Source organism: Aphanizomenon flos-aquae FACHB-1287 (assembly GCF_014698755.1).
Taxonomy (GTDB): Bacteria; Cyanobacteriota; Cyanobacteriia; order Cyanobacteriales; family Nostocaceae; genus Dolichospermum; species Dolichospermum flosaquae.
In genome coordinates, this window is the sequence record NZ_JACJTO010000040.1 from 1 (window position 1) to 41,159 (window position 41,159).

Sequence of the window (41,159 nt, forward strand, 5' to 3'; positions counted from 1 at the left end):
AAGATGTTAGATAAATTCCGCTATCTTCAAGCTTGTATGTGTCAACAAATCAGTTATGTTCATTGGATGGAAGATATTATGAAATGTTGACATTTTTACCCTTGATAATACTACTATACTTAAATATGTAAAGTTTTGTAACGACATTCAACATTTCTGCCCTAAACTATATAAATCACTAATAAATAATGGTTTACCCATTGACTGTTCAGGAGCGCAATATTCAGCAGATCCAATTACCGCACTTTTGACAATATTGAAAATTATCAGGGTTAGGAAAAAGACAGTCAGGATTAAGACATTGACGCATAGACTCACCATCAAAGCTTTATTGTAATTTTACCCTAATTAATCAAGATTTACGCAAAATCTCTCAAAACCTCATTTCTCTGCGTCTGGAAGGGTTCATTTAAAAAAAATATATAATATAACTTAACTAACACCCAGATCCCTGATTTCTCTAAGAAATTGGGGATCTATCTTCTCAAATTATGCTACAATTACGCACTGACTTCAACTATCCCCAAAAACCCCAACATCCAATTTCATGACCAAAAAACGTATTTTAGTTACAGGTGCAAGTGGCTGTATCGGTCACTATATCACTGAAGCCCTAATTCAAAACACCAACTACGAATTGTATCTACTAGTTAGAAATCCCGATAAATTGCAAATTGATACTACAGTCCGTCCTGATATCACTGTTATTCAGGGTGATATGCAAGAGATTGGTAAATTCTCTAATTTACTCAAAACCATTGATATCGCCGTATTAACAGCCACTTCCTGGGGTGGTGAGGGCATTTTTGATATTAATGTCTTCAAAACTCTAGAATTAATGAGTTTGTTAAATCCTGAAAAATGTGAGCAGGTAATTTATTTTTCTACTGCGAGTGTCTTAAATAACAATAATCAACCACTTAAAGAAGCCGGGGAAATTGGGACAGATTATATCCGGTCTAAATATGATTGTTTACATCAAATCGAAAAATTAGCAATTTTCCCGAAAATTACCACAGTTTTTCCTACCTTAGTATTAGGTGGTGATGACAAAAAACCTTATTCTCATCTTACCTCTGGTATTCCCGAAGTTACTAGCTATATTGATATCATTCGTTTTTTACAAGCAGATAGCAGTTTTCACTTTATTCATGGGCGAGATATTGCCACAGTTATCCAATATTTAATTGATTATCCCCCACAACAGCGAGATCCACGCCGATTTGTTTTAGGACAGTCTGCCTTAACTGCTAATCAAGCCATTGAAGAAGTTTGTGCTTATTTAAGTAAAAAGATTTATTTCCGCATTCCTCTATCTATAGGTTTAGCAAACGTGATTATTGCTATATTCCGCATTCAAATGGCAGCCTGGGATAGATTCTGTATGAATTATCGTCATTTTAGCTATGCTCATGCTATTAATCCTAGCAGTTTCAATTTACCTAATTACTGTGTAACAATGACCGACGTTTTGAAAATTAGCGGAGTGAAGGCGGGAATTTAGATCCCAGCCATTTTCAGGTATAGTCGGTTTTAACCGACTACTGGAACTTGATAATTCATAAGTTTAAATTATTGATTTTCAATTTTCAATAAGTTTTTTTAAAAAAAATTTTTGTTTTCAGGGTTCAGCGGTGGAAATATGTGGTATATTAGGGATACTAATATAATGGGAATATAAGCAAAAATATTATTGAGGCATACACTCCCATTGTAAAAATAGCACTTTCAGAAAAAAAAGTCAAGGGATTTTGACCACAAAAAAAAAGCCACAAAAAATTTTTTCAATTTTTTTTCTCTGAGTCAGAATTGTACATTAAAAAACGTCGTCAATCCTGATTCAGGCATTATTTTATTGAGGTTATTCGTTTAATGTTACCTCAATATTTTCTGTGGAATTAATCTGACGAAATATAAAATGCCATATCAGTCCAAGAGCCATTAACCCAATACCAATTAACCAGTAGCGCCATTCAATGCAAAAAGCCAGCAACAGCGAAGACCAACAAGATAGCCAAGATATCCATTTTGGATATAACCGTTCTTCGTTACTGATTTGTAATGCAGCTAGACTGACAATGGCACTTCGGTATAAAGCCCCAAATGTCCCAAAAGACCAAGTAACTTTTACGTCACCGATGAATACAAGAAGGGCGATGATAATACCTACAGCGATGACGGCTAAATCAGGTGTTGTCCCCGCACTATTCAACTTGGTAAAAAAATTAGGCATATCTCCACGACGTGCCATTGCTAACAGCAAGCGAGATACACCCAAAACCGTAGTTAATAAGATACTCAGCATAGAAGTGACAGCGCCAACAGCTAAGAAATTAGAAACAAAGGGAATACCAAAACTATCAGCTACTGCTTTTAAAGGTGCTGCATTCAATCTAGTTGCTTCAGCAAACGCATCTGAACCAATTGATCCCAAACTGATGACTGCTACGCAAATATAAAGGAGCATGGTGGCAATTATAGTGAAAATAATCGCTCTGGGGATACTCTTTTTAGGATCTACGATTTCTTCACCAACCATAGAAATGCGAGCAGCACCATTATAGGAAACAAACATTAAAGCCACTGATTGCAGAAAATTAATTGTCCAGTGATGAGAGTTTGTGCTTGAAAAAGTCAATTTCTCAAACCCATGAGTAAAGCAGAAAAAGAACCCCACAATAATTAAACAAAGTAGAGACAGGATGGTGATAGAAACAACTACAATAGTTGATATTTTAGAACTCCGCATCCCCCCCAAAACAATGAAAGTGATCAAAAATACAGCAGTTTCCGCTACAGGGACTAAAATCCCAGAATCGGTCATACCGAGATTATTTAAAAGATAGCCAGAAAATCCCAGGGCTGCGGTAGCTGCTACGGCAGTTTTGCTTAAAAGATAGATCCAGCCGCCAGTAAAGCCTAACCAGGGCGTTAAGTATTTATAACCATATTCATAGATACCACCACTAACAGGATGATTAACAGCAAGTTGGGCGAGGTTGAGACTGTTACAAGCTGCTAATAAGCCAGCAACTATTAAGGCAGCGATCGCCGCTGAACCAGATATCTCAGCAGCAAGACCAATACTGACAAAAATCCCCGCGCCAATGACTGATGCTAATCCCATGATTGCCGCACTTAGCCAATCTAACTCTCGTTTCAGTTGCTTTGGCGGATTTTCATTTAACATAGTGTTTCCTTTGAATTGATCTAATTCAACAAACGACTTGATACATAAACATTACCCGAGACGCACAATTCGCACATAGTGTTTCCTTTGAATTGATCTAATTCAACAAACGACTTGATACATAAACATTACCTGATAAAAGCAGACGCACAGTTCGCACAATGCCCGCACTTTCAACAATCATGGACGAATCTTGATTAGTTGTCACCAAAGAAACCTCAATTTTCCCAGCAGGATGCTCAATTATCACCATTTCATTGCCAGAACCTATTGAAGTAGTAATACCTTCGGCAACAGAACCTTTCAGGAGACTACAGCAACCCACACAAATTGCACCTGTGACAGCATGGGCGCTATGGCAAACATTGGGGACAAAATAACGGGAGGTAATGTTTCCTCCATAACGTGGCGGTGCAATAATCGCAAATTTAGGAATTACACTATTTGTAACATCACCTAGTCCCATTCGTTCACCAGCAATGCGGCGAATTCTGGCAATTCGGGCTAAGAAAGCTGTGTCTGCATCTAGTTCTGCCTTGGTTTCATAACCAGTTTTACCTAAATCATTAGCTCGTGCTATGACCATAGGCATGGCGACATCAAGACAAGTAACCTCAACTCCCTCGATTTCTTCACGACAATAGCCGGTTGGTAAAAGTTGACCTGTTTTAGAACCGACAATATCCATGAAGTTGAGTAAAACTGGTGTTGCTGTCCCTGGTACACCGTCAATGGACATATCACCATCGTATATAATTTGTCCTTGAGGGGTCAGGACTAGAGCTTCTATTAGTGCATTGGTATTGACGTTACGGATTTTGACAATAGTTTTCTGATCCATTGCGGTCACAAGACCTCTGGTAATGGCTGCATGACCGATAGCAGCAACCATGTTACCGCAGGATGGACTCCAATCAATCTCCGCCTGATTAATGCTCACTTGACCGAAGAGATAATCTACATCAGCCCAAGGATGTGGAGATGGTGAGAATATGGCAACTTTGCTGGTTAGTGTTGTTGCGCCTCCGATTCCGTCTATTTGGCGGTCATCTGGTGAACCCATTGCGGCTAGAATTATCTTGTCTCGGATAGTTGTATCTGTGGGTAAATCTGACTGCAAAAAAAACGGTCCACGAGATGTGCCGCTACGGAATAATAAACATGGGATTGCTAACTGTTTCATAGATAACATCACGGGAGATTACCAACCCAGCGTTTTAGTTCTGGAGTTTTAACAATGCAATGAAAAGTTGCTCTGATTGTATTATTATGACTGTAATCAATGATGACTCCAAAATTAGCGGCGTGAAAAAAGGCAAATCATTATTTTGTCAGCAGTACAAAACCATAAGCCTTTGGAAGGCAACTATATGATGATTTTTTCAACCCACTTTTTTATAGTTCTTTGATAGTACATGACCGAAAAGACGGGACACAAGCCCCGTCCTTCTAGGACGGCTTTATGTTAAAATTTGGTCATAGTCGCCATAGGGCATTGGGAGACTTTAAACGGACATGGAGGGACGATAAGACCACTTGTGGCGTGTTTCATTGAAGTGTCAAGAATTACCGCACCTTCAGGTCGGTGAGTATGTCAACTAAGGCTCTTAAAACCATCCTTGTCGCTTGTATCTCAGCACGCTTTGTAACTGAGCTTTACACTTACTGGGATATTTATGTAAAACCCCAATTTAGTTTTATCCTGTATCCTGGAATAGTGGACTTAAAAAAACTTCGGACTTCCCGATAGATCAGGTTATAAACAGCCTTTCTAGAGACTAGTAGCAATATTTAAGCCCCAATCTATGTAACCCCAGAGATGTAAACACTTGCAAAGCGTGCCATCAATAGTTACACTTTTTAAAATATTCTCATTTTTGTTTAGCGATTATCCAAACACTTCCACAGCTAGTTCTTGACAGAGACCTAAATCTGTGGTAGTGGGTCGGTATTGTCAAACTCAAAATCAGCAATAAAAAAACTTAGAGATTCCTCTAATTGGCGGTTTCCACCATGCAGAACCTCTGTAAGAAAATTGCTTTGTAAACATAACTATCCAGGAGGCTTATAGTCAATGGGACTACCTTGGTATCGAGTACATACAGTCGTTCTGAACGATCCAGGTCGGCTGATTTCCGTACACTTAATGCACACAGCTTTAGTAGCTGGCTGGGCGGGTTCAATGGCATTGTACGAACTAGCCGTTTATAACCCTAGTGATCCAATTCTTAACCCCATGTGGCGACAAGGGATGTTCGTACTTCCTTTTATGGCACGTTTAGGCGTAACCGAATCTTGGGGCGGCTGGAGTGTAACTGGTGGTACAGCAGTAGACCCCGGTTTCTGGTCATTTGAAGGCGTTGCTGCGGCTCACATCGTTCTCTCTGGTTTATTATTCTTGGCTGCGGTGTGGCACTGGGTTTTCTGGGATTTGGAACTCTTTAGAGATCCTCGCACTGGTGAACCTGCCCTAGACTTGCCAAAAATGTTTGGTATTCACCTGTTCTTATCCGGTTTACTTTGTTTTGGTTTTGGCGCTTTCCACCAAACTGGACTCTTTGGTCCAGGAATGTGGGTATCTGATGCTTACGGAATCACTGGTAGTATTCAGCCAGTAGCACCAGAATGGGGTCCGGCTGGATTTAACCCTTATAATCCAGGTGGTATTGTTGCTCACCACATTGCAGCGGGTGTAGTCGGTATTATCGCGGGTTTATTCCATCTCACAGTTAGACCGCCCGAAAGGCTCTACAAAGCCCTACGGATGGGTAATATTGAAACCGTACTTTCCAGTAGTATCGCGGCAGTATTCTTTGCTGCTTTCGTAGTCGCTGGAACTATGTGGTACGGTAACGCTGCTACCCCCATTGAATTGTTTGGACCTACCCGCTATCAGTGGGATCAAGGTTACTTCCGTCAAGAAATTCAGCGTCGTGTACAAACCAGTGTTGCCGATGGCGCTACTTTGACCGAAGCTTGGGCGCAAATTCCTGAAAAATTGGCATTCTACGATTACGTTGGCAATAGCCCTGCTAAAGGTGGTCTATTCCGTACAGGTCCAATGGTGAAAGGTGATGGTATTGCTGAATCTTGGCAAGGTCACGCTGTGTTCACAGATGCTGAAGGACGGGAATTAACAGTTCGTCGTTTACCTAACTTCTTTGAAACTTTCCCAGTAATTTTGACCGATAAAGATGGTGTTGTCCGCGCTGACATCCCCTTCCGTCGAGCAGAATCTAAATACAGCTTTGAACAAACTGGCGTGACTGTCAGCTTCTACGGTGGTAATCTGAATGGTCAAACCTTTACAGACCCCGCTGATGTTAAGAAGTATGCCCGGAAAGCTCAAGGTGGGGAAATCTTTGAATTTGACAGAGAAACCTTGAACTCTGACGGTGTATTCCGTACTTCTCCTAGAGGTTGGTTTACTTTCGGTCATGCTGTATTCGCTTTGTTATTCTTCTTTGGTCACTTGTGGCACGGTTCACGGACAATCTACCGTGATGTATTTGCCGGTGTGGAAATTGAAGAAGAACAAGTTGAATGGGGTCTTTTCCAGAAGTTGGGTGACAAGACAACTCGCCGGAGAACGGAAGCTTAAAACTTGGATCAGGTGTGAAGTAGAAAAATCTACTTCATGCTTTTTCCCCGGTTTGGTAAACTAAAATTACTGGCTCAATAGGCACAGATCTGAAAAATATGGAAAGTGTTGCTTACATCTTGATTTTAGCCCTAGCAATAGGTGTACTCTTTTTTTCAATCGCCTTCCGCGAACCCCCCCGGTTTGAGAAAAAAGATAAGTAGTTAGTTATTCCCAATTTGTGAGGGAATATATGCTAATAATATCCGTTGTTACTGATAATAGTAGCAACGGATATTCTGTTTTAGGTATTAAAACTCAGATATCACCTGTTCCCTTTTACCTATTACCCATTCCCTATTCACCGCCATATATGATATAATTTTATGTCTGGAAGTTGATATGTGTTAAGACTAGCTATTCTAAGCTAGGATAAGACAGCAATGTAAGTGGAAATTGTCATCCCCCTACTTACATATAAACTGAATTTATGACAAAACCTTTACGGAGACTAGACCCAGGAATACATTAGCATGGTCAATCAGAACTTAACCGCTACAGAAATTGGATTTACCCACGAAGATTTCGCTGCTCTACTAGATAAATACGACTATCATTTCAGCCCTGGTGATGTCGTACCGGGTACAGTTTTCAGTATAGAGCCGCGCGGCGCTCTGATTGACATAGGTGCGAAAACCGCAGCATATATACCCATACAAGAAATGTCTATTAACCGGGTTGATGCCCCGGAAGAAGTCTTACAATCAAACGAAACGCGGGAATTTTTCATCCTTACCGATGAAAATGAAGATGGTCAGCTCACCCTTTCAATTCGTCGGATTGAGTATATGCGGGCTTGGGAGCGAGTACGACAGCTACAAGCAGAAGATGCTACTGTCCGCTCTGGTGTTTTCGCAACCAACCGTGGTGGTGCATTAGTGCGAATTGAAGGACTGCGCGGCTTTATCCCCGGTTCTCATATTAGCACTCGCAAACCCAAGGAAGATTTGGTAGGCGAAGAACTGCCTTTGAAATTCTTAGAAGTAGATGAAGAGCGTAACCGCTTAGTTCTCTCCCATCGTCGAGCACTAGTTGAGCGCAAGATGAACCGCTTGGAAGTTGGCGAAGTGGTTATCGGTACTGTTCGCGGTATCAAACCTTACGGTGCTTTCATTGATATTGGTGGCGTGAGCGGATTACTTCATATTTCTGAGATTTCCCACGAGCATATTGATACTCCTCATAGTGTATTCAATGTCAATGATGAAGTGAAAGTAATGATCATTGATTTGGATGCTGAAAGGGGACGGATTTCGCTGTCTACTAAACAGTTAGAACCCGAACCTGGTGACATGATCAAAAACCGTGATTTGGTTTACGATAAGGCCGAAGAAATGGCAGCTAAGTATCGGGAACAATTGCTTGCCAAACAGCAGGGTATTACTACACCTGTAGAAGCAGCACCTGTGGAAGCTACGGATGTGGAAACTGTAGCTGGAGACGTTGCACCTGCGGAAGCTGTACTTGAGGAAGAAGTTCCCCCAGCAACAGAAATTGAAGAAGAGATCCCCCCAGCTATTGAATAATAGATTGATAATTTTCAGTAATTACAACTCGGATTGTTAAAGTATATGACAAAGAGGGGAAAACCCTCTTTTTTTTTACTTACAATCTAAAGTCAGCAATTAATATGAGTAAGGTGGGATATTTTGGTAACTATTAAATGTAAAGACGTTGCGTTTTCTAATATTGAAGCAGTTTTATTTGATAAAAACGGTACTTTAGAAGATTCTGAGTCATATTTAAGAACATTAGGACAAAAAATCAGCCGGATGATAGACGCGCAAATTCCCGGTATTGGTGAACCATTGTTAATGGCTTTTGGCATTAATGGTAATTTTTTAGATCCAGCAGGTTTAATATCAGTAGCAAGTCGTAGAGAAACGGAAATTGCCGCAGCAGCTTACATTGCGGAAACTGGTAGGGGATGGTTTGAGTCTTTAAAAATTGCTTGTCAAGCTTTAGAAGAAGCAGATCAATATGTTGGTAAAACTCCTTCACCTTTATTTATGGGTAGTTTGGAGGTATTACAGTCTTTGTCAGTAGCGGGGTTAAAATTGGGGATTCTCTCAGCAGCAACGACTCAAGAAGTCCAGACATTTGTAAGGATTCATCAGTTAAGCGATTATTTACAACTAGAAAAAGGTGTTGATGATGGCCCTAGTAAACCAGACCCAATACTGTTTTTAGAGGCTTGTCAAGCTTTGGGAGTCGCACCAGAGGCAACTTTAATGGTAGGTGATTCTGTCGGTGATATGCAAATGGCCCGTAATGCTAAAGCTGCTGGTTGTATTGGTATTACTTGGATTGGTAGAGCAGATAATGTTCAGGGTGCAGATGTGGTAATTAATCAACTTGATGAAATTCAGATTTTTGATGATTAAATGATTTTCTGTTTCTATGGAAATATTGTTTTTATTGATACAATCCCATTTCCAAGTTCATTTCTATTACCAAAAAAGGGAACAGGGAATAGACAAAAGTTGCACTAGTTTAAAGCTCAGTCAAAAAAAAAGATGTTTTTAAAAGATGCGTAGCACGAGAAAAAACAGTGTCATTATTTCAATCTCTTTTAAACATGAGTTTTTCCTGTTCCCTCTAAAATTGATCAAAACCTAAATAATTTCTATTAAAAACTAGTAATTATTTTTATAAAAACACTAATCAATATATTAGCGTATAAGTATTATATAACCTAGCAAAACATTTTGCAGCTAAATACATTAACGTCCCTCCCACCCCTGCTAAATTCCCACTGGAAAACCGCACGGGTAGTTTTTTTATGCTTGCTGTCAGGGAGACTCCTTCCCTGATCATACATAAGCAGTCCTTATCAATATCATCAATTATTTTCTTACTAAGTTATATTAAAAATCTCTCATAATCTATTGACACTTTCTAACAATCTTGTTATATTAGTTTACATAACTTAACAAACCCCAGAAATATTATGTATACTCCAAAAGAACAAAAAGGCCTTCTTAGCGACTACGTGAGAGATCCCAAACTTTACGAAGCAAAATCTCATAAAATAGCCCAATATAGCCGCCATCATTCTCAACGTCATTTAGGAATATTCGACGTAAGCTCTACAGTTGTAGTTACATCAAGGTTTTCCTAAGGTTTCTGGAATATTTATGTTTAATAATCGTTCAAAAATTCTCTTATATTTCCCCTCCCCACCCCTGCTAAATTCCCACTGGAAAACCGCACGGGTGGTTTTTTATGGCTGCTGTAACTGAGATTTTTACCCGATTTTAGGTAAACAGCCTTTATTAAAAAGATAAATTATTCTTTTGCTAAATTAAATTAAAAATCTCTCATAATCTATTGACACTTTGTAACAATCTTGTTATATTAGTTTACATAACTTAACAAACCTTGGAAAAATTATGTATACTCCGAAGGGACAAAAAAGCCTTTTTAGCGACTACGTGAGAGAACCCAAACTTTACGAAGTAAAATTTCCCACAAAAAAGCAACAAAGCATTAATGCTTTTCAAGGTTCTGTAGCAATGTTCGATATAAATCCTGCATTTTTAAGTGCATAGAGGGTTAGATAAAGTTTTCGGCCTCGATATTTGTATCTAAACGTTATTCAAAAATTCTCTTAGATATTCCCCACCTCCGCTAACTTCCCACTGGAAACCCAGCGTGAGTTTTTGAGGCTGTTGTCACTAAGATTTTTACCCAGATTCTAGATAGGTGATTTTTATACGTATCATAAGATTTTCCTTTGTCAATATCTATTGACGGTTTGTAACAATATTGTTATCATGGTCTTATCATAATTTACGGAATGTAACAAACCGAAAAAACATTATGTATACGACAAATAAACAAAAAGGCATTCTTAGCAACTACGTCAGAGAACCCAAACTTTACCAAGCAAAATCCTTTACAAAAGCGCAACACAGTCGGTATGATTTTCAAGGTTCTTCAGGAATATTTGATGTAACTTATACAGTGCTAGTTACCTGGAAAGATACCTAAATTTTTCAGTTGCAGTATTATTTGTATGTAATCAGCATTGATGAAACTAAATATGACTTTAGGTGTAGAGATGTTCCATAGAACCTCTCTACAAGGGTTTTGGAATCATCATTTTCATACATTAAATCAGCAACGCCTATCTAATCTAATCTTTATGCAAATTTTCTCCCAATTAAGCCCTGTTTGGTCGGGGTTTTTTATTCGTTAATTAAAAAATCTTGTGTAATCTGCTTTTTAAAATTCGAGTTTTATGTTCATAAATTGATTTTCAATCCTTAGTTTTTTGAGGAATGAGATAAATGATTCCCGAAAGAATTGTTAATATTACAGATATCCAAAAAGAAATTAAAACTGGAGTTTGCCAAATTGGTGATAAGGGTGCAATGAGGAGAGATATGGCAATTATTTGACTAACTGTTTTTAGTTTACCCCAAATATTTGCACCGCTGATAGTAGTTTGATTAACTCGCCAACCTGCGATCGCTAATTCTCGTGCTAGAATTATAAATACTGCCCAAGCTGGGATTTTTCCTAATTCTACTAATACTAATAATGGTGCAAGTACCAATAATTTATCTACTAAAGGATCAAGAAATTTACCTAATTCACTAATTTGATTAAGTTTTCTGGCTAAATATCCATCTAACCAATCAGTTAAAGCTGCAATTAAAAATATAGTTAAACAGATCCATTTTGCTTGATTTGTGGGATTGTATAAACCGTAGAGTAAAAAAGGTATTCCCAGCAGTCGAGAAAAAGTAATCCAATTAGGTAAAGTCATAAGAATTAACAATGTCAGAATTAGAGGCCTAAAGGAAGAATTAAAGACAGGGAAAAACAGAGAATTAGGAATTAAATAAAGGTGGTAAAAACTTTATTTCATAATATCAGGAATAGCTATATATTCCTGATTCCTAACTTTTTTGTTAAAATCTTTCTACATCTGAGAATTTTTGAATAGATACTTTTGCAGTTTCTCCACAAGTGCGGGGTGTGGGGAAAATTTTCCCAGGATTTGCTAAACTTTGAGGATTAAATACCTGTCTTACCCATTGCATTGTTTCCAAATCAACTTCACTAAACATATCTGGCATATAACATTTTTTATCAGCGCCAATACCATGTTCACCGGAAATACTACCGCCGACTTTTACACACAATCTCAGAATTTCTCCTCCCAATTCTTCGACTTTTTCCAATTCTCCATGTATGGAATTATCAAATAAAATTAATGGGTGTAAATTACCATCTCCAGCGTGAAAGACATTAGCAATAGGATAACCATATTGATTGCTTAACCGCTCAATTTCTTGGAGAACATAAGGTAATTGGGTGCGAGGAATTACACCATCTTGTACATAATAATCTGGGCTAATATGTCCTGCTGCGGCGAAAGCTGCTTTTCTACCTTTCCATAATTTTAATCTAGTTTCTGGGTCACTAGCACTAGTGACATTTCGCGCTCCATTTTTTTGACAAATTTCTTTAACTCGCTGTTTATTAGCAGAAACTTCCACTTCTAAACCATCAATTTCTACTAATAGGATAGCAGCAGCATCACGAGGATAACAATTAGTAGCAACCACATCTTCTACAGCGTTAATACTAATATTATCCATCATTTCCATACCACCAGGAATAATGCCCGCGCTGATAATATCAGAAACCGTTGCAGCAGCAGCATCTACACTGGTAAAATCTGCCAATAAAACACAAATTGATTCCGCACTTTTGAGAATTTTTAAAGTGATTTCTGTCGCAATTCCTAAAGTACCTTCTGAACCGACAAAGACACCGGTTAAATCATAGCCTGGAGTTTCGGGAATTTGTCCACCAATATCAACAATTGCACCATTAGGAAGGACTATTTTTAAACCTAAAACATGATTTGTTGTCACACCATATTTTAAACAATGTACCCCTCCTGAATTTTCGGCAATATTACCACCAATAGAACAAATAATTTGACTAGAAGGGTCTGGTGCAAAATAAAAACCAGCGCCGCTAACTGCTTGAGTCACCCAACTATTAATTACTCCTGGTTGCACTATAGCCCGCTGATTTTCTAAGTCTATTTTTAAGATTTGTCGCATTAAAGAAGTGACAATTAAAACGGAATTTTCTGCTGGTAAAGCGCCACCAGATAAACCTGTTCCTGAACCTCTAGCAATAAAGGGAACGGAGAATTGATTGCAAATTTTGACGATTTCTGATACTTGTTCCGTGGTTCTTGGTAATACTGCAACGGGGGGAGATTGTTTATAGCTGGTTAACCCGTCACATTCATAGGTAAGGAGTTCTTCTTTGCGTTGTACTACACCTTTTTCTCCCAGGACTGCGACAAATTTTTTGATTATGGGTTTCCAGTTTATGGTTTGAGTTTTTGTTGATTCTTGGGTAAGCATAGAGGTTTTTATCTGTGGTAGATGTTGATGATAGCAAAATATTGATTTAATTGTTTATTATATCATAAAATATATTTATAGTATTTTAGCGTAATGCGCCATAATTAAGAATTTGATCATACTATACTCAATAGATACTTTCCTGATATTATCTTTTCTATTTCCATCCTGGCTTTTTGTTGTAGTTGTTTGGCATTTTCTCTGATTTTTGTGATATGTTCACCCATTTTATTTTGGTTAATGGAATTAATAAATATGATCAGGATCAGAATGTTCAAGATTAAAAGATGAACAGAATAAAAATAGATATTTTAATGTTTTTGGAAAATTGTTTCACATAATTATGGTAACATTTTTTGTTTTAGGGGCTTCCTCGCCCCTATTTTTTACTCTCTTATTTTATTAAATTATTGTCACCTTTCATTTTTAATCATCTTGTCACTCGTTAAGGGTTTTGTCAGACTCAAGTGCTGGATTAAAAAAGCCGATAAAAATGGAAGGATTGATTTTAATATGTTTGACAACTAAGAAACTTAACCAAACATTAGAGATTATCATAGTCACACTGGTAGCGATCGCTGATCCGATCATCCCTAAAGTAGGAATAGCGATTGTATGTAAAACTAAATTAATGATTAAGCAATAACCAATCACAGGTAAGGATTTTTTGTGATGACCTGTCATGACCATTAAACAACCGACAGAACCACATAAAGCATCAAATAATCTACCTATAACCAATATCTTCAGCGATAAATTAGCATCAACAAAGTCTGGTCCAAAAATACTCAATATTGGTTGAGTAAAAAACATTAAACACAAAGAAATCAGTAAACTAGGCCAAAATATCCAGTAATTAGCGGTGGTAACGAGTTTTTGTAAACCGGGAATGTCTCCTTCAACATACAAAGTTGCAAACCTGGGTGCAGATATCTTATTTAATATCACCAACACGATAATTATCCAGTGACCAGTTCTGACTGCGGCACTATAAATACCTGCTTGTGCAGGACCGAGGAAAGAACCAACCAGGAGAATATCAGATTGCTCTAAGATGGTAAAAAATGCTTGTTGTAGCAACAAAGTAACAGAGATTCCTAACCATTCTTGAGTAGAATAAATCGGGGTAGCTGGTTCAATCTCATTATTTACTTTCTGATGCAACAACCAAAATTGCACAATAACTACAATAAATAACGTAGTTATAGCTACACAAATCATTGGTAAGCTAGTCAGAAAATAGCCTTGTTTTGATAAAAAATATCCCCCACAAAATACTAATATTGGCCAGATTATTTCTGATGGAATGAAAGCTAAGGTAATTGTTGCCATTGTTCTAGCTGTCTCCATCTGCAAATGTACCAGAGATTGCAATGGTAATAATAACATTCCCACTAACATGGGTATCCCATATACAAAGTTATAATTAACACTCAAATACCAGACTATTGCTACAACAATGAGGGCTAGAAATGTTCCTCCCAATAGGGATAGAAACCAACTTAACCGCAGAATACCACGTAAACGTCCCCAGTCTTGTTTAACTTTATACTCTGAAATTAAACGCACAGATGTACGAGGTAAACCTAAACAAGCAGGGATTGCTAAAAGTAAAGCCCAAGAATTAACATATTCATAAATACCATATTCAGTTTGTCCCATCCATTGTGCTAGACAAATTTGCACTAAATAAGTTATCAATATATTACAAACTTGAATGCTTAGAGCTATGGTAGCATCTTTAGAAAATGCTTCTAAGAGAATATTCTTTTCGGGTTGATAAAGTGAAGATTCAGTCATATCAATTTTGGATTTTAGATGTTGGATTGACTCTATATGTATATAAGCTTGAACAATTTATTTTCCCTATCCTCTACTCCCTACCTCCTTTCTCATTTTATATAATACCCATGTTATACTCAGTTGTTTAAACAACTCACTTACTGAAATCTGACCATGAGATTCACTATCTAGTTCCCGAATGGAGATTTGTTGTATGACTAAAGATCAACCTCCTAAGAAAATGTTTTAAAAGTAGAAGAATATCGCAAAAAAGCTCACAAAGTATAAGCTGAAATTTGAAGATATCAGCACCTTGTGAACAAATGACTAAAGTATATTTTAGTAACTTGATATAAAATGGGAATTGATTCCAAAAGAGTTTCCATTAGCTCAACCGTGTGGTCGCTACAAAATTTAAGAATATATAGTAGTTCCCATGCTCGTGAGGTACAAAGTTTTTTAGTTTTAGGGAACAGAGAATAGGGAATAAATTGGTTTGTACTTCATGAGACTGGAAAACAATATATACAGTTAGAAGTACCATATCAACATGAAGTTGAAAAATTAAAAATTAAATACGGTTTCAGATAGATATTTATACCAATCTGAAACCTATTATTAAGATTTCCAGGAATTGAATAATTACCAATTAACTTTAGACATTAGTTAATTGAAGTTCGGGAATATCAGATACTGGAATATATCCCATTTTTTCCAAGTAATGTATTACCTTAACAACACTTTCATCAATACTTTCCTGTTCCGTATTACAAATAATTTCTGGATTTATAGGTTCTTCATAGGGGTCATCAATCCCTGTAAATCCTTTAATTTTTCCAGATCTAGCTTTGGCATATAAGCCTTTAACATCTCTATCTTCACAGGTTTCTAAAGATGCTTTGACATAAACTTCTACAAAATTTTCTGTCATTTGTCTTACCTTTTCTCTCGTTTCTCGATAGGGACTAATAGCAGAAACAATGGCAATTACTTGATAACGACTTAACAGACTGGCCACAAATCCAATGCGATGAACATTAATATCCCTGTCTTCTTTACTGAAACCTAAACCTTGGGAAAGATGAGTTCTCACCACATCTCCATCTAAAACTTCTACCTGACAACATCGTTTTTTTAACTCCAATTCTACCCCCTGAGAAACAGTGGTTTTACCAGCACCACTTAACCCTGTAAACCATAAAGTTAATCCAGAATATTTCATGTTAATTTCCTATTGTTTATTGTTTGAATGAACCCGACATTTGAGAATCAAAACTTAGTACAAGACTGATATTTAAGTTTTATTAGCATTGGTGCTTAAAACTCCATATATTTCCCCTAATCTCTACTTCCTACCTCCTTTCTCGTTTTATATAATACCTGTGCCATGCCACTGATTGTGGGGTGTTGAAACAACTCACCTACTGAAATTTGACTATGAGATTCACTACCTAATTCCCGAACGCAGATTTGTTGTATTTGCTGACAAATCCGAATCATGGCTAAAGAGCGACCTCCTAAGTCAAAGAAATTGGTATGGATACCAATTTTTTCTACACCGAGCACCCCTTGCCAAATAGCTGCAATAGTTTCTTCAATTTGGTTAGTAGGAGCTATATAAGCTATTTCGGGTTGGTGAACAGGTATATTAGTTTTGACTGACCTTAATAAGGGTAAGTCTAATAATTTTCGTTCTGGATCAGCGATAATATCTGTTAGCAAAATTTGAAAATTCTGGAGTATTTCTAAGATTGTAGATTCTTGGAACAGGTCTGTTTTGTAGCGAATTATTGCAATTAGCTGCTGCTGTTTCTCTTTCATAGAAAGGGATAAATCAAAATTAGAGATTCCTTCATTCATCTCCACTAAGTTTATGTTTACTTCTCCTAGTTTTTCAGGTAAACTGAGAACATTTTGTAAGGTAAACATAACTCGACTGAATATATTACTAGATATATTTACAGATGTTTCTAACTGTTGAAAAGATAAATGTTGAAATTCTTGTGCTTCTAAAGTAACTCGACTGACCCGACTGAGTAATTCCAAAAAACTGGGATTTTGTCCAAGATTAGTACGCAAAAGCACTAGATTACTAAAGTAGCCTATTAGTTTTTTGGTTTCATTTTGCTGACGACCAGCAATCGGTGAAGAGAGGATAATATCTTCTTGTCCTGAATATTGATAAAGTAACATCTGAAATCCTGCTAATAAAGTTACAAATAGAGAAACTCCTGCTTTGTGACTTAAAGTTTTCAGATTTTCAGTTAATTCTTGTGATAATGCTAGTGATTGAAATGCTCCTCGATAGCTAGATATTTGAGAGGATGAAAAATCAGTAGGTAATTGCAGTGGAGAAATATCACCACTTAATTGTTGTTTCCAATAGTTAATTTGAGCTTCCAGGACTTCACCTTGCAACCATTGTCGTTGTGATTGAGCAAAGTCTACATACTGAATAGGTAATTCCGAAAGAGGTGAGGGTTTTCCAGTACAAAAAGCTGTGTATAAAGTTGCTAATTCTCGCATCAATACAGTGTCTGACCAAATATCAGTTACAATATGATGAGTTATTCGCAAAATTAAGTTTTCTTCTGCTGATAAACACAACAGTTTGACCCGCAATAATGGACCCTCAATCAGGTTGAAAGGTTCTTGTGCTAATACAATTGCCAGTCGTCGAATTTCACTTTCCTGTTCTGAAGATGAAAGTTCTTGCAGATTGATTATTTGTAACTCAAAGGTGGGATTATTGGTAATGACCTGCACAGGTTGTCCATTCACTAAATTAAATGTAGTGCGGAGGATTTCATGTCGTCTAATTATTTCTATCCAACTTTGTTCTAAAGCAGTTATATTGAGTAAACCTTGGAGACGAAAAACTGCACGTAGATTATGAACAGGATTCCCAGGGTCTAATCTATCAATTAACCACAGTCTTTCTTGTGCAAAGGACAGAGGTAAATTTTGATTGCGAGGAACGGGTTGAATTGCAAAAGCTTGATTTTTTGACTTAATACTAGTTGTAATTGCTTTCCAAAAAGCAGGAGTTTTGGTACTGTTTACAGATTTTTCTGGCAAAGTGGGAAAATAACCACTGTTATGAAAATACTTCAGGTAAATAGTAATTAATTTTTTATCTACCAGAGGGCAAATAATTGATGTCCCTGCTAATCCTGCTAAAGTATAATGTGTATCAAACTCTGGTTTCTTTTTCGTGAGAAATGTGTCTGAAGAATCCAACAGCAATAATAAGGAGGAATAAAGATTATCATGGGGATATTTAGTAGCGTAATCCCTAATTGTCACTAAAAAATCATCATAACTAACTTTCTGCAAAGGATAACCAAAAGAGTCAATAACATCAAACCAATCATGCCAATTAATTTGCTGAGAATTTGTTAAATGAAATGTCTGATTTGAATATTTATCTAACAGGGATAAATGAACAACAGATTGACTTACATAATCAACTGGAACCAAATTTAGATCTGTTTCAATTATGGGGAACTTCTTTAAATTAATACATCCTTTCAGCAAAATACATAAAGCATCTTGGAAGTTACTATTAATTCCAGTTTGGCTATGTCCCATGATTCTTGAAGGTCTATAAATACAAGCAGGTAATCCTCTTAATTGCGCTGTCATTACTAACTGTTCTGCTACCCATTTACTTTGTCTATAACCCCCTGTCAGAGTCAATAATTCAGGTATATCTGCTTCTTTTACTGGTTGAAGTGGATTAAATGCAGAATTGAAAAAAATGCCTACCGTGGAAATAAAATGGACTGGTTTAGTTTGTGAAAGACTAGCTAAGTAAAGTACTTCTTGAGTACCTAAAACATTAGTAGGTTTTAAAGTTGAGTAAGGACAAGCAGAATTAACCCAAGCCCCATTGTGATAAATAATATCAATTTGATTGGCTAATTCATGAAAATGTTCTTTTGTCAGACCAAATAGAGGTTGAGCTAAATCTCCAACTACAGGAATAATTCGGGAACTTAGCTTTTCTTGCCAAAGGGAATAAAGTTGTAAATGCTTTTTAATTCGGTTTTGTCCCGATACAACATCACTACTACGAATTAGACAATAAATATCTGCTGTTGTTTTCTGGAGAAGTTCCTCTAGTAAATAAGCACCAAGAAAACCTGTTGCTCCTGTCAAAAAGATAGATTTAGGAGCTTTTAAATTTTTAGATAAGGGATTATTAAATTGAATGGAGGGATTTAAAACAGCCTCTGCTTGTAAGTTCAAGCTTTCAATAGTAGAATTGATCATATTTTTTTATAACTGTATTGTACTTAAATGTCGTATCCAGCTTCTTGGCAAAGTGGTTTGCAGTATTCAACCAAGTATTCAATACTTTCAGCATCTAATGAATCCTTCCACTTATCAATTTTGCCAGTTCTAAAAGTTCTGGCCGCAGGACTATAAATTTCTGTTAATTGAGAATAAATATTCTCATCAAAAGGAATTTTCAAATAATCAGCAATCTTTTTGACAACATTAATTTGCTTTTCAAAAGTTCCTCCACCTTGCTCACCAACCAAATCTTCAAAATTTGTAAATAAACAGTTTGGTTCATTTTTCCAAGCTAACATTGAACGATAAACTGCTGCAAAATTATTGATTTTTAGCCCAGCTTTTGGGGCATATCCTCCTTCTAAAACAAATTTTAATCGCTCTATTGAAGACATAATTTGCAAATCATCCTCTAAAAAATGCGAAGATGGCATTTTTCCTGTATCCAAAATAAATGGAATTGAAGAAGCAACTACTGCGCGAGGATCTCGAATGATAAATAAATGATGATATTTGATTTCGGATAAGACAGAACTTAAAACTGGAGTCCAGGGAATATGTCCCAAAATATATTTTTTTTCTGGTATGTTATCTAACCAATTCCGCAAGGTAGCTACATTGACATAACAAGGTGTTAATGCACCAATACTAATTTTTTCGTTACTGTATTCTGTGCTGGTTAGTTTTTCTTCATCGCTTAATTTTTTTCTCACCTCTCGATAATTTAAAAACCAAGGTATAGGGCTAGAATCATGATTTTCATGATCAAAATGCTCTTGATAACCCAAGATTTCTATAGCTTTAGCTAATAAATGAGTACCACTTTTAGGTAATGAGTTAATTAAGACTCGATAGGTAGGAAATGACATAGGGAGAAAAGAAGGAGTAGGGAATAGGGGAGAGGGAAGATTAGATAAACTTCCCCAGAAATTAACATTATTAACTAATACATACCCATCGGAGGTATTTCCTCAGAATCAATATGCACATCCAATACTGTTGGACCAGGGTAACTATAAATTGCCTCGAAATTCAACTTTTCTAAATCTTGAGCATGACGGATAATATAACTATTTGCTCCCATAGCTTTAGCCATTAAACTAAAATCTACTGTTGGTAAAGTAAATTCTAGAGGTTCTTTTCCTGTCTGTCGATGGCGATGTTTCACCATTCCATAACATTTATCATTTAAAATCACAAATATTATTGGCAACTTTTCTACAACCGCAACAGCTAGTTCATTTCCATGCATTAAAAAGCAACCATCACCAGTAAGACAAACAACTGGTGTGTTTTTGACTCCTAAAGCTGTACCAACTGCACTACCAATTCCCCAACCCATTGCTGCTGTTTCGATAGCTAAACGATAATTTTCTGGACATGGTGGAAATAAATAATGAATGCTCCAAGATAACCAGTTACCAATATCAACTTGAAACCGAGTTTCTGGAGGAAGATTTCTCAATAATGCACTAATTAACTGTTGTGGTTTAACACAGACTTTTGTATCTGTGTTTTGATAACTTTCTGGTTCTAAAACTTCAATTTGGCTAGGATAGTCTTGGAGTTTTTGATCATGATTGCGGTGAGGAAATAATAGTTTTGAATTCAAATCTAATTTCCCGTTACTTTGCATAGTTTCCAGTCGGGATATTAATTCCTTAAATATGGTCTTAATATCCCCTTGAATTTGCAATTGTGCCATAGAAGAACGGGCAAAATAAATATCTGAATTGTGAATATGTACCAATTTATTATTTAGTATTGCCTTATCCCATACCGATGTTTCCCATTGCCCCAAAGTAGCACCAACTGCTAATATTAAATCAACTGATTCATCAGTTAAAGCTTGACGTGCTGTTTTATGCCCAGCAAATCCAAATACCCCTCTAGCTAAGGGATGATAAGGATCTATACAAGATTTACCACTTTGAGTAGTCAGAATTAATGCATTAATTAATTCAGCAAATCTAATGATCTCCGTTACTCCTCCCCCACAGTCTTTACCAACTAATAAAACAACTTTACGTCCTTGAATTAATACCTTATATAGAGTTTGCCAAAGATTTTCTAATGCTGGTAAATTTAGAAATGATGTGGGTTGGGTAATTAGTTCAGATAAGTTGGGATAGGTAGTAGGTTCTGGAGCCGGAAGACGGGAAATATCTACAGGAATACTCAAATGAACAGGTCCTTTAGGTGAACCGAAAGCCGTTTTTAGTGCGGTAAATAATTTTCTCTCTAGTTGATTAGCATGAGTAACTAAACTATTGTAGCGGGTACAATGCTTTAGCATAGCTACAGTATCTATAGTGTCAGGAGAAGATTCTTGAAACGCTCCCCAGCCAAAATGTGATAAAATCGTTTGTGCTGTAATCACTAATAAAGGAGTACATTCCGCATAGGCAGACGCTATTCCTGTAATTAAATTTGTTGTCCCTGGTCCTGTTGTCGCACAGCACACACCAATTTTACCAGTCTCACGAGCATAACCGTCAGCCATAAAAGCTGCTCCAGTTTCATGACTAGTCAAAATAGCCCGTGGACCTCCTCTTTTTTCGGAGCGTGCTAAGGCCTCATATAAAGGACTATTATGACCACCTGGTATACCAAACACATATTCTATGCCGAGCAATTCTAAGTATTCTACAATTAAATCGCTTAGTGTTCTGTGTTCTTGTTGATTATTGACTATGGATTTGTTTTCTAACGGGATTATTGTTGTCATAATTTATTTCTATGATTTTTTGGGAACATATTTGTGTAGACACAAAGTAAGGAGTAGCAATGCTATATAGCTAAAGGTGTTTTGTGGTTAAACAAGTTTTGTTTGGAGTCGGAATCATATCCATCAAATGTATAACCAAATAACTCAATATCCTCTTGAAAATATTCTTCAACTATTTTTTTAGTTGACTCGGTATAATATAATCTATAATCTCGATGTACTGAATTATTCAAATAGGGTAAAGAGGCTTTGATATTGAGAGTCTGACAAATATATTGGAAGTCCTGCTCTAAATTTTCATATCTACCAATAAAGTCAACAATCAATTTACCATCGACATCAGTGATAATCTCTTTTTGTAACTTAGTCGCTCCTTTAGGAAATGGATTTTTTGTCTTGATTACCCACTCTAGATATTCCTCAAACCCTGTCATTGATTTTACAAGTTGATGTCTAATATGGGTTTCTTCTTTGAGAATAAAATGATAATAGGATACTTGCCAATCCCAAGGATTTCTTACAAAAGCAAACTTATAGAAATTGTTATATATTTCCACAGGTAGTTCTTTTTTTGCATCTTTTGCTTTCGCGTGCCACAGAGAAGATTTCCACATTTCATATAGGGGGTTAATACTATCCCCTAATTTCTCCTGTGGTCGATTAATTTTAAATTTTTCTGGTTCTTTTGCATAGTCTTTAAGAGCATCTCTAATACTTGTGCCAGCCGCTTTCGTAACATGAAAGAAAATGAATTGATGTTCGTAAGATATGAGCATAAAATTATGGTTTCAATTATGCAGGATTTTCCTATTCCTAATTTTTAGACAAAATAGCTTTCGGGAAATTTTTCTGTAATAATCATTATAGGCTGACGATTAGAAAATACTCGATAAGTCCGAGACAGTATTTTATCTTCTTTTTTAATCTTGAAGTAATTTGATAAATCCCCTGCTCTTTCTCTAGCTGAATCAATGATTTCTTTAAATGTTTCTACTCGATGTTCTAACCAAAGTCTTCCAATTGATTCTTGAGATTTTAGTAATCTTTCTCTAAATATTTCATCTAGTCTAGATGGAACAATCACAGACTCAGCATAAATCCAATTTCTTCTACTAATTTTACCCTGAAGTAAGATTTTTCTTTCAATTACGTCATCACCAGTTTTTAGGTCTAATGCGTGAATCGGTTGGGCAGTTAATACAGGTTTTTCAGATAATTTAATAATCTGAATTTTTTCCATTAAATAAGATTCTAATATCTCAGTTAACGTACCATCTGTTGTCAAAATAATTCTTTGAAATGTGCTGAGTTTTGATGGCTCTAAGTGATTGTTAGTCAACAATTCTTCTAAATCTGCTTCTATTCCGTTCAATTCTTGAGTTTGCATCTGGTTTAATTTTCCTTGGTATTATACATTTATGAGATCTTGTTTTTTAATCGAGTCAATAGGGGTTCTAAACCAGGTAATACTGCCTCAATTTCTTTTTCATTTTTGCGCCATTTATCTGGTGATGGTTCAGACAAAGTTCTTCTAGCTACAGGCAGAGATTGAGATAAAATTTCTTCGATATGTTTATCCCAGCGCAATTGGGCAAATTCAGCGATTTGGCTGATGGTTTTTTTCGGATCTTGAATTAGGTCATAGTAGTTGACTAGATGCCAGGATTTTTGGGGCAGGGTTTCTAAATCATCTAAAATATAAGCATTAGCAGTATACCACTGATGGGCAGCAATTTCTACTATAGAAGCTTCCTGCAAAGATTCCCATCCAGGAGTCAGGAGAAAACACCATTGACGATAAGGCCAACCAGAAAGAAATTGGTATGAGGGAAAACGTTGCGACCTCCATCCTTCCATCAAACTACTGATATTTTCTCGCGGTTCTCGATACAGGTAGACAAACAATGCTTCTGGAAATACAGTTTTCAAAAAAGGAATTCGCAGCGCATTTTTAGGGGTTTTTTCGAGAAATCGAATGATGGGAAGACGCTCGTTAATGGGAAAATTTAGGTATCCTTGTGCTTCTCTATCTTGTAGTTGTCTGGTGAATCGCTCTGTTAAAATTGTCGGTATATGAGGTAGCACATCATCTTGGGTCAAGCGGTTAGAACTAAAATTTTGTGCTGCTGGATGTAGTTCGGGAATCCCTTCTATAATTTCATGACTTTCATCTCCAATTGTCCATAAGTCAGGAAACTGAGCTAAAGTTTCAAATAACAGGGTACTACCTGCTCTTGGGGCAGAGACAATAAAGATTGGTTTGGTAAATTTCGGGAGGGGAAAATTTTCTTTGAGTAATTCTAAATCAATTAACTTTTGTACTATGTCGGCTATTTGAGTTTCTGTAGTCTCCCATTCTGAAGGTAAACAATGTTGTATTTCCTCTAAAGTTGAGGGTGATGTAAATAATTGCAAAACCTGCAAATGTTTAGGTAATGTGAGTAGACGCTGATAACTTTTTTGTAGTTCCAGATTTTCTACAACTTGATAGCAAGCATTTCTATTCAGTTGTGGTTTAGCTTTAAGTTTATTTCTCGCTAACAACAATTGCTTACTAGATAATTGTCTACTAGAAGATTTAGATGTTGATAACATCGAAGTAATTGTACTAATGGCGTTCCTACTCTCTAATTGTGGTAATCTTATTGTCTCCTCAAAGTTGAGAATTAAATTTCGGTAAGTCAATTCTCCAGAATATTGGTTACCAAATCGGGAAAAGGCTTTTTCCCAATTGCGTCTAAATTCCTGAATACCTGTACTCAGTTTTTGTAACTCCTGAGGAGATATCTGGGAGTTTTCTAGTTCTGAAAGTATTTCGGTGGTGAGTTTGCCAATTTCTGCTGGGGTCAATATCTGTAAACCATCAGGTTTCCAGGTCGGTTGACTATCACGATTTGGTAAGTAGGAAACGTCATCAGATACAATCATGTTGAACAAACTCCCTAATTCATGCTCTTAATATAATCTGCCAAAGTTTGTCCTACATAATCTCCATAGAGAATACCTTTTGCAGTTAATTCTATATGTTGTTGAGATATGGTGATAAAATCTTCTCTTTGGAGTTTGGTCAATAAGTCAGAACATAGAAATTCTAATCTGAAACCATGTCTTTTTTGAAACTTTTTCAAATCTAGACGCAGTAGTTTCATACCTAGTAACACATCCCGCACCATCAGATCCAAACCAGTGAAGCGGTATCCACGAGCTAGTGGTAGTTCTCCAGCAGCAATCATTGCTGAGTATTTATCTGTATCGCTACTGTTTTGGAGAATGGAATCTTCTAAACAACCAAAGGCCGAAACTCCTAAACCATAGAAATCCATTCCCTGCCAAATGTTAGCAATATATTCACTGCGATCGCTATTATTTTTGGTATAGGTAAAATAGCTCCAAGGTTGATAATTAGCTTGTGCAAATCTGTCCATTGCATACTGCATAAATTGTATTTCTTGTTCATCTGATGGTAGATGAACAACTTCTTCTCGAACACCAAGTTTATAAACTTCTGTGTTCGCAAATGCTTCCATTTTATAAACAGTGATGCTTTCTACTCCTGTATTAATCGCACATTCTAGGCTATTGCGCCAAGTTTCATTAGTTTCTCCTGCTAATCCACTCAACAAATCAATATTAATTGCCCATTTACCTTGACCTGCTTTCTGGGCAATCTCTATAGCTCTGTAAGCTTGTTTCTCGTCGTGTCCTCTACCGCTCAATTTAATTACTTTATCGTCAAAAGATTGTACACCCATGCTCAGACGATTTACTCCCAATTGAGCTAAGACTTCCATCTTAGATTTGGAAATTGTCAATGGTTCACCTTCAACAGAAAATTGTTTTTTGTCTCCAAAAAACTTGAAGTTTTCCTCTAAAGCTTCGACGATTTGGACAAATTGTGACTCTACTAATAAAGTAGGAGTTCCCCCACCGAAATAAACCGCGTGAATTGGTCTATTACTAAGTTGGAAACGTTCCGCAGCCATTTTAATTTCTTGGCAAAGATAATCAACATATCCTTGCACTTCTGGTCTTTCTTTTAAATCAATAGTTTTGTAGTAACAGAAGGAGCATCTTTGAGTACAAAAAGGAATATGGACATAAAGGCAGATTGGCTGCGGTTTCAATCTTTCGTCTAAAGCTTCCTTCTTCCACTGCTTAAAGGGTGGATAGTTAGGAGTTAAAGTGAGACGCTGGGGATGAAGTTCTGTGGTGTTAAGTTCAGCAACTAAAGTCATAACTTTTTTCTGCAGGTTTTTAAACGTTCGTATGTTCTTAATTCAACTAGATCACAAAATATCTTCAACAAAGAATTCTGTTGTTTGCTAAATTTGTTGAATCCGTCAAGATTCCATTTTTTTAGCAATAAATTCAGCCAATACTTGTAAATTACTGAATGAGGCCAGATTTAGCTCAGAATCAGAAAAACTAATAGAAAAATGATTCTCCATTAAAGATATTAACTCAACAGTGGCAATAGAATCAAAGCCTAAACCATCCTCAAATAATGGTAAATTTTCATCAATTTCTTCAGCCTGGAGATTGACATCCAGTTCTTCAGCAATAATTTTTTTCAACTTATCTACTACAGTAGCAGACATAGTAATTATCTCCTAACTAAATTTGTGAAATCTGTTTTGTTGCCTATGGCAATAAGCGTTTGTCGATCTACTTTACCATTAGATAATAAAGGCAAAGACGGCAGAAGCAATATGTGTTCAGGAATTGCCCTTTTAGGTAATAGCTGAAAACAGGAAGCCCGGATCTCTTTTTCTGACAACTGACTATTTTTAGTAAGAACACAGTATGCAATCAGTCCTTTCCCCCGTTGACTGTCTCCTTGTGCTTCAACTACTACCGCTTCTATACCCGGAATAGTCTGAATTGCCTTTTCTACATCTGAGAATATCACCAAAAGACCATCTCGGTTCACACTGCGATCAGAGCGGCTTAAAACTTCTAAATAACCATCTGAACTAATCCGACCCAAATCTTTAGTACAAAACCAATTACAATCTACATTTTCATATATGGGTTTTCCATCCCGATCAATATAGGCCTCAAAGCCATATTCATGCTGACACCAAAGTTCACCCACATCATTGTTCTCATTGGTAAATTCTCCTTGATTTTGTTCCACCCGCATCCGTACACCTGACACAGGTAAACCTAACTTTTGGATACGAACTTCTAAAGGTGCTTCTGGACTAGCTGCTGCCATTACCCCCATTTCTGTACTACCGTATAGTCTTACCAAGCAACCAAACTGAGATTCATACTTTATAAAAGTATCCTCTTTCATGGTGTCACCAGCGGCTACTGTGAAGTTATATGGTCGAGAAGATTTACGCCCTTTCAGTAAAGTTTCACAAAAAACTGGAGTCATAAAAGCTACATTAGGATTAAATTCTTGCTCTCTTTGCAGATAGCGTAACAAATTAGCTCCCTTTTGTAAATCAATACAAGCTCCTACGGACACACTGGGGAGAAAAGCTGCACCTAAACCATACATATGATACAGTGGTACTGGTATTGCTACCCTAGCATCACTAGTCAGATTTAGTCTTTGTCCACAGTTTAAAGCATTTTGCCATACTTTAGCGTGGGAATGAACTACAAGCTTAGGAATTCCTGTACTTCCTGATGTGCGGAGATAAAGTTTTGCGGTCTTATCATCCTCTTTTTGAGCGTGATTATTCCATTCTGGATTTTCATGAATGAATATAAAAGATTCTGGCTGCTCCCAATTAATTACTTCCCCTTGATTAGTCAGGCTTTCAGGGATAATCCGATAACGGCAAAATGGGGGAACAGATTGCTGTAAGTTTTGTGGTGAGGCTGTTTTAACTTCCTTAGGAACTAATAAAAAACTATAACCAGCCTCTAATAAATATAACAATGTTAAAGCACTAGTTAAAGAATTTTCACACTCCAAAACTAAACAATCTTTGGTACTAACATCCTGCTGGGCAAAGAAATTTTTTAGATGTACAAAGATATTTTTAATATCTTTGTATGAGCAGGAAAGTAGTCCATCCGTTATAACGTTTTCCGGTTTTGAGTTTAAGGATTCCAGGTCTTGAATTAGCAACATAATGATTTATTCCCCAGCAAAGTCCATTTGTATATTTAGACATATTGACTGTATTTATCCATTTTGGTACAAGTTATTGTCATAACTCATGCTTAGTATTTTTTATACTAATGACACTTAGGGAATTTGCGATTAACCATAGATTGCACCCGCTCAATGGATCTAGAAAGTTAAATGTGCCTTTTGGCTGCGAAAAGCAGCACATTGCCAAAAAAGCAGTTTCTTTAGCACTGAAAAACATGATACAGACTATATCAAATATTGTCAATTTTTTTTTAAAGAGTTGACACATAAAAATTTTTGATATACCATCAGTGCCAGGGTAATAAAAAAACAACAAATTAGGAGTTATCCGAATATGACCTCTGGAATAGGTAGCTTACCGACAAAACCCAACATTGTAATTTTACTGAACGACCAAGATAGTGCTGCAGTAGCAGAAACTTGGCCACAAAGCTTTGAGGAGGAAAACTTACCAGCACTAAAGCGTCTAAAACAAAATGGCTTAAACTTCAAAAAAGCATTTATTGGTTCTGCCGCTTGTTCACCTAGTCGAGCTTGTTTTCTTACTAGTACTTATCCCCAAGAAAATGGCGTTTTACAAACTCTAGGAGATGTAAAATCAGATGACCGTGTGAGCGCTGTTAGTACCCCTGTTGGTTTCGCTCAAAGTGTTCTCCGTCCTACCCAGCTTAACCTGGGTCATATGCTTAAAGCTGCTGGATATAAAGTTTACTGGAAAGGCAAGTGGCACTTGAGCCACCCCGTCAATGGTACTAATACCTGGACTGATGAAGACGTTAAGTTTATGAAAGAAGCTTACGGCTTTGATGGATGGAATCCTAGTGATGCAGGTATTACCAAAATCGACCCTCAATTATTTGGAAAAGGTTTGTGCTTACATGACATCCGCTTTTTGGAAGGCAATAAAAATGCCTGTGTTCAAGATGCTGATAAAACCAAGGCTTGTAAACAACCTTTAGTAGATGCAGAAAGTATTCTGGAATTTATTGAGAGATATAATCCTGAAGACGGTCCTTTTTGTCTGATTGTATCTTTAGTTAATCCTCATGATATTCACTCTGCTCCTCACTTTGAGCCAGAAGCAGGATATGACGAGGAAGAGTTTCGCCATTTTAACCTTCCCGTACCTGCAAATGTAGAGGAAGATTTATCAAGTAAACCAGAAGTCCATGAAATCAGAAGACAAGGGGCTAGAGTTGGTGATGCTAATGTTTCTAAAAGACTAGCAAAAGAAGCAAAAGAGAAACTAGCAAAAGCAAATACTACTGGACTGACTCAAACAGAAATTGATAAGCTCAAACAAGAGGCTGCAGAGTTAGAAAAGAAATCCAAACGAGTAGTATTTGGAGAAGCAAAGAGTAATGCTGAGATTCCAGAATCTCGACAACTATTTGTGAACTTCTATGGCTATTTGAAGAAGATCGTAGACGAGCAAATGAATAGAGTTCTCGAAGCGATGGATGAGAAGGGTTTGCTTGCAAATACTTTAGTCGTAAGGACTTCTGATCATGGTGAGATGTGTCTTGCTCATGGACAAAGAGAAAAGAATTACTTTGCTTATGAAGAAGTAATGCGCGTTCCTTTGGTCTTCTCTCATCCCACACTATTTCCCACACCACGGGAAACCAATGTTTTAGCTAGTAGCCTTGATGTCTTACCAACTTTAGCGCGTATTGTTGGTGTCTATGATATGTTCAAGTATGCGTTTAAAGGATCTGATCTCACACCTTTATTTATAGATCCTGAAGCAAAAATTACCTGGTCTTTTGACTCAGAAACAGAGCGGGACTCGATTCATTACGCTAGTGATGATGGTTTCTTACCAGATCGTTTTCAATATACTCCTATTTACATCCGCACTGTCCGCACTGATAACTGGAAGTATTCAGTTTACTTTAATAGGTTAGGGAACAGATTTGAGTACGAGCTGTACAATTTAGAAAATGATCCTCAGGAAAATAACAATCTGGTTGGTGTAGCTAGATATTTTGACAAACAACAAGAGTTACATACCAAGTTACAAACATTAATGATCAAAATGGGGACTGTACCTACTCCCTATTGGATATATACAGAAGCAATGCAGAAAACTTCATTTGTACCGCCACAATACTGGCCTACAAGTCCTGAAGCTGTATTGGGTGGTAGAATGCAGTACGAAGCTAATAAAGCTCAACAAAAATTCAGACGTTCAACCCTAATTCAATCCCAGGTGAACCAAGTATCTCCTGATTTGTGGTGGGTTGGATAAAACCGAGAAAACTGCCCATTGAGATAGTGAAGTCATTGTAGAAATTGCTGAGGGTAGAATGATTTCTGCACCTACTCTCAGATTTCTACAAAGTTTCTAAAATTACATCAACGATTAAATTTTGGTGAGAAAACATGAAAAAAATTGCGGGGATTTTGTCATTACTTCTGTGTTTAGCAACATTTTTTATGACTCCATCAGCTCTAGCTGACGTATCTCCAGTTCCAGTAATAACCTCATCTCCAGTATCTGTACCAGTTCTAGATGAAAACGATCCTATCTGGAAACTAAGTTCACCAACTTTTACATCTCAGGGAGGTACTGTATATCACGGTTATGTTATTAATCCCAAACTTTGGAATCTCACAACCGGAACGGGATCACGGAAATTTGTGACTCATGTTTACTTTGAAGAACCCTATCAAAATATACCTACAGTCACTGTTTCTCTAACTGGATTAGATACAAATAATCTAGCCAATCAACGCATTGTGGTTAAACCTATTAATATCACCCTAACTGGATTCGATTTAGAATTTAGCACTTGGGCTGATAGCGGAGTTTATTCAGTTTGGTCAAATTGGACTGCTTTTGGCAATAATGCTTGATAGAAAATTTAGCTAATCTGCTGAAGACAATAATTTTTGTTTGGAGAAAAGAATGAAGAAGATACTGTGCTTTTTGTCCCTAATTCTCTGTTTGACAACATTTTTCATTTCACCATCAGCTCAAGCTCAAACTAGTGAACTCAACCTCCAAAATGTTAAGGAATTTAAAGTTCAGGGGGGAGCATTAGTTAATGGTTATTCTGCTAACCCTGAAAAATGGAATCTTTTAACTGGTACTGGAAATCGTGAATTTACCAGTCACGTTGATTTTAAAGAAGCCTATGCCCAAAAACCAGTTGTTGTGTTAGCAATTTCTGGTTTAGACGTATTAAATGCTGCCAATAATCGAATTACAGCTACAGCTACAAACGTTACTCCAACAGGATTTGATATCAATTACAAAACCTGGGCAGATAGCCAGATTTGGTCGGTATTTTTGAATTGGACTGCATTTGGTGGTAAATAAAAAAATTTACAACCTATCTAGTAAAACAATAGATATTGGGAAGAACAATGAAGAAAATTGCTTGGCTTTTGTCTTTAATTTTGTGTGTTGCTACTTTGATGATTTGTCCGCCAGCACAAGCTGCCCAAGAGTGGGAAATGATTTCACCCTATTTGCGATTTCAAGGTGGTAATCTCTATTACGGTGCCTATGAAAATGGACAAACATGGACTCTTAATCAAGGAACTGGAGAGCGGAAGTATACCAGCCATATTGATTTTAAAGATTCCTATGTTATTCCTCCCAATGTGATTGTTTCACTGACTGGGATAGATGGGGATAATAAAGCTAATAGTCGCATTAATGTTGTGGCTACAAATGTAACAGAAACAGGATTTGATATAGAATACAAAACCTGGGCAGATACCAAAATTACTTCAATTTGGTCAAGTTGGACTGCATTAGGCGAGTAATATTCTTTCTTGATTGTAATAGTCTTAGAGGATGTTTGAAAAGTCGGACAGGTTCTAGACTGATGAAAAATCAAGGCTAATGGAATCACGTATTCTTGGTCCAGTAAATGACAGGCCATGGCTAACATGGCCACAATGATCTAGTTAAACTGACCGAAAAAAGTCGGATACCAGCCCCGTCCTTTTAGGACGGGTTTATAGTAAACTAGGTATAGTCGCAATAGGGTATTGGGAGACTATAAACGGACACTCCAGACTGGACAGATTTTCGGTAGCATCGGTCAATGGAGTGTCAAGTAATCCTCGCTCATGAAAGGACGAGGAGGTATGTCAAATTGTTGCTACATTTATTTCTGGTAGGAAGCACTGCAATAGTGTTATGATGTGTAAATTGGGCTGTTTATGATTTTTGAGTTTTTGTTTTAGAAGACAATAACTCCACTTTATCAGCCCTCTTTTCATCCTATTTTTTTAGCAAAGGTATTGACAAGGTTAGTAAAAATGGAACAAGCAGAATCACACGTTTTTTATGCAGCCGGTTGGCATAAATCTTATCCAGTAGCAGAATATGGTCAAGGCATATATTTATATGATTCAGATGGTAAACAGTATTTAGATGCCATTGGTGGTACTCATGTTATTTCCATAGGACATGGTGTAGCGGAAGTAGCTGATGCTATAGCAGAACAAGCTCGTAAACTCTGCTTTGTTCATAAAGCCCAATTTACCAGTGAGGCCCAGGAACGTTTGGCTGATATGGTAGCAGCAATGGCCCCAGAGGACATGGATCGTGTAGCTTTTGTAACTGGGGGATCAACAGCTAATGAAATAGCTTTCCAAATGGCCCAACATTATCATCGAGAAAGAGGAAACCCTGGCAAGTATAAAATGATTGCGCGTTGGCATAGTTATCACGGGAGAACTATTGCTACTGTAGCCATGTCTGGTAGTCTCTTTGTGCGACGTGATTTGCCTCCTTTTGACTTACTCAACTTTCCGCATATTCAACCACCACACTGTTATCAATGTCCATATGGTTTGACTTATCCTAGTTGCCAACTAGCTTGTGCAAACGAATTAGCTAGAACTATTGAACAGGAAGGACCAGATACTATAGCTGCTTTCATAGCTGAACCTATTATTGGTGGGGCTGGCAGTGCTATTGTACCACCACCGGGTTATTATGAAAAAATTCGGGAAATATGTGATTTTTATGACATCTTGTTTATCTCTGAGGAAGTGATCACGGGTTTTGGTCGAACAGGTAAAAATTTTGGGATTCAACACTGGAACGCTATACCAGACATTATTACTGCAACTAAAGGTTTAAGTAGTGGATATGCCCCTATAGGAGCGGTTATTCTGCACAAGCGTGTTTATGAGACTTTTACAAAGAGTAAGAGAAACGGATTACCTGCATTTTTAACCTATTCTGGACATCCCATCAGTTGTGCTGCTGCTTTAGCTGTGCAAAAATACATTCTCAAGCATAATCTCATTGAGCAATGTGCAGTTATGGGTAGGTACTTAAAAAAAGAGTTGCAAAAACTGGCTGATAGAGAGCCTCTAATTGGGGATGTTCGTGGAGAAGGTTTATTGTTGGGACTGGAGTTTGTTAAGAATCGGGAAACTCATCAACCTTTTGAGCGATCGCTACATATTTCGGAAACAGTTGTCCAACAAGGTTTTAAAAATGGGTTAATCCTCAGAGGTAGATTTGGTACTGGTATTAGATCAGATGGAGATCACATTTTAATTTCTCCACCCTTTATCATTACAGAGAGTCAATGTGATGAAATTGTTACTCAGTTAGAATTAACTATTAAACAGGTGAGAGAGTCTTTAAGTCTAGTGTGTGTCTAGTTTAATTTTGGGGAGGTTTAAATTTCTAGGGGATGGAAAAATCTTTCCCCTAAAATGACCGCAAATAAGTATACAAGCCCCTCTATCTTGATTCTGCATATATTCCTTTAATATTTTTAGTGGTGCAAGCCTAGGGCATAGCAAAATAAGTAGAATGCATAAAAAATAAAGGTCTTTAGTATATTATCAGAAAATCTGAATAATGTCTTTATATAAATCACATCTGCGGGATCAGAATTGAAAGAACTAAAACATTTTTTAACCTTTTCCAGTTCACGCAAAGCTATAATATGAACGTAATTATGCGTTAATTGACTCCTCGCTTAAATTGGACATTTATCAATTATTAGTTGGTCATTTTTTATTTACTCTAATGAAAACTGACCCAGAGTGGTTACACAAACAAACTATTAGTAGTCTTAATTGGTTGGCAAAAACCAGCTATTATCCGGCTAATAATTGTTTAAATCATCTGCTGTACCAATCTTTATCTCTCCAAGATCTACGACTAGAACAAACTATACTAGGAATGAAATTTCCTAATCCGTTAGGTTTAGCTGCTGGATTTGACAAAGACGGCGTTGGTGCTACTTTGTGGCATAATTTTGGATTTGGTTTTGCAGAATTGGGTACTGTTACTTACCACCCCCAACCGGGAAATCCTCCCCCACGGTTATTTCGTTTACCTTTGGATCAAGCAGCACTTAACCGGATGGGTTTTAATAATGCTGGTGCTGTGGCTATAGCTGCAAGACTAAGGGAGGGGAAAGAAAACTTGAATTATCCAATAACTATACCTATAGGCATAAATTTAGGTAAATCCAAGATAACAGCTTTAGAATCAGCAGCCCAGGATTATCTAAAGAGTTTGCAGTTACTAAAGGATTTAGGTGATTACTTTGTAGTTAATGTTTCCTCTCCCAACACTCCAGGATTGCGATCGCTCCAGGATGCTACTATGCTCAGTCAAATACTAGATGTACTGCAACAGGAAAATAGCACTAATAAACCCATATTTGTGAAAATAGCCCCCGATTTAGAATGGGAAGCAATAGCCGACATTATTAGTCTAGCTAAAACTTACCAAATTGCCGGGTTAATTGCCACCAACACCACTATTAGCCGAGAAGGACTAAAAACCCAAATCATTGAAAAAACAGGTAAATCTCCCCAAGAGGAAGCGGGGGGAATTAGCGGAAAACCAGTGCGAGATCGGTCTACAGAAGTAATTCGCTTTATTTACGCACAAACCCATGGAAAAATGCCAATAATTGGTGTAGGGGGAATATTTACCGCAGAGGATGCTTGGGAAAAAATTACAGCGGGGGCTTGTCTCATTCAAACCTATACAGGCTGGATTTATCAAGGACCAATGATGGTACGCCGCATCCTTGCTGGTTTATTAACCAAACTAGAAGAAAACGGCCTAACATCCATCAGTCAAGCAATAGGGATGAATAATAGGTAATTCGATTTTATACTGGATTCTGGATTATCAGGAATTAACTCCAAGCTAAAATCCCAAAAAATTTTTTCCTTCTTACCTATTCCTGAATTGGGAAAAACTCCTTAGACCTACGAGAATAAGACCAAGCAATACCATCAGGATCACGACTACGACACCAATCAGCAAAATCTGGGTCATTGCGTCGTTTGTAAACCGTACTGGAATAGACATTTAGCCGTTTAGCTAATTCAGATTGAATCAGCGAACCAAAAACTAACTGTGCTTCTAGAGGTTTTTTAGCTTCCTCATGATTTGTTGCCGGCAAAGATTTAGATTCAGGGTGTGCCTCCTCCTGGGGTATTGAGGTCGGTGCAGCTAAAAAAGAACGAGCAACTTTAGTAACTGGTTGAGCCGGAAATTCTTCCAAGGATTCACTACTATCAAAAATATCGCCGAGAATACTGGCATTAATAAAGTAGTAAGATTGATCCTCATTTTCAGAATTTAGTACACTGGCACCAAATTCCCTGGCTTTACCATCTAAATAACGTTTGGCCGCATCTCCCGAAAAATTACCCTTAATTGCCAAATCCATCGGTGTAATTTTTCCCTGGTTTTCCTGAATTAACTCATAGAAAAGTGGGTTAACTTGGTTACACCACTTTTCCCATCGAGATTGCTGCCAAAGATTGAAAGCCATTAACAGCAATAAGATTACCAGTAAAACTCTCCAGGTACTGACCAAGAAAACAATCAAAAACGATATCGGCAAAATTAGAACCAGAAAACTTTTGCCTGAGCTTTCTATGGTTTTTCCATTCATGCTGATTTTTGCTAAGTTAATTTCTAGAAAATAATATTTCTATTTTGGCAAAAATTTGCACATTTATTTGTATCTTTTGGCAAAAATATCGGCAATTATTTGGCAAAAGCTACGTAATTAAAAGAAAAGTAACAGATAAGACCAAGATAATCGTAGAAAATTCCGGTACAGCGAGATTTTTGCCAAAATCAAATGGGAGTCCCAGACAATAAATCAGCGTGTGGTCAAATTAGCTTCATAAACATTAAAATTAGAGAATGATAGACCCTTAGATATGCTTGTAACCAATCACAAATCACCAAAATATGAAGATACCTGGATTTCCTGGTGACAAAGATAAAAAGGCAACTTCCCCACGACGAAAATCCTATGCTTTAATTCCCCCATTAGTGCTTTGGCATCCCTGGTGGCATCAATTTACGGATTGGATGGTGATATTGGGAACAGTGCTATTATGTTTACTTATGTTACCAACTCGGTTCCCTGGTTTAGAACTATTAAGCATAAGTCCCAACTGGCTACTGATTTGGGTAGTGGCTTGGAGCGTCAATCGCTCAGTATTTTCCGGTATACTAGCCGGGATAATTTTAGGGCTATTGCAAGATGCAATGACATCACCTCATCCGACTCATGCCTTGAGTTTGGGGATAGTCGGGATGTTAACAGCACTAATTCAAAAACATAGGTTTATTCAAGAAGACTTTATTTCTATTGCTTTAATTGTATTTGGAATGGTTGCGGTGGCAGACACCATTTTTGCTGTGCAGTTATCTTTAGAAGGAAATCGTTATCTAGAGAGCATTTGGACATATTACCAGCGTGCCACCTTGACCTCGGCAATTCTCAGTAGTTTGTGGGCACCTGTAGTTTATTATCCTCTTAGTCGCTGGTGGCAGCAAATCAAATTAATTCGTAACTCATAAGTCAAATGGATAATTCCCCAGGGTTCTCTCCCACACCTGCATCTTTACCCCAAGATTCTCAAATTGTAGAACAGCCTCTAGTTAATGACATAAATGAATTTGACTCTCTCATAATGCTACGCTGTCTGGAATTAGCTCGCACTGCCTTGGGGCGTACCTCCCCAAATCCATTAGTCGGAGCGGTAGTAGTCCAAAATGGCCAGATTCTAGGAGAGGGGTTTCATCCTTGTGCTGGTGAACCCCATGCAGAAGTTTTTGCACTTAGAGCCGCAGGAGCAGGAGCGCGGGGAAGTACTGTGTATGTGAATCTTGAACCTTGTAACCACTACGGACGAACTCCTCCCTGTTCCGAGGGATTAATCAATGCTGGTGTGTCTAAAGTGGTGGTGGGAATGGTTGATCCTAATCCCTTAGTAGCAGGTCGCGGGATTGCACGGTTACGGGACGCTGGTATAGAAGTGGTAGTTGGTGTAGAGGAGGCAGCTTGTCGGCGATTAAATGAAGGTTTTATTCATCGTATTCTCTATCAACGACCTTTAGGGATTTTGAAATATGCTATGACTTTAGATGGCAAAATTGCCACTACTACTGGTCATAGTGCTTGGATAACAAATAAAGATGCCCGCACTCAAGTACACTGTCTCCGCGCCGCTTGTGATGCTGTCATTGTTGGTGGTAATACAGTTAGAAAAGATAACCCGTATTTAACTAGCCATCAAGTGGAGGCTCATAATCCCCTGCGAGTGGTGATGAGTCGTAGTCTAAATTTACCAGAACAAGCTCGGCTATGGGATACTCAGGAAGCTGCAACTTTAGTTTTAACTCAAGTTGGTAGTTCACAGACTTTTCAGAAAATGCTGTGGGAAAAAGGGGTGGAAGTGCTGGAATTTAGCTCACTGACACCAGAAACAGTAATGACTCATTTATATGAGCGCGGTTTTTGCAGCGTGCTATGGGAATGTGGAGGGGTTTTGGCCGCTAATGCTATCGCTCAAGGGGCAGTCCAAAAAATTATGGCATTTATCGCCCCCAAAATTATTGGTGGTGATCATGCTCCTACACCTGTAGGGGATTTAGGTTTCACCAATATGACTGAGGCGTTAACTTTAGAGCGGTTAAGTTGGCGTGTTATCGGTGATGATTGCTTAGTTGAAGGTTATTTACCACGAGTAATTAATTAAATAAGTAGCATGGATACTCAACTATGATTGTTGGCGTTCATAAGCTAAATCACGAATCAGACTCAGCCGAGATTGAATATAGCCACAGAGGAAATCAATTTCACTGGCATCTAAAAAGGCTTGATTAGTTATTTGTTTAACCAACCACTGTACTAAACTAGCATCATCAAGCTGTAGCAGGGTTACTGTATGTGTATCTTCAACTATAGACCAAAACTGACGCATGATTGTGGGAGTCATTAGACCTCTATTTATCATTAAATTAGTTCTTTTTACATTACACAATTCTGATATTAATTGACTGTACAAATCTACAACTAGATATAACTATTATTAAAAATTTAATAAGTAACGGAATATGTTACTTAAAATCAAGAAATGTCAAGTTATATGAATTAAGCCAAAAGTCAGGATTCAAAAGGAAAAATGTTTTGTGGAGGAAGTTTGATCATCAATTCCAGTTCATAATTAACTTAGTGGTTGCCATAACAAAAATTTACTTTCCTCAACAAAGCTTATAAAAAAAATAGACGATTTTGCCTCCGGCCTCTTGCTTCTTGCCTATTCCCCACTATATAATTTTGGCAAATGAGATGATAATGGTTAAATTTGAGAATAAATGAAATGTAATTGACGGAAATACCTTCATGTTTCATCCTATAGATTTGAGTAACATAACCGAATATTGCCAGAACAATCCTGTTGGCAAAATGTTACCTGATGCTTTTTACATTCATATTTTAGCATTACATACTCTTGATCCTTGGCTTCAAGAATATGAAAGCCGTGCCCGGAGTGCTTTACCTAAAGTTCAAGTGCCAACTATAGTTAAGTTTAGCACTAATAAACCGAAAATTTCCTATCTATTTTATCCTGATTTTGATACTGATCCTCATCCGGCTCTACAAGCTAGTATCCAGGTTGACTTAGAAACTCTAGAAGTCGGTTATCGGGATTACAGTAATTCGGAAAATCCGCCCATTTTGCACCGCAAGGAAACCTTTGTTACCCCAGAATATCCCCTCTATGAAGAGTTTGCTGCTTTGACTCGCGCTCAAGTATCCTTAGGATTACTGAATCATACTAAAGGAATTGGCACTAAGTTGGGTTGGGAACAACGACTACAAGTTTATGGGGTGGAAGTTCAAGGACATTGCTTAATTAAACGGGATAGGGTTTCTACCACTACAAGCCCAGTCCCAAAAATAGATCGTCATAAAGCCGCTATTATTCGTCCTGATTTATCTCGTCCTGTGCGTTTAGCCTTAGAATCTGGCTTATTCAGTCCAGAAACTACCTTTTTTGATTATGGTTGTGGACATGGTGGAGATGTTACCCGCATTGCTGACCAGGGTTATATAAGTTCTGGTTGGGACCCTTACTACTCCGCAAATACACCGCGGATAGCTGCGGATATTGTGAATATTGGTTTTGTGATTAATGTGATTGAAGACCAAAGTGAGCGCCGGGAAGCCTTAATCCAAGCTTGGGAACTGACTCAAAAAGTGCTGCTGGTAGCTGCTCAGGTCTTGATAGCCGATATGAAGAGGGGTGTAATTGCCTATGGTGATGGCATTATTACTAATCGTAACACATTTCAGAAATATTATGAACAGGAAGAATTAAAAATTTACATTGACCAAGTATTAGGAGTGGATTCTATTCCCGTGGGCTTGGGTGTTTATTTTGTCTTTCAAGATGAAGCTGACGCGGAGTTATTTCGCGCTTCTCGTTTCCGTTCCCGTGCGACTACTCCCAGGATACGTATTTGTGTAAAACGGTTTGAGGAACATCAGGAATTATTAACGCCGTTGATGACTTTTATGACGGAACGCGGAAGACTACCTATTCAGGGAGAATTACCTCAAGCAGCCGCAATTGCTGAGGAATTTGGGAGTTTACGTCGGGCTTTTAATCTCATTATACAGGCAACTGACTCAGAAGAATGGCAAGCGATCGCTGACAAACGCCGTCAAGATCTCATGGTTTATTTAGCACTATGTAATTTTAGCCGTCGTCCCAAATTAGGACAATTAGCACCAGCGGTAAAGGAGGACATAGTTGGTTTATATAGTAGTTATAAACAAGCCTGTTTAGATGCTGATCAAATGTTACGTAGTTTAGGAAATACAGAACTAATTATTAAACGTTGTCAAGAAAGTAAAGTCGGGAAAAAATTACCTAATTCTCTTTGGGTTCACATTTCTGCATTACAAGCTGTTGACCCTTTATTACGTCTTTATGAAGGTTGTGCGAGTCGCACTATTGGACGGTTAGAATCAGCAAATGTGATTAAATTTCATCTAAAAACACCCAAGATTTCTTATTTATTTTATCCTGATTTTGATATTAATCCCCATCCAATTTTATCAAAGGTGATGATAATTGATTTACGAGATCTACAGGTCACTTATCAAGATTATGATCTCGAAGATGACCCGCCAATATTGCACCAAATAGATGCTTTAGTTACTCCCGACTATCCCCAATATGAGAAATTTGCTAAGTTAACTCGTCAAGAAGAAGATAGGGGACTTTTAGATAATTGGCGCAGTATTAGTCATGTTTCTGGCTGGAAAAAATGTTTGCAAGAAAATTGTACTGTGATCAATGGTTATAAGTTATCATGGTGCAAGGATGGTGATGCTTATAAGTTGAAAGCACTTAAAGCAGCTTTGAGAACTCGACAAAAAAAGAATAATGTTGCTCACGCAGAGTCGCAGAGTCCCAGGGAGGAGGAATAGAGTTTTTTTAAGTTTGTTTTGCTAGGTTTATCCAGTTTTCAATTCCTTTTTTTGTCGGTGTTCCTAAGTTATTAAATGTCCAAATATCCCGTTTATGTTGTTGTCCATAACTAATGTGAATTGGTTGATAGTTACTCAGAAGTGTTGAATGTTAAGAAAAGCCTGATAAAAATAGCCAAAAATATGTTAAATTTTGGGCGAAGGATTAAAATATTTTGATTAACCATGATCATAAACTCATTTCCCAAG

34 protein-coding genes are annotated in these 41,159 nt (G+C 37.3%); 16 read left to right on the forward strand and 18 right to left on the reverse strand.

Annotated elements, in window-relative coordinates; translation table 11 throughout:
• Window positions 1-223: 223 nt before the first annotated feature.
• Window positions 224-310, reverse strand: coding sequence for a 4-Cys prefix domain-containing protein (locus tag H6G44_RS20775; RefSeq protein ID WP_338078973.1), 87 nt, complete (start codon window positions 308-310; stop codon window positions 224-226).
• A 237-nt stretch (window positions 311-547) separates the two neighbouring features.
• On the opposite strand from H6G44_RS20775, the gene H6G44_RS16320 reads away from it, so the two are divergent.
• On the forward strand, window positions 548-1,504 hold the full coding sequence (locus H6G44_RS16320; protein ID WP_190387592.1) for an NAD-dependent epimerase/dehydratase family protein: 957 nt from the start codon (window positions 548-550) through the stop codon (window positions 1,502-1,504).
• A 357-nt stretch (window positions 1,505-1,861) separates the two neighbouring features.
• On the opposite strand, the gene H6G44_RS16325 is transcribed toward H6G44_RS16320, so the two are convergent.
• Window positions 1,862-3,190 (reverse strand): APC family permease, encoded by a 1,329-nt coding sequence (locus H6G44_RS16325; RefSeq protein WP_190387593.1) that lies wholly within the window; start codon window positions 3,188-3,190, stop codon window positions 1,862-1,864.
• 97 nt (window positions 3,191-3,287) lie between these two features.
• On the reverse strand, window positions 3,288-4,373 hold the full coding sequence (locus H6G44_RS16330) for a 4-oxalomesaconate tautomerase (RefSeq protein ID WP_190387594.1): 1,086 nt from the start codon (window positions 4,371-4,373) through the stop codon (window positions 3,288-3,290).
• 891 nt (window positions 4,374-5,264) lie between these two features.
• Here H6G44_RS16330 and psbB point away from each other — a divergent pair.
• The 6 genes from psbB to H6G44_RS16360 all read left to right on the forward strand — a co-directional run bounded on the left by psbB (window position 5,265) and on the right by H6G44_RS16360 (window position 10,823).
• Complete coding sequence (gene psbB, locus H6G44_RS16335; RefSeq protein ID WP_190387595.1) at window positions 5,265-6,791, forward strand: photosystem II chlorophyll-binding protein CP47; 1,527 nt, start codon at window positions 5,265-5,267, stop codon at window positions 6,789-6,791.
• Between the two features lie 98 nt (window positions 6,792-6,889).
• Entirely contained in the window at window positions 6,890-6,994 is a 105-nt protein-coding gene (locus tag H6G44_RS16340) for a photosystem II reaction center protein T (protein ID WP_015083195.1), read from the forward strand.
• A 309-nt stretch (window positions 6,995-7,303) separates the two neighbouring features.
• The gene (locus tag H6G44_RS16345; RefSeq protein ID WP_190387596.1) at window positions 7,304-8,356 is read left to right on the forward strand and encodes a 30S ribosomal protein S1; all 1,053 of its coding nucleotides are present in this window, start codon (window positions 7,304-7,306) and stop codon (window positions 8,354-8,356) included.
• 123 nt (window positions 8,357-8,479) lie between these two features.
• Window positions 8,480-9,214 carry an HAD family hydrolase gene (locus H6G44_RS16350; protein WP_190387597.1) on the forward strand — a complete coding sequence of 245 codons (735 nt, stop codon included), beginning with the start codon at window positions 8,480-8,482 and terminating at the stop codon, window positions 9,212-9,214.
• Between the two features lie 1,008 nt (window positions 9,215-10,222).
• Window positions 10,223-10,381 carry a hypothetical protein gene (locus H6G44_RS16355; protein WP_190387598.1) on the forward strand — a complete coding sequence of 53 codons (159 nt, stop codon included), beginning with the start codon at window positions 10,223-10,225 and terminating at the stop codon, window positions 10,379-10,381.
• A gap of 271 nt (window positions 10,382-10,652) precedes the next feature.
• The gene (locus H6G44_RS16360; RefSeq protein ID WP_190387599.1) at window positions 10,653-10,823 is read left to right on the forward strand and encodes a hypothetical protein; all 171 of its coding nucleotides are present in this window, start codon (window positions 10,653-10,655) and stop codon (window positions 10,821-10,823) included.
• A gap of 268 nt (window positions 10,824-11,091) precedes the next feature.
• On the opposite strand, the gene pgsA is transcribed toward H6G44_RS16360, so the two are convergent.
• The 13 genes from pgsA to H6G44_RS16425 form a co-directional block, all read right to left on the reverse strand.
• On the reverse strand, window positions 11,092-11,604 hold the full coding sequence (gene pgsA / locus H6G44_RS16365) for a CDP-diacylglycerol--glycerol-3-phosphate 3-phosphatidyltransferase (RefSeq protein WP_190387600.1): 513 nt from the start codon (window positions 11,602-11,604) through the stop codon (window positions 11,092-11,094).
• Between the two features lie 145 nt (window positions 11,605-11,749).
• On the reverse strand, window positions 11,750-13,228 hold the full coding sequence (gene glcD / locus H6G44_RS16370; RefSeq protein WP_190387601.1) for a glycolate oxidase subunit GlcD: 1,479 nt from the start codon (window positions 13,226-13,228) through the stop codon (window positions 11,750-11,752).
• Between the two features lie 438 nt (window positions 13,229-13,666).
• Window positions 13,667-15,028: a lipopolysaccharide biosynthesis protein gene (locus H6G44_RS16375; protein ID WP_190387602.1), complete on the reverse strand. Its 1,362-nt coding sequence runs from the start codon at window positions 15,026-15,028 to the stop codon at window positions 13,667-13,669.
• A 637-nt stretch (window positions 15,029-15,665) separates the two neighbouring features.
• On the reverse strand, window positions 15,666-16,232 hold the full coding sequence (cysC, locus tag H6G44_RS16380; protein WP_190387603.1) for an adenylyl-sulfate kinase: 567 nt from the start codon (window positions 16,230-16,232) through the stop codon (window positions 15,666-15,668).
• 116 nt (window positions 16,233-16,348) lie between these two features.
• A complete protein-coding gene (locus H6G44_RS16385; RefSeq protein WP_190387604.1) occupies window positions 16,349-19,285 on the reverse strand; it encodes a thioester reductase domain-containing protein in 2,937 nt (978 codons plus the stop codon).
• Between the two features lie 23 nt (window positions 19,286-19,308).
• Window positions 19,309-20,178, reverse strand: a complete 870-nt coding sequence (locus H6G44_RS16390; protein ID WP_190387605.1) for a sulfotransferase domain-containing protein — start codon at window positions 20,176-20,178, stop codon at window positions 19,309-19,311.
• 74 nt (window positions 20,179-20,252) lie between these two features.
• Entirely contained in the window at window positions 20,253-22,037 is a 1,785-nt protein-coding gene (locus H6G44_RS16395) for a thiamine pyrophosphate-binding protein (protein ID WP_190387606.1), read from the reverse strand.
• Between the two features lie 62 nt (window positions 22,038-22,099).
• Window positions 22,100-22,813 (reverse strand): sulfotransferase family 2 domain-containing protein, encoded by a 714-nt coding sequence (locus H6G44_RS16400; RefSeq protein WP_190387607.1) that lies wholly within the window; start codon window positions 22,811-22,813, stop codon window positions 22,100-22,102.
• Between the two features lie 44 nt (window positions 22,814-22,857).
• A complete protein-coding gene (locus H6G44_RS16405) occupies window positions 22,858-23,424 on the reverse strand; it encodes a chorismate--pyruvate lyase family protein (RefSeq protein ID WP_190387608.1) in 567 nt (188 codons plus the stop codon).
• Between the two features lie 29 nt (window positions 23,425-23,453).
• Window positions 23,454-24,965 (reverse strand): sulfotransferase family protein, encoded by a 1,512-nt coding sequence (locus H6G44_RS16410; RefSeq protein ID WP_199291857.1) that lies wholly within the window; start codon window positions 24,963-24,965, stop codon window positions 23,454-23,456.
• 14 nt (window positions 24,966-24,979) lie between these two features.
• On the reverse strand, window positions 24,980-26,272 hold the full coding sequence (locus H6G44_RS16415) for a coproporphyrinogen-III oxidase family protein (RefSeq protein ID WP_190387609.1): 1,293 nt from the start codon (window positions 26,270-26,272) through the stop codon (window positions 24,980-24,982).
• Between the two features lie 105 nt (window positions 26,273-26,377).
• Entirely contained in the window at window positions 26,378-26,635 is a 258-nt protein-coding gene (locus H6G44_RS16420) for an acyl carrier protein (RefSeq protein ID WP_190387610.1), read from the reverse strand.
• A gap of 5 nt (window positions 26,636-26,640) precedes the next feature.
• The gene (locus H6G44_RS16425; protein WP_190387611.1) at window positions 26,641-28,128 is read right to left on the reverse strand and encodes an AMP-binding protein; all 1,488 of its coding nucleotides are present in this window, start codon (window positions 28,126-28,128) and stop codon (window positions 26,641-26,643) included.
• Window positions 28,129-28,486: 358 nt separating this feature from the next.
• Between H6G44_RS16425 and H6G44_RS16430 the strand changes: the two genes are divergently transcribed.
• From H6G44_RS16430 to H6G44_RS16455, 6 genes are all read left to right on the forward strand, one after another.
• Window positions 28,487-30,403 (forward strand): sulfatase-like hydrolase/transferase, encoded by a 1,917-nt coding sequence (locus H6G44_RS16430; RefSeq protein WP_190387612.1) that lies wholly within the window; start codon window positions 28,487-28,489, stop codon window positions 30,401-30,403.
• 188 nt (window positions 30,404-30,591) lie between these two features.
• The gene (locus H6G44_RS16435) at window positions 30,592-31,011 is read left to right on the forward strand and encodes an H-type lectin domain-containing protein (protein WP_190387613.1); all 420 of its coding nucleotides are present in this window, start codon (window positions 30,592-30,594) and stop codon (window positions 31,009-31,011) included.
• Window positions 31,012-31,063: 52 nt separating this feature from the next.
• Window positions 31,064-31,477 (forward strand): H-type lectin domain-containing protein, encoded by a 414-nt coding sequence (locus tag H6G44_RS16440; protein ID WP_190387614.1) that lies wholly within the window; start codon window positions 31,064-31,066, stop codon window positions 31,475-31,477.
• Between the two features lie 47 nt (window positions 31,478-31,524).
• The gene (locus tag H6G44_RS16445; RefSeq protein WP_190387615.1) at window positions 31,525-31,929 is read left to right on the forward strand and encodes an H-type lectin domain-containing protein; all 405 of its coding nucleotides are present in this window, start codon (window positions 31,525-31,527) and stop codon (window positions 31,927-31,929) included.
• A gap of 501 nt (window positions 31,930-32,430) precedes the next feature.
• Complete coding sequence (locus H6G44_RS16450) at window positions 32,431-33,792, forward strand: aminotransferase family protein (RefSeq protein ID WP_190387616.1); 1,362 nt, start codon at window positions 32,431-32,433, stop codon at window positions 33,790-33,792.
• Between the two features lie 328 nt (window positions 33,793-34,120).
• Entirely contained in the window at window positions 34,121-35,260 is a 1,140-nt protein-coding gene (locus H6G44_RS16455) for a quinone-dependent dihydroorotate dehydrogenase (RefSeq protein ID WP_190387617.1), read from the forward strand.
• A 76-nt stretch (window positions 35,261-35,336) separates the two neighbouring features.
• Here the strand turns inward: H6G44_RS16455 and H6G44_RS16460 are convergent, their stop codons facing one another.
• Entirely contained in the window at window positions 35,337-36,062 is a 726-nt protein-coding gene (locus H6G44_RS16460) for a hypothetical protein (RefSeq protein ID WP_190387618.1), read from the reverse strand.
• A 305-nt stretch (window positions 36,063-36,367) separates the two neighbouring features.
• Between H6G44_RS16460 and mreD the strand changes: the two genes are divergently transcribed.
• On the forward strand, window positions 36,368-36,985 hold the full coding sequence (gene mreD / locus H6G44_RS16465; RefSeq protein WP_190387619.1) for a rod shape-determining protein MreD: 618 nt from the start codon (window positions 36,368-36,370) through the stop codon (window positions 36,983-36,985).
• 5 nt (window positions 36,986-36,990) lie between these two features.
• Window positions 36,991-38,166 (forward strand): bifunctional diaminohydroxyphosphoribosylaminopyrimidine deaminase/5-amino-6-(5-phosphoribosylamino)uracil reductase RibD, encoded by a 1,176-nt coding sequence (gene ribD / locus H6G44_RS16470; RefSeq protein WP_190387620.1) that lies wholly within the window; start codon window positions 36,991-36,993, stop codon window positions 38,164-38,166.
• Between the two features lie 21 nt (window positions 38,167-38,187).
• Here ribD and H6G44_RS16475 read toward each other — a convergent pair whose 3' ends face one another.
• A complete protein-coding gene (locus H6G44_RS16475; protein WP_190387621.1) occupies window positions 38,188-38,406 on the reverse strand; it encodes a hypothetical protein in 219 nt (72 codons plus the stop codon).
• A 407-nt stretch (window positions 38,407-38,813) separates the two neighbouring features.
• On the opposite strand from H6G44_RS16475, the gene H6G44_RS16480 reads away from it, so the two are divergent.
• Window positions 38,814-40,910, forward strand: a complete 2,097-nt coding sequence (locus H6G44_RS16480) for a DNA phosphorothioation-associated putative methyltransferase (RefSeq protein ID WP_190387622.1) — start codon at window positions 38,814-38,816, stop codon at window positions 40,908-40,910.
• Window positions 40,911-41,159 lie beyond the last annotated feature (249 nt).

Coding starts and splice junctions, on each gene's coding strand:
- H6G44_RS20775 (WP_338078973.1), bottom strand. CDS start 310: ATGCGTCAATGTCTTAATCCTGACTGTCTTTTTCCTAACCCTGATAAT.
- H6G44_RS16320 (WP_190387592.1), top strand. CDS start 548: ATGACCAAAAAACGTATTTTAGTTACAGGTGCAAGTGGCTGTATCGGT.
- H6G44_RS16325 (WP_190387593.1), bottom strand. CDS start 3,190: ATGTTAAATGAAAATCCGCCAAAGCAACTGAAACGAGAGTTAGATTGG.
- H6G44_RS16330 (WP_190387594.1), bottom strand. CDS start 4,373: ATGAAACAGTTAGCAATCCCATGTTTATTATTCCGTAGCGGCACATCT.
- psbB (WP_190387595.1), top strand. CDS start 5,265: ATGGGACTACCTTGGTATCGAGTACATACAGTCGTTCTGAACGATCCA.
- H6G44_RS16340 (WP_015083195.1), top strand. CDS start 6,890: ATGGAAAGTGTTGCTTACATCTTGATTTTAGCCCTAGCAATAGGTGTA.
- H6G44_RS16345 (WP_190387596.1), top strand. CDS start 7,304: ATGGTCAATCAGAACTTAACCGCTACAGAAATTGGATTTACCCACGAA.
- H6G44_RS16355 (WP_190387598.1), top strand. CDS start 10,223: ATGTATACTCCGAAGGGACAAAAAAGCCTTTTTAGCGACTACGTGAGA.
- H6G44_RS16360 (WP_190387599.1), top strand. CDS start 10,653: ATGTATACGACAAATAAACAAAAAGGCATTCTTAGCAACTACGTCAGA.
- pgsA (WP_190387600.1), bottom strand. CDS start 11,604: ATGACTTTACCTAATTGGATTACTTTTTCTCGACTGCTGGGAATACCT.
- glcD (WP_190387601.1), bottom strand. CDS start 13,228: ATGCTTACCCAAGAATCAACAAAAACTCAAACCATAAACTGGAAACCC.
- H6G44_RS16375 (WP_190387602.1), bottom strand. CDS start 15,028: ATGACTGAATCTTCACTTTATCAACCCGAAAAGAATATTCTCTTAGAA.
- cysC (WP_190387603.1), bottom strand. CDS start 16,232: ATGAAATATTCTGGATTAACTTTATGGTTTACAGGGTTAAGTGGTGCT.
- H6G44_RS16385 (WP_190387604.1), bottom strand. CDS start 19,285: ATGATCAATTCTACTATTGAAAGCTTGAACTTACAAGCAGAGGCTGTT.
- H6G44_RS16390 (WP_190387605.1), bottom strand. CDS start 20,178: ATGTCATTTCCTACCTATCGAGTCTTAATTAACTCATTACCTAAAAGT.
- H6G44_RS16395 (WP_190387606.1), bottom strand. CDS start 22,037: ATGACAACAATAATCCCGTTAGAAAACAAATCCATAGTCAATAATCAA.
- H6G44_RS16400 (WP_190387607.1), bottom strand. CDS start 22,813: ATGCTCATATCTTACGAACATCAATTCATTTTCTTTCATGTTACGAAA.
- H6G44_RS16405 (WP_190387608.1), bottom strand. CDS start 23,424: ATGCAAACTCAAGAATTGAACGGAATAGAAGCAGATTTAGAAGAATTG.
- H6G44_RS16410 (WP_199291857.1), bottom strand. CDS start 24,965: ATGATTGTATCTGATGACGTTTCCTACTTACCAAATCGTGATAGTCAA.
- H6G44_RS16415 (WP_190387609.1), bottom strand. CDS start 26,272: ATGACTTTAGTTGCTGAACTTAACACCACAGAACTTCATCCCCAGCGT.
- H6G44_RS16420 (WP_190387610.1), bottom strand. CDS start 26,635: ATGTCTGCTACTGTAGTAGATAAGTTGAAAAAAATTATTGCTGAAGAA.
- H6G44_RS16425 (WP_190387611.1), bottom strand. CDS start 28,128: ATGTTGCTAATTCAAGACCTGGAATCCTTAAACTCAAAACCGGAAAAC.
- H6G44_RS16430 (WP_190387612.1), top strand. CDS start 28,487: ATGACCTCTGGAATAGGTAGCTTACCGACAAAACCCAACATTGTAATT.
- H6G44_RS16435 (WP_190387613.1), top strand. CDS start 30,592: ATGACTCCATCAGCTCTAGCTGACGTATCTCCAGTTCCAGTAATAACC.
- H6G44_RS16440 (WP_190387614.1), top strand. CDS start 31,064: ATGAAGAAGATACTGTGCTTTTTGTCCCTAATTCTCTGTTTGACAACA.
- H6G44_RS16445 (WP_190387615.1), top strand. CDS start 31,525: ATGAAGAAAATTGCTTGGCTTTTGTCTTTAATTTTGTGTGTTGCTACT.
- H6G44_RS16450 (WP_190387616.1), top strand. CDS start 32,431: ATGGAACAAGCAGAATCACACGTTTTTTATGCAGCCGGTTGGCATAAA.
- H6G44_RS16460 (WP_190387618.1), bottom strand. CDS start 36,062: ATGAATGGAAAAACCATAGAAAGCTCAGGCAAAAGTTTTCTGGTTCTA.
- mreD (WP_190387619.1), top strand. CDS start 36,368: ATGAAGATACCTGGATTTCCTGGTGACAAAGATAAAAAGGCAACTTCC.
- ribD (WP_190387620.1), top strand. CDS start 36,991: ATGGATAATTCCCCAGGGTTCTCTCCCACACCTGCATCTTTACCCCAA.
- H6G44_RS16475 (WP_190387621.1), bottom strand. CDS start 38,406: ATGACTCCCACAATCATGCGTCAGTTTTGGTCTATAGTTGAAGATACA.
- H6G44_RS16480 (WP_190387622.1), top strand. CDS start 38,814: ATGTTTCATCCTATAGATTTGAGTAACATAACCGAATATTGCCAGAAC.